Below are 57,671 nucleotides of genomic sequence, written 5' to 3' on the forward strand. Positions count from 1 at the left end.
TTGTGACTGTTGGTTCTGTGGAGTCTGTGGAGACGACGAGTGCTGATGGCGTAGTGAGTGTTACTGTGCCGCGTGGTCACGATGATGTTGTGGTGGTAGCTCGGGTCGGTTCGATTGAGTCGGCTCCTGTTGTTGTGAGTGCTGTGCCTGTTGTTCCTGCGAGTGTTGTGGGGTCTCAGGTGGAGTCTGCGGATTCGTCGGTTGTGACTTTTGTGGTGGCGGATAAAGATGGTGCGCCGCTTGCGGATCAAGAGGTTGTTGTGACTGTTGGTTCTGTGGAGTCTGTGGAGACGACGAGTGCTGATGGCGTAGTGAGTGTTACTGTGCCGCGTGGTCACGATGATGTTGTGGTGGTAGCTCGGGTCGGTTCGATTGAGTCGGCTCCCATGGTTGTTGCCGCACTGCCTGCACGTATCCCCGCATCGGTAACAGGAAAACAGGACGCGGCCGCTGATCCGGCGATCGTGACCTTCACCGTCACCGACGCCCAAAATCAACCCCTCGCAAATCAGGCAGTTACCATTACTGTTGGTGGGCTCAGCTTCACGGGACACACCAGTAATGATGGCATCGTTACCGTTGCAGTGACGAAGACCGAGCAACCTCAGGCAGTTCTTGCCACCATCGGTGATCTGCGTTCGGAGGTCATCACGGTTGCTCCACAGGATGCTGAAGCTCCGAGCAGTTCCGAGCTAGCGCCACCACAAGCATGGGAAATCATTGTGGGGATCATCTCAGGTCTCGCGATTGTGGGACTGATCGCAATGGCTATCAACCATGTGAAACTCATGTTACTTCCTCCAACAACCCCTCCATCGCCGCAAAAAGGCATCGCAAAACCAGCGACGATCTCGCCTCGGCTTGCTAACCACTAACTGCGTGTAGCCGCACAAAATCCCCCATGGTCGTGCGGCTACTTTCTCAGAGTAGTTTTTATCTCCCCTCTTTAAGAAGGGGAGAACAGAATCGATAACAACTTTATTCAATTAGGCCACTCGCGCGATGTGGCTGAGAGGATTTGCAGTGAAGAATTTAATAAAACTGGTGTCTGCAGTTGCAGCGCCAACCCTTGCCCTGAGTGCCTTGTCAGTGCCGCTGGCACCGGCGGCAGGGGCTAAAACCCAAACGGTGGCGGTTCCCTTTAAGTGTGATTTGAATACGGTTGGGTTGCCAGGAATTGCCCAAAGTTCCGCGCACGCGATTTCATCGGGATACTCGTTCTCACTCAGTGTTGAGGCCCCCGAGGCTGTGCTCAAGGGAGACACGTTCTCCTACACAGTCAAACCAGGATTTGTCGGCGCTAAAATGAAATCACAGCAAAGCGGCGCCACCATCTCCATCAGGGCCATGGAACAAGGCAGGCTGGAGATTCTCAAGCCTCAGAATGCCAACGTAGTCAATGTATCACTCAGTGGGGGTGATGCTGGGTTAGAAAAGCATGAAAGCAACCAGAGTATTCGGATCGACAAGGGTGTTCACTCTGACTCGCTGCAAGCTGGGGACCAGCAAGCTCTGAAGAAAGCCGTTCAGCGCGCAGGCTGGCTCGGTTCTGAAAACGGCAACCAAATTGGTTTTAACGTTCCAGAGGTCAGCTACGAAGTGACTGCCACTGAACTCGGGGATATCGACTTTAAATTCCCGCGTCCCGCACAGGATAAGCACCCATACCCTGGGGATGGACCATTTTTTACCTTCCTCATGGAGGCTAATCTCTCCCACCCCTTCCTGGGATCGAATGATTTTGTCGGCCTCATGCGCTGCAATATTGACACTAATAATGCGTTGCCCACAGTAAAGGTGCTCGATCCAGCGGAAGTTGGGAAAAATGTCGAGTCTTTAGAAATCACCCCAACACCGGCGCAGGGCTTTGCAAAAGAAACCTCCGAAGTGGTCTTTTCTGCAAAGGATGCGTCGGGTAATGGCGTGGCCAATGAACTCATAACAACAGTGATCGACGGAGTTGAAGACATAGGGCTGACCGATAATACGGGTCGGTATTCGCGCAGCTTCACCCCGGAAGCTCCCGGAACCGTCACAATCTCCGCCTCCATCGGCACCCGCCACGAGAAAACGATCGAGTACCAGGTAGGTGAGGCCTCTGGATCGGTGCTTTCAGAGATCTCTGGCACCCTTGAGTGCTCAACGACCTACAGCAGTGGCGATGCTAGTGGCCAGAGATATGTTACCCGAGGGCTCGACGGTATTCATGGTAGCGGAGCAGGGGTCAAAATCGAGCGCAACTTTGCGTTTACTGCAAATATTCAGCACCCAGAAGCTGTACGCCTCGGATCCCAGTTTGACTACCAGCTGCTCAATCCGACCCTGAAAGCTCCCGCTGAAACTAGTGGATCCAAGGCTCGTGAGAAGCTCACATCAAGCGCCTGGAATCGCGGGCGGTTCGCCGTGCAACTCCCTCGCAATGCAGAGGTCGGGGCCCAGTGAAAAAGGGAGACCTTCCCGGTGAGATTACTGTGAATAACAACGCAGTGACCATGGCTCTCGAAACAACCGATGACGTAGATACCAGCGATCTCGCGGCCATTTCGAGCAATAGCACGGGTGGGATCACGTCAATGACTGAGGGAGACGATCTCGTGCTTCGATTCCCTTCAGTATCTCTTCCTGTTACCGCTAATCAAGAAGGAAAAATTGCCTTTGCATTCCCCCAGGGGCCTGGTTTTGCCCCTGAAGATACATTGATCAGCTTTGCGGATGTCGGAGCTTTTCTCGCACCTGGCTTCTTTTTCGATTCCACGTATCCGGTAGCTGGTGTTGTCCGGTGCCATCCGACCACGTCCATGGAGCTGCCATCAGTATCCGTGCTCCCAGCCCTCGAGAGCTTAGATATCTCTGGGCCAGCACGTATAGAGGTCGGTTCCACAGCGGAGTTCGCCGTCACCGTTCGCGACTCTCAAGGGCCAGCGGTGGGCGAGCGCGTAGAAATCAACTATGGCGACACGACCATTGCGGGTCGTACCGACGACCAAGGCATCTATCGTTTCACCGTGGACACCGCCGAAATCGGCACCCTAACTGTGACAGCGACAGCAACGATGTTAACAAAGGCCACCACTCTGGAAGTTATCAGTGACCAACCAAATGAGGATCCTGAAGATTCAGAGCCCTCGAGCAGTACACCTACAGTAACGAAAGATAGCTGGATTTGGGTGTTAATTTCGATGTTCTCTACAATCCTCGCGGGATCCCTCGGGCTGCTCATTTTTAGTCACCTCCTCCCATTTGCCTAACAGACAAGATGGCCAAGCGCCGCCCTCATGTGCTCACAGTTCTATGAGAGCTTGACTATAGGGAAATAGCGGTGGGTAAGGAAGAGAACCTCCCTCTTCCTTACCCACTTTTTTCTTAGGGCTAAAGCGGTGAGATTTGCTAGAATCGAGGAGATCGAGGGCGCCGTTGAATACGCCCTCTCGCTTTTTTAAGGAAGGGTACGGCACTGATGGCTCGTTTCGTCGATCGGGTGGTTCTCCATCTCGCGGCTGGTGATGGGGGCAATGGCTGCGCCTCCATTCATCGGGAAAAATTCAAGCCTCTCGGGGGACCCGATGGCGGAAATGGTGGCCACGGTGGCGATATCATTTTGGAAGTCACTGCTCAGGTACACACTCTCCTAGATCTCCACTATCGTCCCCATATTAAAGCCCAACGTGGCGCTAACGGAGCCGGTGATCACCGCAATGGTGCCCGTGGAGAGGATCTTATTCTGGGAGTACCGGCGGGTACCGTTGTGCTCAATGATAAAGGTGAGACCCTTGCTGATCTGACTGCGGTGGGAATGCAATTCATCGCAGCCAAAGGTGGGGTCGGTGGCTTAGGTAATGCCGCGCTTGCCTCCCATGCACGCAAGGCCCCAGGGTTTGCCCTCAAGGGAGAGCCGGGCGAACAGCACGACGTCATACTAGAGCTAAAATCCATGGCGGATGTTGGTTTAGTTGGCTTTCCGTCGGCAGGTAAATCCTCGCTCATTTCCGTGATTTCTGCCGCCAAACCGAAGATTGGCGATTATCCTTTTACAACACTAGCTCCCAACCTCGGTGTTGTTGAGGTAGGCGATGAAACCATTACCATCGCAGACGTTCCAGGGCTGATTCCCGGCGCGTCGGCTGGCAAGGGCCTCGGCCTGGACTTCCTCCGACATATTGAGCGCACAGCAGTCCTCGCTCACGTTGTTGATACGGCAACTCTTGAGGCCGGTCGCGATCCCGCATCCGATATCGAGGCACTTGAAGCTGAATTAGCCGCCTACCAGTCGGCGCTTGATGAGGATATATCGCTGGGTGATCTTCGCGATCGCCCGCGTATCATTATCTTGAATAAGGCTGATATCCCCGAGGCTGAAGAGCTCGCTGAATTTGTTCGCGAAGACCTCGAGAAGCAGTTCGGGTGGCCCGTTTTTATTATCTCAGCCGTTGCCCGCAAGGGACTCGAGCCTCTTAAGTTCAAACTTCTCGAGATCGTCCAGCAGGCGCGCCGAGAGCGTCCGCGAGACGTTGAGCAACGAGTAGTTGTTCGTCCCCAGCCGCTCGAATCAAAGGGTCGAGGCCGCGGTAAAGTGAGGGAATTCCACGTTCACGAGGACCCCGACATCGAGGGCGGTTTTATTGTGACCGGTGAAAAACCTGAGCGTTGGATTGTTCAGACTGACTTTGAAAACGATGAAGCTGTGGGCTACCTTGCGGATCGACTGAACCGTATGGGCGTGGAAGATGCTCTCTATGAGGCTGGGGCTAAAGCCGGAGCCACAGTGTCTATCGGTCCCGTCTCCTTCGAGTGGGAACCCATGACCGCAGCCGGTGTGGACCCAACTCTTACCGGGCGCGGAACGGATATTCGGCTCGATCGTAATGAGCGTAAATCGGCAGCTGAACGTAAACGCGCCTCCCAGGTGCGTCGTGGTTTGATTGATGAATTCGACTACGGCGACGGTCAAGAAGCTGATCGTGACCGGTGGCAGGGGTAGCGCGTGGAGATGGCTGATACATCCGAAGCGATTCGCAAGCGCATCGCCCGAGCTAAACGCATTGTGGTAAAGATCGGTTCCTCATCACTCACAGGGCCCCACCACCGAGTTGATCCCTTGCGCATTGATGCCCTGGTAAACGCCATGCAGCAGCGCTTTGCACGGGGTACCGAAATTATTGTTGTTTCCTCTGGTGCAGTTGCCGCGGGTATGGGACCGCTGGGATTAGATACCCGACCCACAGATTTAGCCACCAAACAGGCAGTCGCTGCAGTCGGCCAAGTCCACCTCATGCATACCTGGGGCGCGTCATTTGCTCGCTTTGGGCAGACAATCGGGCAGGTCTTACTCACCGCTTCTGATGCGGGAAGCCGTGATCGCGCTCGTAATGCCCAGCAGACCATGGAGAAGCTATTGCGACTTGGAGTCGTTCCCATTGTCAATGAGAACGATACGGTGGCCACCACAGAAATGCGCTTCGGCGATAACGACCGACTCGCCGCCCTCGTTGCGCACCTTAGTCTTGCCGACGCCCTCTTCCTCCTCTCGGATGTTGATGGCCTCTATGATAAGAATCCAAGCGAAAACGGAGCCCGCTTTATTGACGCGGTGCGTGATGAACGCGACCTGAATGGTGTGATCGCAGGTGCTGGCGGTGCCGTGGGTACTGGTGGCATGGCTTCTAAGGTACAGGCGAGTCGTATAGCCACCAGAGGTGGGGTCCCGGTGCTTCTCTCTTCGGCAGCTTATATCGGTGATGCGCTCGATGACGCGGGTGTGGGAACCGTTTTCCATCCGCAGACGCATACTCTCTCGGCTTGGAAATCGTGGGCGCTCTACGCGGCTGATTCGGGTGGAACAATCCACATTGATGCGGGGGCAGTTGCAGCATTGTCAACGGGTAAAAGCTCCCTGCTGCCTGTAGGTATTACCCAGGTGGAAGGTATTTTTCACGCCGGTGAGATTGTTGATATCTTAGGCCCCCAGGGACAGCTCGTAGGGCGCGGCGAGGTGGCCTATGAATCGAGCGTCATTGAGTCGATTATGGGATTGCAAACCTGTCAGCTGGAAGAACGACGGCCGGTGATCCACGCCAATCACCTCTCGCTCGACGGCGCTATGATGGCCCAAGAGTAGTCGGCTGGAATATATCATCCTCAGCGCCTATCGATTCGCTAGGGGCTTTGAGGATCAACCGTTCTCGGCGGAGATCTACTACCATCGGTATTTATGAATTCCGATCACCCCGAAACCGAGCAGGTTGTTGCTCGTGCACGAGTCGCCCGGTCTTTGGCCCCTACCGTTGCTCGCCTCTCGACGGCGCGCAAGAATCACCTCCTTAACCAAGCAGCTCAGGCACTCGAGGATCATGCCGAGGATATTCTGCAAGCTAATGCTCGCGATATCACCGCCGGTCGCGAGCGTGGGATGTCTGATAACTTAATTGATCGACTCGCTCTTGATCGAAACCGCATAAAAGGCATGGCCGAGGGGCTGCGCCAAGTGGCCCGACTAAGAGACCCCGTCGGGGATATCGTTGCGGGTCGCGTGATGGAGAATGGAATGAAAATGCGCCAAGTGCGAGTCCCACTTGGCGTTATGGGAATGGTATACGAGGCGCGTCCAAATGTGACCGTTGACGCCTTTGGATTGGCGCTCAAATCTGGCAATGTGGCGCTGTTGCGCGGTTCGCGCTCCGCGGCATTCTCCAATCAGGCACTCGTGAACATTCTGCAGGATGCCGCCCGCGAACAGGGCCTACCGGCAGAGATCGTGCAGTTACTACCTTGTGATACCCATGACAGTGTCACAGCGCTTGTTACCGCTCGAGGCCTCGTGGACGTTGTTATTCCCCGCGGGGGTGCAGGGCTGATTAACGCCGTTGTCCACCAAGCTACAGTTCCTACCATCGAGACAGGAACCGGCAACTGTCATTTGTATATAGATTCCGAGTGTGATCTCGATCAGGCAATCGCGATTTTGATCAATGGAAAGACCCGCCGCACGAGTGTGTGTAATGCCACCGAAACAGTCCTTATCGATAAAGCCCTTAACGCCACCTCCACTCACCGCATTCTTTCAGCCCTTATTGAGGCGGGGGTAACGGTACACGGTGATACTGAGGAATTTCTTCCTCTTGGACTGAGCGAGATCATTCCGGCGACCCAGCAGGATTGGGAAGAGGAATACCTGTCGATGGATATCGCAGCGAAAATGGTTGCTGGTGTCAATGGTGCCATTGCCCATATACGGCAGTATTCCACTGGACATACCGAGGCAATCGCTACCACCAATATCATCACAGCTCAGCGCTTTGTTGACGAGGTTGATTCGGCCGCGGTTATGGTTAATGCTTCGACCGCTTTTACCGACGGCGAACAATACGGGATGGGTGCAGAAATCGGCATTTCCACTCAAAAACTGCACGCCAGAGGTCCCATGGCCTTGCCGGAACTGACCAGCACCAAATGGATCCTTGAGGGCAACGGACATATTAGGCCGTAGTGGAAGATCATGAAGAGCTACCAACACCAGCCTGAGAAAATCGGCATTATGGGGGGAACTTTTGACCCCATCCACCACGGACATTTAGTGGCAGCGAGTGAAGTTGCGGCGCGCTTTCATCTCGATCGCGTCATCTTTGTTCCGACCGGATGCCCGTGGCAAAAAACAGATCGAGTGGTTTCACCAGGCGAAGATCGCTATCTGATGACGGTGATCGCTACAGCTTCGAATCCTCGATTCGAGGTGAGTCGGGTTGATATTGACCGATCCGGACCGACCTACACCATCGACACCCTCAAGGATTTGCGCTCTCTCTATCCTAACGCTGAATTCTATTTCATTACGGGAGCCGATGCGCTGGCTAAGATCCTCAGTTGGCGGGAATGGGAAATGATCTTCCATCTCGCCACTTTCGTAGGCGTAACCCGACCTGGCTATCTGCTCGACGATGATATCCTCCCTCCGCGTTACCGCAAAAGAGTGGAGTTGGTGGAAATTCCTGCAATGGCTATCTCATCAACGGATTGTCGACAACGAACGCAAACCTCCAAACCCCTGTGGTACCTCGTACCCGATGGGGTGGTGCAATATATCCACAAGCATGGCCTCTACCGTGCTACCTCAGAACTCAAATGATCGAGGAATTTTTCTCTTCATCGGCTGATTCATGACAGAATACTTGTGAAGCTCTACACCACTGAAAAGGAACAAAAGGATTATAGTGACCGCGACCCACGATACTACCGCACTCGCAGCCACCGCTGCGGTGGCCGCTAACGAAAAACTTGCAACAAATATCGCCGTCATCGACGTCAGCGATGTCATGGCAATTACCGAGATTTTTCTTCTTGCTTCTGCAGATAACGAACGCCAAGTGCGCGCGATCGTCGAGGAGATCGAAGATGTCCTTTCCAACCAGGGCCACGAACCCAAGCGGCGTGAAGGAAATCGGGAGAATCGCTGGGTTTTGCTCGACTACGGTTCCTTTGTTATTCACGTCCAACGCAATACCGAACGTGATTTCTATGGACTCGATAGGCTCTATCGTGATTGCCCACTTATCGAGGTTGATGGGATTGATACGATGGAGCGTCCAACAGAATGGAATGATGACATCGACCTTCGGTCCGTGCAGTCCCTCGATGAGATTCCTTTGGTTGAAAACGACCCCGACGAGGAAGAATTGTAAACTCGAGCTGTAGAACCTAACCCCTGGTTGACTCTCTATATCGCGAGAATTTTATATGACACGTCGATTAATTCTGCTCCGGCACGGTGAAACATCGTATAACGCTTCTGGTCGCATGCAAGGCCACTTGGATACTGAGCTCTCGACTCGGGGCCGAGCGCAAGCTGCTCAGGTCGCCGCATTCTTGGAAACTGTCAAAATTTCTCGAATTATTTCCTCTGACCTTACTCGGGCGAGTGAAACCGCTCGGGCAGTCGGGGAGCGCCTCGGTGTTGAGGTCACCATAGATAATCGTTTGCGTGAGACCAATCTGGGTCAGTGGCAGGCCCGTTCTCATGCCGAGGTGGATCGGCAGTTCCCCGGATTACGTGCCTATTGGCGTCACGATCCAACCTGGGCTCCTCCTGGTGGTGAGTCACGGCTTGAGGTTGCACGTAGAGCACGACCGGTTGTTGATGAATTAATGCGCGAATTTGCTCTTTGGGATCAAGGCACCGTTTTATTGGTGGCTCACGGAGGTACCATTTCTGCTCTCACCTCACATCTTTTAGAGCTTGAAAGTCATCAGTACCCACTATTTTCAGGTCTAGGTAATACCTGTTGGGCTCAATTAACGGCTCGTCCTCGTTATAGCTCAGAAATTTCGGAGGATGATGCCGAGGATATTCGGCCAGAAGATCTCATCTTCACCCCAGATAACTGCCAGAATGCTCGATGGTACCTCGACGGGTGGAATATGGGAGTCTCTCTCGGGTATGAATCGATGGGAGCCGCCGGAAACGGAGAAGCTGGCCTTCTGGGAGGAGTTTAACCACCTCGGTAGCGCCCTATTGCTAGGCTCATAGGGGTTCCCACATTATTGGGTGCAACCGCTGGGTATAAATTTTGTGGAGAAAGGGAATCTATGCCAGTTCGTATCGTGACCGATTCTTCTGCGGGACTCCCACATCATGTTGTTGATGAACTCGATATCACTGTCATTGACCTCCATATTGTCAATAGCGACCACGACCAGTCCACGTCGGGCCTTAGTGCTTTGGAGCTAACAGCTCAGTATGCGCGCCAACTTGAGCGCGGAGGCGATGAGGGGGTTCTTGCCCTGCACCTATCGAAAGAACTCTCCTCAACATGGTCAGCTGCAGTAACCGCAGCTTCTATTTTTAACCAGAATGTTGCCGTGGTAGACACTCAAAGTATTGGCATGTCGGTCGGGGCGGCTGCGATGGCGGCGGCGCGGATCGCACAAGATGGCGCGCCCCTTCCCGAATGTATCGAATTGGCGGAAGATACTCTAGCACGTTCAGCTACCTGGTTATTTCTGCCGCGCATCGAGCAGATGTGGAAATCCGGGCGCATTAGTGCCGCTACCGCAATGCTATCAACCACCTTGGCAATCAAACCCATTCTGCAGGTACGTTCGGGTCGGATTGAGTTAGCAGCGAAGACTCGAACCCAAGCTAAAGCTTTGACAAAGCTTACCGAGCTGATAGTCCAACGCGCAGCGAATTTACCAGTCTTTATAGCTATACAGCAGCATGAGGCTAAGGATGCGGCGCGCTTGTTGGAAAAGCAACTAAGGGACAATCTCCCCAAGGGTTCGGCCATCATGATCACTGATATGGATCCAATACTAGCCGTCCATTGCGGGGTCGGTGCCGTGGGAGTATCCACGGTTTTCTCTCAAGCGCCAGACGATAACTAGTCAGTTTTGGAAGGTTTTTAAACTGCTGTGCTAGGTTCTACCAGGTTCTACCAGGCTCTATCAGGCTCTACCGGTCACTATCAGGCTCTATCAGGCGCAACCGTGGCAAGGGAAGGTCTCATTGCTATTACAACACAATCGATATGAAGGCAGACCTGCTGCGATCTAAGTATGGGTTCAATCGCTCGCCAGCGGTTCCTAGAGGAAAAAGTGCGAGCTCACCTCTAGCTTCGAAGACACGTGTGGGCACAATGAGAGTGGCCCTAGAGAAGTTGTAGGCAGCTCACCTATGCTGAACGAGGCTGAGCGCTGACTGCGGCGCGCTTTTGTCATCTGTATATGCGTGGTAGTGAGGTGGCGCTGCGCAGGTAGTAGCCATATTTCGCCGTCTTTTGGTCCCTCCCATCATGATTCGAACCTTCGGCGGGGGGCGGATGTCGCCCGGTGCCATACCAGCTGCCACGCCCAAGTGTTTCCTACCTGGAAGTCCGACGTTATAGTGCCAGAGGAATTCCTGAACGCCGCTATACCCTTCCTCGGGCCTCGAGTGCGCTGACAGGGATCCCAGCCCACCAGCCTTGGGTGACTCGATACCCGAACTGCCTAGATAGGAAGATAACCATTCTCTCAGGTATAGAAGGAAATCTTCATCTTATGGGAGCTGGTTGAGATAACTCGCAACGTATGACCGAATTTAAGGTGCCCGCCTCAGTCTCTTCCACACCTGAGACGGGGGAGCGAAGAGAGTGGTGTACCACTAATCCTTGCTTTATGGGGGAGTAGCGAGTTTACTGAAACTTACTCACAAGCTCAATTAGGTAAGCCTAAGAAAGCCAGGTAGTGGACATTGTCGTCAACCTCTTTCTAGATATTGCTACCCCCTTAGACTCCTCGCCGGAAGGGAATAATTATGGCGTCGACATCCACCATCAGCGCACCAGAGCGTGAAAAACTAAAGCGAGAGCGAGAAGAGGGAAAATCAGCCCTGAAAGAATTACTTCGGCCCATAGCTCTACGTCTAGGAATCGGTCGATTCTTAGCAATTATTGCGGGATTCCTGGCCATCGGCCCCTATATCGCATTGATCCAGGTGGGCGATACCCTCTACAGCGCCTATAGTCAGGATCTGCCGGTTGACGAGCAATCTGTATGGGCGAGTGTGTATCTCCTCGTGGGAATGTTCTGCGGGCGATTATTTTTTAACGCCATAGCCTTGGCCATTACCCACTTCGCCGATATTAGATTAGCCGCGATTATTCGTCAGCGTATTCTTGATCGAATCTCCAGCGCTCCTTTGGGATGGTTTTCAAAAACTAATGCCGGCAAAGTTCGCAAAGCATTGCAGGAAGATATCGGGCAGATCCACGCCTTGGTAGCACACCAACCGGTAGACGTCACCCAAGCCATTATTACTCCTGTCGCCCTTTTAATGCTGGCCTTTTTAATCGATTGGAGGCTAGGGCTGCTCACGGTTGCGAGCTTTCCTTTTTATATCGCAGCTAATATTTGGATGCTCAGCGGCATGGGCGAAAAAACCGTTGAGATGGACGCTCACCTAGGTCGCGTATCTGCCACCATGGTGGAATTCTTTACGGGAATCTCGGTGGTTAAGGCCTTTGGGGCGGTGGGACAATCCCATAAACGCTATCAAGATGCTGCCGATGATTTCTCTACGTTTTATCTAGCGTGGGTTACGCCTATGCTCAAAGGTTCTGCCATGGCGGCCGCCTCGATATCTATCCCCATTCTGATGGCAATCAATCTGGGTGGTGGCATCCTCATGATTCGAGCAGGCTGGGTGACTCCACCAGATGTACTGGCGACCACCCTCATCGCTCTGATGATTCCCAGTGCCATCACCGTATTGAGCAATATGATGTGGGCCTATCAATTAGCAGGCGCTGCTGCCCGTCGTCTGCTGATAACTCTCGACACTCCTATTCTTTCGTTCCCCAATACTAAGCTACAACCACGAGGAAACGAGATCCGCTTTGAAGACGTATCCTTCTCCTACGGTGAGCATATAGCGGCCAATCACGTGACCATGACTCTTCGCGAGGACACGGTAACGGCACTCATCGGTGCCAGTGGTTCTGGTAAGACTACTCTAGCCACCTTGGTTGCTCGATTTAATGATCCTGACTCAGGGAGGATCACCATCGGCGGTGTCGACGTGCGCGAACTATCCACACGGATGCTCTATGACACGGTCTCCTTCGTGCTACAAGATCCGCAACTCTTGAGAATCTCCGTGCGCGATAATATCGCCCTCGGCAGGCTCGAGGCCACAATGGAGGAAATCCGCGATGCAGCACACAAGGCGCATATTCTTGACACCATTGAGGCTCTCCCGAAGGGTTTTGACACTATCGTCGGAACGGACACTCATTTCTCCGGGGGCCAGGCTCAACGAATTGCCATCGCGCGAGCACTTTTAGTGGATGCCCCGATCCTCATCCTGGATGAGGCCACGGCATTTGCTGACCCCGAATCGGAAGCAGATATTCAGCAAGCGCTGACCACCTTAGTTAAGGGTAAAACGGTGCTAGTTATTGCGCATCGTCTGGAATCAATTGTAGGTGCTGATCAGATCATAGTCCTAGAACACGGCCATGTCGCAGCAGCGGGAAGTGCAAAGGACCTCCAAGGTCATCCGCTGTATCAGCAGTTACTGACCACATCTCAATCCGCCCACCTCAGGTCGCTGGAATCTCAGCGGAAAGGACATTAAGACGTTATGAAACCTCTCATTTTCTCTTTCTTTTCGCTGAGTAGCGTTTTTCTCACTGATCCTCGGTGTCTCTACCGCGCGATCATATCTAGCATTGCGATGGGAGTCCTCGAAGGGTTGTCGCTATTTCTTATTATTCCTGCTATTTACGCTTTATCAACAGATACTCCCGCCTGGGGGCTTAGTGCCTATGGCTGGCTAGTAGTATTCATACTCTCAGCGATCATAGCGGCTGTCTTGGGATATATCGATACCCGTCTTAGCTACGCAGCGGCCCTCGATATTGTTCAGAATATCCACCGGTCAATTGGTCATCAGGTAGCACGACTGCCGCTCGGATGGTTTCAGCAGCCAATAGCAGGTCGGCTGTCCCGCCTGGTCTCGGGCGAGCTCATGCTTACCTCTGAGATCTTCGCTCACCTCATGGGTCCTATTGCTGGGAAAATGGCAGCCATTGTTGTCATCTTGGTGTGCATGCTGGCATGGAATATCACCCTCGGAATCTTGCTAGCTGTCTCTATGTTGATATTTCTCGTCTTCGTCTATCTCTCCTCGGCAATTGGTCACTACGCTCACGCTCAGGCTGAACCTTTAGAAAAAGAGATCAGTGACCGCGTCGTAGAATTTACCCACTGCCAGCCGGCCCTACGCGCATGCGGTAGGAGTCAAGATTTCGCCCCCTTAACGGCGGCAACTACTCAGTGGCGGCAACGGAAGTCCCGCTTGCTGTGGTGGGAGTTTCTCGCTAATGCCTTAACTGGAAGTTTGACTCAAGTTGTGGTGGTGGCCCTTATGACGCTCATTGCACAACTCAGTTTGGACGGTTCCCTTAGCCCTATAGAAACCATTGCTTTTATGGGGGTAACACTGCGCTTTTCCCAGTTGTTGCTGATCCTTGCGGAAAGTTCTTTCGGTCTGGAATCCAGGCGTAGTAGCGCCGAAGCATTCTACGAGGTGCTCACCGCTGAAGCGCTGCCAGAACCTCGTGAGGATGCAGCGCAACCTACGCCGGGCAGTGTGGAATTTGAGCACGTGACCTTCTCCTATCTAGAAAATACTCCCGTGATCAAGAATGTTAGTTTCCTAGTTCCACCTCGGTCGATGGTAGCCCTAGTGGGGCCTTCCGGAAGTGGCAAAACGACAGAGGCACGGCTGATATCGAGGTTCTATGAAGTAGATTCCGGAGCGGTCAAAGTTGGCGGTGCGAATGTCAAGGAGTTAAAGACACACACCCTAATGTCGCAGCTATCGATGGTCTTTCAAGAAGTCTATCTTTTTGATGACACTCTGATCGCCAATATCAGGATCGGCCGGCCCACCGCTACCGATGATGAGGTCAAAGAGGCTGCCGCATTAGCCGGTGTGACCGAAATTGTGCGACGCCTTCCCAACGGATGGGAGAGCCCGGTCGGCGAGGGAGGTAAGTCTTTAAGTGGGGGCGAAAGGCAGCGCGTGGCCATAGCTCGCGCGCTGCTAAAAAATGCGCCCATCGTGCTTTTCGACGAAGCTACCAGCGCCCTCGATCCCGAAAATGAGGCAAATATCGTGGCGGCATTTGCCACATTGCGCGAAACCTCCACTGTCGTAGTTATCGCGCATAAATTAGACACCATTATGGGTGCGGATCAGATTGTGACGCTCAACGCTCAAGGCGAGATCGAGGATATCGGAACCCATGAGCAGTTATACGCTCGCACTGGGACCTACCGTGATTTCTGGGATAGCCGAGCGAAAGCCAAAGGGTGGCACCTAGCGTAGATACGCTTCTCCGTAAAAATATCGCTGTGCGCCCGCAAATTACTCACAGCTGACCGCGCACTTTTTCTAAACAGAGCGTTTTAGGCATAGCCCTCCAGACGCTCTGACAGACGTTCTTGCAACAGAGTTCCAGCACAGGTGGGTGAGGAGTCCCATCCAGAAACCAGCAGTGATCGGGAGAGCTCTTCGTTTAGGCACTGGGATGGTAGCTTCGATCCGGTTCGATACTGTGGGGGATCAGAGGTAGCAACGCGGCTAATTGGGTACAGGGACGGAAGTTATTCTTCAGCGGGGATCGACCCTCATCAATCTAATCCGATGGGGATTACCCCCATTACGGGCTTATCGAGGAGAAAAGTTCCAATTATGAATTAAATTAGGGATCGCGAATACATCCATTTTCTCTACCAAAGGTTGTTATGTCTCTTCCCTCCCGTCGATCCTTCTACCCAAGCCTCGTTGTGCTTGTCGGCCTCGTACTAAGCTCATGTTCTACACCATCTGATACCCCTCAAACCCAGGCGGTAGCTGACCTTGAAACTACCTCCAGCCCGCAACCAGCGTGCGAGAATCCACAGCTAGATCTTCTCGAAACTGAATTTGGGCTGTGGGGATCACCACAGAAAATAAATACCGAGACCGCAGGGAAAGACAATAACTATTGGTTGGAGACAGACGTTATTGATAACCACTTCGATCCATGCGCAGATTACTCTTATATCGTTATAGAAGGCCGACCACCTGAGTTTGTTGGTTCGCAACTTCCTCCCAAAAAGGCGGTGCTCTTCTTTGCTGGTGAGCACTTCATCCCCGGACAAGATATGCCTTTTATCAATGAGGTAAAAGATATCTCCCTTGATGGTGCTACCGCCACGGTTGATTACCAGAGCAAGATTATGTACAACGGTGAAACCTTTGATTATACAATAAACTACACGCTGAGCCCACAGGACGTGGTGGAAAAAGGCAGGCACGAGCCTACTGGCAATACCTCGAATATGATGCGCACTGATTTCCATCGCTCACCGCCACCCGGGGATAGCTTCAGCTATACCCGTCTCGGCAATATCTCCCACAAGCTCTATGATTACGAGGAAGATTGGGCTGGTTACTACGTCAATATACCTATCGGCGAGATCACCATGCGGTGCACACTTTTGAGCTCTTTCGATTATAACTTCACCGATCAGGTTGACTGCCTAGCCCCAGAACCCATCTTCCCACCAGTCGATACCCGCCGTGTGCCCGCCCCGCTAATATCTCCCGGCGAGAAAGGGTACTACTCGGTGAGTATGTCATTCTCGTACCCCACCGGTATCTATACCGACTACTTAAATCTCGGCAATGCTGACTCTTTTACTGATATGAAGGATGAAGCGATTACGAAGGTTGGCAATCTATTCTTCGATACTCGTGGAGATTCAGTGCGGATCACGGACTACCATATGGAATACGAAATAGGCCCTAATCTGGTCAGGGAAAATCCGGCAGACGAGGTCGATATGTCGCGGTGGCCTACTCATATGGATAATTAACAGAGCCTATAAGTCATACACTAGCTGAAGCTAGATGAAGTCTTTTCCAGTTCTTTACGTACGCTGCTATCTCAATTCAGGCGACAAGTGGCCCAGTTTCTATGAAATCTGAGCTTTACAGGATGGTTTAAATTCGGAATTCTGGGGTTTATGTGTTTCGATCCTAGGGGTCGGTAAAACGAGAGCAACTCATTACGATCAAATGCTGATATGGTCTTGAGTCGGCCAATAACTGTGCAGTCGTGATCAATGTGCTGTCGGTTTGACAACGCTACAACTTAAAATCCATATCAGTTCTGAGTGACGTGCTTGTGGTCTGAACCGTCGCTTTAAGGCAGCTAAAGGATATCGATTTCGATTTGACGTATCTCCCGAAAAATTTGTAACCACTCAGCGATTAGATCTTGCGAGCTGATTAACACTGCTTGCATTTTAGAATTTTAAGAAACACAAATTTTGTCTTATAGCTGATACCCAAGTCTTTGACTCCGTCTTGCTCAATGCTGTAGTTATATCTGAAGGCCGTAGCCGCTTGACCCTAAGACTCTAAATTCGAGTCTTGACCTGTACCAGGTAAACGCCGAAAACTCTACAAGGCTAGACCCGGATCCAATCGGAAGTAGAGCAGACTGTTAGTGATCAATAAGTTATGAAGATTTTCCCCTGCCCCGACTTGTCACACGCGAAAGAATGATTAACTCGTAAAAACTGCTAAATTCCTCTTCTTCAACTAGTTATGTGGGCAGATTTTTGTAAGCTCGATCATGGACCAATGCGACATTGACGGTGGGATTATCACCTAGTCCCGAAATAATAGTAACGCTCACAATTCCTATAACTGCGCCTGCTCAACCAATGGGTGGATTCGTTTTTGTTAGCTAACATCTCCGGCTGTCGTGTTCGCGCCTGCTGAATTCGGAGCATCTGAGCCTTTGAGTGCACTTACGCTATTAGAGGATAGTCTCCCAGGCCTTCGTTTTAATCAGTGATAGGCGTGGACTTTCCTGGTGTTGAGATGCACCACTGAGTCGAACTTCTGGTGAGCGCTAGAGAAACGCTGGTTCGAAGTACTCCATGAGAGGCGCCTTCGAGAGCGATTGAGGCTGCCTTTGTTGAGATTTAGTTAGCGATGCAAGTGGGGTGCTCCGGTTTTTGCAATCTGGGATTGATCTCGTCGGACATCTAGACTGGGTTAGTAATCAACCTCCACAGGTTGAGTCTCTGGCTGATAGCCTAGCATCCTCGAAGAGTTTAACGATCGTCGTTGACGAAAAATTCGAAGGCTGAGCTTTCTAGTAGTAACTGACTTTATTCCTAGTCGGTGCGATCGAATTACCGATTTGATCAGGTTGCTTGTAGGAAACGATCTCAACCGCAAAATCGCCGTTTCAACCTTAGGGTTGTAAATATGCGATTAGTAGTTGCGATACAAACAAAATTGCGCTGAGTGAAACTACCGTACTGACGATGATCTAGAGGGTTTCCGGTTGTGCTCTCGATCTCATTTCGGAAATTTAAAACCTGTTTATTTTTCGACCTCGTGCAAATGCTAAACTAAGAGCAGCAGACCGTTAGCAAAATTATGAAACCTCTGCCTTAAAACCACTGGTAATGATAATCTTCGCTCTGGCCATGATAAAAAGAGACCGAAGGCTGAGATGTGCGGACGAGCCCTGATCGAACAGGTTGCTGGGCGCCTTGTAGGATCCAAAACCGCAATCCAAAATCGCCCTATTTTCGATAGTGCCCTCAAAGTGTGAAAGTCATTACACGATGCTTCACTGAATAACTACTTTGTAACGTGGAAAGGTCAAGGAATGGCCGTGCACTGTCTCTGCTGATCTTTGATGAGACGACATGCAGGATACTTAGGGACTCCGCTACAGACCGGTGAGGCCAACACTAGGTTGTATCTCGTTTTTGCTTAGGTAAACTGGCAGAGCACTTCGTCGTCTGTTATGGAGTATGGAATTCGCTAATTTCAGCTGTGCGATCCAGACCTAGGCAATTTCCTGATTGTAGGGGCTCGGAGGATATCGGTATGCGGGCCGGCATTAGGGAATCCACAAAGGCCAAGAATGCTTGCTTAATACACGAGTTGGATCTAAGTACTATACAAACTGGATTTAGCCAGCTGGAGATGGTCTCCTCGAAGGTCAGAGGCTGTCGCTATTAGAGAACAGCCTTGAGGGTCATGCTTATCTCGTCGACCTAAAGCAGGTGACCTGCTGGGTTTGGGCGAGTTGGGATGGGTTATTCTACGGTAGCGTTCGACGCCTTTTCGTCATTGAAGCGCATTATGATCAGTGATACCTCGAGCCTATCCATTTTCGAGTGTTGGGCTCGGCGCAAAGCTAATTCATGCGCCGACTTCAAATGTGCGTTGCTATACTTGGGTAGTACTAAGTTATCCTTTCCTAACAAAAACTGCGATGTTCAGGTCTTTGTTGAGCGCTTTACTACTACAACTACTACACAACTCACCAACTCGGCTGCAAGGATGAACTAAATTGCAAGAAAATGAATCTTTCAATGTGAAACTGTATCGAATCGAGATCCGACAAGGGGAAGAACTAAAGGGTCTGCTGTCTCCCGTTGAAAGTGGAAGAGAACGACTTCTGAGACCTGGGAAGATTAGCGCGGAAAACGGGGCGAATGAGAGAGAGTGTCTTCTGGTCTACGAAGTTCTAAGAAAAGATAATGTTTTGTGGGCAGAGGTCGTGGGTTTATGGACTGATATCGGTATAAAAGAAAGTGAGAAGACGTTACGAAGTGCCTTGCTGATCCGCTCGCGAAAGGATAATTTCTGTTGGGCAATCTGCTGGGGATTCGGACGCTATCTATTGAGGTACGAGAGGATTAACTCTACCTTTGGTAGAGATTTGGCAATATATTCCACCAAAGTTAAAAGTTTAAATCAAATGAAAACCCTGCAGTTGGATTTGGCTAGACGGTCGGTCGAAACCAGATTCCCCGTCGGACGTGACGTGTATGAATTCGCTGTGAATCCACTAGGGCAGTATCTCCAAAAAATCTCAGGAAAGATATTAATAGAAGGTCTCAGCGTACATAAAGAATTTAGCGTACGTAAAGAATTTTCAGTGAGTGCGAGTAACTCGATAGATATGAAACTTGGTAGAACTCCAGAAAATCTACTAAAAGACTTAGATTTGATAGAGAAGAAGTTAGAGAAAATGCAGGAGGATTCTGTATCGGACAAAGGAAATTCAAATCTGCTTTCTCTGTTCCAGAAAATAAAGCTAGTTACTGACAAGAAAATAAAGGAAAAAGCTGATAAAAAACTGGTAGAACACTATCGACTTAAGAACCTAGATACCGAATTAAGTTTTAGCTTTTATGACCCATCTTTTAGTAGATGTCAATACACCGTGAAAGGCTCAAATGCGAAATTTGATCTAGATTATCCCTTGGAAAATAGAGACCTGAAGACGATTTTTGACAAGGTTTTAACCTCTTCCCTCACGTCCATAAAAATCGTTTCCGCGGGTGGCGGAGGGAAGAAAAAACCGATAAAAGATCTCATCCGGTCTTCACTGGTGTACGAAAAAAAAGAATATGATCTCAAGGACGGAAAGTGGCGCTGCAGCCTAGGCGGAGGGGAGGCTGACCACCCTCAATCGGTATTAAATTCAGAGTTAGCACATAAAATTTACGCGGGTGACGCCACGCCAACCTGGATTGAATCCCATGAAAACGAAGAAATTAGTAGGGTTATAGGGGTAGCTGAAAATTGGGAGTGTTCCGACTTTTCGAAGCTTAAAGATCTAGATATCAAACGTCTAATCGAATCACGTTTGGAATCAACCCTGGAGTTAACTGATATCGAGTTTTTAACCGAGTTTGGGGACGGTGATGGCGGTGATAGCGTTAAATACAAATTGAAAAATATATTAGCGTATACTTGCCAATTGGACGAGAAATATGGAGGAAAAAGACCTGACTTAATCCTTTTGGAAGGCAGATGGTATAGCGTCGACCAAGATCTCATTCAGAGATTGGACCAAACCATCGAAAGCTATATGAACTTACCGAAAAGCTACCAACTTCCTAAGCTCCAATTAGATAGCGACGATAAAGCTGAGTGTGAGGGGAGCTATAACAGGCGTATTGTGTCTAGTCTTAGTGAACAATCGGAGACTCCTATAGCGTCCGCGCTTCTGGATAAAAATTTAGTCATCCTAGGGTCTACCAGTAAATTTGAGATTTGTGACGTTTATATTGAAAAAGGTTGTTATGTACATACCAAGATTAGATCCGGTGCCGGCGAAATAAGTCATCTGTTCCGTCAGGGCGTAAACTCCGCTATCGCTTTACTAAACGATAAAGAGATATTCGCAAAAGCTGAAAAAATACTGAAAGAAAAATCGAAGTCACACATCAAGCTGTCTAAACCTCGGAAAGTTGTATTCGTAATCTTGCCTTACATCAAAAATAACGGAAGCAAGAACACGAATTCCCGTGAACGAAGTAGTGGTAAATTACAATCCCTTCCCCTTTTGGCCAAACTATCCCTCGTTAGTGCTGTCGAGGAACTCAGCAAGCTTGGTCTCAAGGTGGAGTTATATTTACCCGGTGTCGAAAGTGTTCAGAAGAGGATAGGAACGATAGGTTAGTGTCAAAGAAGGAACTGAGGTTAACCCTATCGGAGAAGAAATATGAGCATATTCGCATAGTAATTTTGAATATCTAATTTAACAGGTTTTTATTGTGCCCAAATACCGTCAGTCGTTGGAGGAGTTGCCACGATGCGCGACCCGGGATACCTTTTCTTAATCCGCGAAGAGTTCCTGGGTAGTTGTATAGGGTACAACTTCTGGCAGAATTCTACATTTGTAACCGTATTGCTCTTACTGTTGGTCCAACCGAGCGATGCAAAATCTTATCGTTCCTCGTTGAAGGGGGCCACCCCCAAACCTGGATGACTGAACTGGTGCAGACAGATTCAGGTTTAAGTTCTCTCAGCTAGGCTGCGTGCAAGGAAGTTTAAATAACACGGTTAACCGTCACCATCGAAACCTTTAATATCGATTAGCAGAGTTCGGCCACATAAATTATAGTCTCGAGTGCAAGCGGGAGACTTCTAATTCTATGTCAAGGATCGATAAGGCCACTTCTGGTACACGTTGGAAGAGAGGTGTCCAGCAGTCCCAGTCAAATCGCTTTAACTTCGTAGAGTTCTATAATTCTGATTTGGTAAACGGTTTCTTCACAGTTCAGAGAGAACAGATCACGGTGTTAGAGTTTAGGGCTGGGAGGTGCCCCCACGCTCACCTATCGGCATCTGCTATCACCGGTCGTTTCGTCTAAACTACTGAATTTTAAAGATCAGTAAATTCTTCAGGATGTTACGAATTAACTGTCTTTTGATGGACAAGTTTATGGATTTTGATGTCGACCCAGTCACCAGCGGAACTATTTGTAGTAGACATACGAGTGCGAGGTGCTCTTAGCGGCTCAACCGAACTTTCATCCATCTTAACAAACCAGTTCGAAGTTTTACACTGATCTCGTGACTTTCTTGCATCACAAGTCGCGGTCCAGGCCGATCTACTCTTTGCTTGAAGGTATGGAGGACACTACTAGGTCTGAAGGCAGGTTCGCCGCCGCCGTTGTGGATACGATTCGGCGGCGCGATCGACCGACGGGCTCTATATCTTCACGCCGCATCAAAGAGCTCTACCGGTCTCACCCTGCGCAGGAAGAGCTGGCCTTTGATAATCCTCTCGACTGCACCCCACGACTGACAGTGAGCCCTCTAGTTGCGCTGGTGGTGGTGAGCGTGGGGCTAATTGGGGTCATTGCGGTGTGGCTGGGAGCTTTCGCCTACGAATCTCCAGCTCCGCAACCTGTACTCCGTGTGACTGGTGCGATCCCCACCCCTTTACCAGTGGCGCCACCGAGAACGGAGATTGTGGTGGCTGTCGTCGGCGCCGTGGAGCACCCTGGGTTGTATCGCTTTAGTGATCCTGATGCGCGTATAGCGGATGCCCTTAAGCGCGCAGGCTTTGAGAATGCCATTTCTCTGGCAGGTATTAACCTAGCCCAGCGACTCACCGATGGTATGCAGATTACCGTGGAGTCCGACACAGATGCCTCGATCGCTGATGCTCCCGCGGTATCAGGCGGCACTCCGAAGCGGGTAGCTCTCAACTCGGCGGGGCGAGAGGAATTAGAGTCTCTTCCCGGTATCGGGACAAAAACAGCAGAGGCCATCATTGCGTACCGCGAGCGCGTCGGATCTTTCAGTACTATCGAACAACTTCAGGATGTCAAGGGCATTGGCCCGAGTAAATTTGCGGCTGTCAAAGATCAACTCGTCTTATGAAAACCCAGAGCCAGGTACGCCTTCTCCCCAGCGCCGCGACTATCTGGGCGGCTATGTTTGCAGTATTCGAGGCCCGCTACCACGATCACAGTTATCTTCTCATTATCGTTGTCGGTCTTTTTATCCTATTCATCTTAGGGATCGTTCTTAGCCGTATTGATCGTGGCCAAGCAATCCTTACCAGCGGCAGCGGAAGTATAGCGCTTTTTATAGCAACGCTACGTCTCAAACAAGCAGAGAGTTTTTCTTTTTCCTCTCCCACCCTCATGCGTGCCCTCGATTCAGCCCGCGTCGGTGGCAGTGGCGCCGTGCAGCATTTTTCTCCTCCCGGCTACCCCGGATCGATCACGGTATTCTCCCCGCGGCCCTTGAATATTATTCCTGGTGAACTGGCAATGGTGAAGGGCTATCCTGACCATGGGAGGGGCCTGGGGTTAGATGCACTGATTTTCCACGCGCGGGAAGCAGTACGAGCGTCCCCGGTGCATCCCGTGCTGTCTTTTCGCCATGAGCTGCGACTAATCTTCCGTCATCACGCAGAGGAGATTATTGACGGTGACGCCGGTGCACTAGTTCCAGCCATGGTCTTCGGTGATATTTCGGGTCAGAGTCCCCAGTTGCGGCAGGATTTTATCCTCAGCGGTTTGGCCCATCTCAGTGCTGTCAGTGGAGCCAATATCACTATGATTCTCACAGCAGTAGTCGTGCTTTTAGCACGCTGTTCACCGCGCATGCGCGCATTTGGGGCGCTACTGGTGATGGCAGCATATATTTTCGTCGTAGGTATGGAGGCCTCGGTATTACGCGCTGGGTTCATGGGAGCAGTTGGCATGATTGCGCTAGTGACCGCCGCTGTGCGCGCCCCCATGAACGCCTTAGCTATCAGTAGTGGAATACTCTTGCTTTACCACCCAGGTTTTGCCACTCACTGGGGATTTGCCCTCTCGGTGGGGGCCACGGCTGGAATTATAGTGATCAATCCGTGGATCTACTGGCATCTGCGTCATATGCCAGGGCCTGCGATAATATGGAAATCTCTCAGCGTAGCGCTGGCCGCGCAGCTGAGCACCATGCCACTTGTGGCAGGCATGGCGGGCCATATCTCGGTGGTGAGCATCTTCGCCAACCTTATCTGCGCTCCCGCGGTTCCGGTGGTCACGATTTTTGGCCTCATCGCCGCCGGTTGCGTGGGGCTCGGAGAGCTAGTAAGCCCCCTTTCACATATCGGAGATTTCATCCTGTGGGTGCTCGCCCCCGTAGCCCGCTGGATTATCTCTACCGCACATATAGCCGCTCATCTCAACGGAGCCGTGATCACCGTAGCCTCACCAGTGAAGTGGGCAATTGTCATTGCCTTGTGGGCACTCTATGCGATCTCGAAGAGCCGCACGTGGTGGGTGCTAGCCTTAGCTGCGCTGGTACTTGGAGTACTGTCACTGCCCCAGCATGAACTACCAGAGCCAGATCTGAGCACTATACGAACCTACGAAGTGAATTCGCTGCAAGAACTAACAGACCAACATACTATCCCAGCAGGTACAGAAGCTATTATCGTGCGCTCTCATAAGGACGTGTCAGCAGATTATCCAACAGTGACCCAAACCGGGATCCCGGTGTACTTTCGCGCACCTGACGGTTACTCACAGCTAGAATCGAGCCCATGAAACCTGTCCACCTCATTCTTGGCGACGAAGACTTTCTCATCGAGCGCACCATCAAAGAGATCAGTGCCGCTATCAAGTCGCACGCTCCTACGGGCACGACTATTGATATCACCCAAATCCGCGCCGGGGATATCACCAAGGCGGAGCTCTTAGACTTACTAAGTCCATCACTATTTGGCGAGGATCGCATCGTCGTGATCGACCGAATGGATGAGGCAGGTAAGGAACCCGCTCAACTCATCGTCGAGCTTGCGCGAGATCCCGGACCCGGTATTTATGTCATCATTAGCCATTCGGGTGGAGGTCGGCAAAAAGCACTGGTGACGCCCCTGAAAAAGCTTGCCGAGGTCCATGAGATAGAAGCGCCCAAGCAGCACCAGCGGACCCAATGGTTAAACCAGGAATTTCGACGCCTCGGGGTCCAGGTCACCCCCGATGTGCTCCAGGTTCTCCTTGAAGGCGTGGGTTCAGATCTACGTGCTCTCTCCAGTGCCGTAGATCAGCTAGTGGCAGATACTGATGGCGAGGTTACGGCTGGAAAGGTACGTCAGTACTATGAGGGTGTTGCTGAGGTTAGCGGTTTCGATGTTGCCGATCTCGCTTGCCAGGGAGATACCTTCAAGGCCCTGGCTAGTATGCGACGAGCCTTACAGCTGGGGGTGGAACCAGCTGCACTTGCCACCGCTTTGAGCATGAAAGTATCGGGAATTGCGCGCCTATACTCCTCCCAACCGCACCCTTCCTTAGCCGGTCAACTAGGGATGCACCCCTATGTCCTGGAAAAGACTGCGCAACTAGCGCGGCGATGGCGGGGAGACAATATCAGCCAAGCAGTGATCATTGCAGCCGAATTGGATGCGGAAGTTAAAGGTCAGGGGGGAGATCCAGCCTTCGCCCTCGAGCAGGCGGTGCGTCAAATTTCGCAGCTGGCTGGCTAGATTCCTAAGATGGGGATAATGACGACCCCTTCTCCAGACCCTGAACTGCAAGCCTTTATCAACGAGCTCTTTCACCTCGCTCGCACCGGAGGCGAGCCCGCCTGCGATAGGCTGAGGACGCTCGTTACTCTGGGGCTTAACCCCAATATTAGTAATGAGGAGGGCAATACTCTCCTCATGATAGCCGCCTATAGCGGCCATGCTGATATTGTCCGGGAGTTAATCAATATGGGGGCGGACCTAAATCAATTAAACGACCGGGGACAGTCCCCGTTGGCAGGAGCAATATTTAAGAAGTATCCAGAGGTCATTGCTACTCTGATCAATCACGGCGCTGATCCTCATATCGGTCATCCCAGCGCCTATAACACCGCAAAAATGTTTGGACTCAGCGACCTTGTAGCCCACCTTGACGCTCACGATTCCGGTGACAAGCGCTGATATTATCGGGTTGATCATGCTCAACCTCATTGGGATGATCAGCCCCGGACCGGATATATTTCTCCTCATCCGACTAGCCACAAAATCTCGGGCGCATGCCCTCGCCGCCACTCTCGGTATCGCCAGCGGGCTCACGGTGTGGGTGATCGCAACGGTTGTGGGAGCCTCCACCCTGCTTCATGCTTATCCATCGATCATGGGGGCTATTCAACTTATCGGCGGCTTATGGTTGGGTTTTATGGCGAAGAATGTACTCACGTCCGCTCTCGCCCAGTACCGGAAGGGTACTCAGCTCGATATTGATCACGCGGCACGCTTAGGTAGCCTCAAATATTGCTATCGCCTGGGCCTAGCAACAAATCTGTCTAATCCCAAAGTGGTGCTCTATTTCGCAGCGATTATCGCACCATTCCTGCCACCCAACCCACATATCGGCCAAGCGCTCCTCGTGGTGGCAGTCATAATAACGACCACCGTTCTAGGCTTTTCTACACTTGTTATGGCCTTCTCAGCTCGTCCGGTGCGTCACGTATTCTATCGCTTTAGCTATATCGTGGATTTTATCGCCGGCGGATTTTTTGCAGTTGCCTCAATTGGTTTAATCATCGCAGGGTTATTTTAAAAAAATCCCGCTGATCGGTGAGGATCAGCGGGATTTTCTTAAGCCATCTTATTTAAAGCTGTGGCCATACGGGACTTCTTGTTTGCCGCATTATTGCGGTGGAAGACACCCTTGGTAACAGCCTTGTCCAGTTGACGCGAAGCAACACGCAATTGGTTTTCGGCGCCGGCCTTATCGCCTTCGGCAACTAGAGCGCGGAATTTACGGATCTCGGTGCGAACCTTCGAACGGATTGCCTGGTTGCGCTGACGAGCCTTCTCGTTGGTGAGAACGCGCTTCTTTTGGGACTTAATATTTGCCATGTGTATACCTCTTATTCGGATATCTTAGTGCACCACGGCTGCTACGAGTTGAAGTTCGCGGCGATCCCAAGGTCCTGACCGCTCGAAGATGAACTTAACCACCATGGTGGTGTTGTTTCGGACAACGAACGAAAACCTTACCACCTCCGCTAACTAAAAGCGAACACGTAAGCAGTTATTTCCACCCGAATTCACGGCGCAAGCGATTGGCTATCGACTCCCACCGGCGCGGCGGGATCACAGCCCCCTGGCGCCTAATCACGATCTCTGGAACCTGCACTAATTTATCAAGCCTGGCCCAGGCATTCCGCCCCGTCTCATCCCACGGCCCTGCCCCTATTTCAGCCCATGATGAACTGAGCGCATGTGCAGGATTAGGGGAGGTAATCAGGCCCAAAAGCTTATCCCCACTGCGGCCCACCACGATGAGGGCTCGTTCGAAATCCGGTTCGCTCGGGCGGGTAAAAAAAACCACTTCGCCAGGATCGACTTGGCCATCCATATTGGGGGCATAAATAAGCCCGCGCGGATATTCAGCGGTGTCGACGACTGCGATATCAGCGCGCGCCGGAGTGCGAAGGTGGTGGGCGTCGATTCGCTCAGTGAGCCCGAGTTGAGAGGCGAGAGCCTTCAGGCCCTTATCGAGATTGGAGGTTTCGTCGCTTCGAAATAGCCTCACCATGATCGCCCGCAAGATACGTCGCACTAAGGAATCCGGCTTCATAATCTTTCAGTTTATCCTTCTGAAGCATCTCGAGGGGGCCTAAGTCGGGAGAGTATACAGAGGTGGGGTAAAGTCGGGAGAAGAATTGCAGTTGGAGAAAGGGATTAAATGGCCAAGAATTTCGCGGAGCAGACTTTTTCGGATCTCTCCAAGATCCGTAACTTCTGTATTATCGCCCATATTGACCATGGAAAATCGACCTTAGCGGATCGTATTTTACAGTACTCCAATGTTGTCGATGCCCGCGATATGCGCGAACAATACTTAGACAATATGGATATCGAGCGTGAGCGCGGCATCACTATTAAGGCGCAAAACGTTCGGCTACCCTGGGTGCCGCGTTCCGGTGCGCACAAAGGTGAAGAAATCGTGATGCAGATGATCGACACCCCGGGCCACGTTGACTTCACCTATGAGGTTTCTCGAGCGCTCGAAGCCTGCGAAGGAGCTATCCTCCTAGTTGACGCCGCCCAAGGCATCGAAGCTCAAACTTTGGCGAATCTCTACCTAGCCATGGAGAATGACCTCGAGATTATTCCCGTACTTAATAAGATCGATCTGCCAGCCGCAGATCCAGAGAAATATGCCCAAGAAATTGCCCATATTATTGGATGCGAACCAGATGATGTTTTGCGGGTGTCAGGTAAAACCGGTGAAGGCGTTGAAGCTCTCCTCGATAAAGTAGCCGAATTGGTGCCGCCACCGACCACCGATCACGGCATTGATGCGCCGGCGCGCGCCATGATTTTCGACTCGGTCTATGACACCTACCGCGGCGTGGTTACCTATATTCGTATGATCGACGGGAAGCTGACCCCTCGACAGAAAATTAAGATGATGTCGAGCAGTGCCGTTCACGAGTTGCTGGAAATTGGCATTGTGTCGCCCACCCCCAAAAAGTGTGACGGCTTAGGCCCTGGCGAAGTGGGATATCTGATCACTGGCGTCAAAGATGTACGCCAATCCAAGGTCGGAGATACCGTTACCTGGGCCCAAAACGGCGCCGAAGAGGCTCTGCAAGGCTATGCTGATCCCAAACCCATGGTGTACTCAGGGCTGTTCCCAATTTCGCAAGCCAACTTCCCAGACCTGCGTGAAGCACTGGAGAAATTACAGCTCAATGACGCTTCATTGTCCTGGGAGCCGGAAACCTCTGTGGCTCTGGGCTTTGGCTTCCGCTGCGGATTCCTTGGATTGCTCCATATGGAGATCACCAGAGACCGCCTCGAACGCGAATTCGGCCTTGATCTCATCTCCACTGCCCCCTCGGTGTCCTACCGTGTGGTAGCCGAAGATGGGAGCTCAACTCACGTACACAACCCTTCAGATTGGCCTGGTGGAAAATTACGCGAGGTGTGGGAGCCTATCGTGAAAACCACCATCATCGTGCCCTCCGAATTTGTAGGTAGCACCATGGAACTCTGCCAATCCAAGCGCGGACAAATGGGAGGCATGGACTATTTATCGGAGGACCGCGTAGAACTGCGTTATACCATGCCGCTGGGTGAGATTATCTTCGATTTCTTTGATTCTCTAAAGTCGCGCACCAGGGGATATGCCTCGCTGAATTACGAGGAAGCGGGGGAGCAGCAAGCCGATCTGGTCAAGGTTGATATTCTCCTGAACGGCGATCCAGTGGATGCCTTCTCGGCAATTGTTCACCGTGATTCCGCTTTATGGTACGGCAATAAGATGACGAAGAAACTGAAAGAGTTGATTCCACGCCAGCAATTTGAAATCCCCATTCAGGCCGCGATCGGCGCCAAGGTTATAGCCCGTGAAAATATCCGGGCAATGCGTAAGGACGTGACAGCGAAATGCTATGGCGGCGATATTTCTCGTAAGCGGAAGCTTCTTGAAAAACAGAAAGAGGGCAAGAAGCGCATGAAATCCCTTGGTTCCGTTTCGGTCCCACAGGAAGCCTTCGTGGCAGCACTGAGCACGGACGATAATTAGTCACGGCCCCAGCCCGCGAGATTTTCTCCTCGCGGGAAGCTTAAAGATGCCAGCAACTTAAAGGCACCGGATATTCCCGGATATTCATGGGTGCTAGCTCATGAGAGTAGACCACTGCCTCAAAAGCAAGTGACGTGTATCATAAGTACCCATATTCCCTATTCCGCAACCAGTATGAGGAGAGAGCTGCACCATGACAAGGATTCCCCGAACCCTATTAGCTATAACTCTTGCTGGTTCGATGATCATGCCTGGCCCCGCCCACGCACAGATGCCTCCTCTACCCGCCCTATCCTCTCAAGGATCATCTACTGATCTTATAGGCGACTTTTTGGTGCATATTAAACGCAGCGTGGATGATTTTCTAGCACGCATGAGCCCAGCACGGCCGCTGCCACCTTATGATCAGCGCACGGATGAAGCGGTGACCATAGCGCTCATTAACCAAGAGCGCACACGCCGCGGCCTCTATCCGCTCGTCTTCGATGACGTCTTGTATCAACAGGCACGCGGGCATAGTCAATGGATGGCGCATAATCAGTTCCAGCCAAGCGTCGGTATTACCAGTGGTGAACTTATCGCTAGCGCCCCTGGCGTGCTCAGTGGTCAAGCTTTCCACCAGTGGAACAGTGTCCCTGGTGAACGCGCGCTGCTGCTCAATCCGAGACTCACCAGGATCGCGGTCGCGGCACACCGAGCCGTGGATGGGCGCATCCTTTATACCGCACTCGTTCGCTAACAAGGATGTGTAGCGGTGCCGCCTGAACAGTCTCCGTTATGGGAGATGTTCTGCAAAGGTGGTTAGAGCTCCTACCGTCAGCGTGGACGAGTAACTGCCCGCATTCTCTTTCGATCCTCATCATTCGGGGTAGAAATATTAGGGAGATGCTAAGTGTGAGGTGACCTGCGGGTCAGGGTTTACCCTGCAGGTAGAAGAATATTTGCCTCACCTTACCCGTTAGTCGTATTCCTGCCGTCCCCGATCATGGCTCCTCATTTCTGGCTGGCCAGGGTCAAAAAATTTGCCTGGCCCACTATGACAGACTTCAGCTTGGCTTAGGGCATGCCCGTAGCATCGCTATCTCCAAGCTCATCTAAAAGATCTTTGTGAGTGATCCTTAACCTACGATGCGGAGCGATATCTTTTACACTCTAGATTCAAGTATTGAGGGGGCGAGCGTCGAGGTGCTCATCTTAATAGCGAGCTTGTCAGGCTTGTTGGTGAGTCTTAATTCAATACACAGGCAGTGCCCCAACTGCGCCGGGCAGAATACGAGCCTGCTTTTATAGAACTATGATCTTGGGAGTAATAGGCGGTCTAAAGGTTTTTAGAGTAACCTCCGCAGTGCGTGGTGGAGTCGGCGCTGACGTGCGGGATATGAACGAGTGCGTCATCAACCTATAGTATTAGAACCTGTTTGATTCTAAGGTACTTATATCTGATTAAGGATGTGCACGATCGCTACTTCACATTCACCGAGCTCCGCGACGTCGGATCCCACTCCGACTTCTGCTCGTAAACGGTTTCATTTTCACACTGACCCGACAATCTTCGCCATGGCGGCTGGGACCATCGGTGCATTCGTCCTCGTCACTTTGATATTTGGGGAGCGGATACAACCAATATTTGCCAGTGCATCAGCGGCCCTGCTGAAAAATTTAGGCTGGATGTATATCGGAGGTATTTCCTTAGCGCTGATCTTCCTGATCGGCATCTTCGCCTCCAGCTACGGCCGGATGCGTTTAGGCGACGACGACGACGACCCCGAGCATTCTCTCCCCGTCTGGTTCGCCATGCTCTTCGCTGGCGGCGTGGGCGCTGTCTTGATGTTCTGGGGTGTTGCGGAACCCATTAACCATATTTACAACCCTCCAATGAATAATGTGGAACCCATGAGCGCAGCGGCCGCCGAGCAGGCATTCGCTTTCACGTTCTACCACTTTGGTATCCATATGTGGGTCATTATGGCGCTACCAGGCCTGGCCTTGGGCTACTTCATCTACAAGCGCAAACTGCCACCGCGTCTGTCTTCAATCTTTGCCCCCCTCTTAGGCCCGCGTATCTATTCACTACCAGGCAAATTCATCGATGCCTTAGCAATTATTGGTACGGTCTTCGGCATCGCGGTCTCGGTTGGCCTGGGAACGCTGCAGGTCAACGCCGGCCTCAATAAGATTTGGGGGGTACCCCTGGTGGGATGGGTGGAATTACTCATCATCATTCTTATCACCGTGGTGGCCAGCTTTTCGGTCGCGAGTGGGCTGGATAAAGGTATAAAGATTCTCTCCAACCTCAATATTGCCATGGCCGTGATCTTCATGGTCTTTGTTGTCCTGACCGGCCCCACACTCACTCTTTTGCGTTCCGTGGTCGAGGCCTTCGGAATCTACGGTGATTGGTTGCCGCGCCTGATGTTCTGGACAGATTCTTATAGTGATAATCCTGGCTGGCAGGGCAAGTGGACCGCTTTCTACTGGGCGTGGACGATCTGCTGGTCGCCGTTTACGGGGATGTTCGTCGCTCGAATTTCCCGCGGACGCACGGTCCGTGAATTCATCGGCGGTGTGCTCATTTTGCCCACAATCTTCGGAGTCATTTGGTTTGCCATCTTTGGCCGTGCGGGCCTGGAGATCGAGCGTGCTCAGCCAGGCTTCCTCACTGTGCCAGTGGTGGAGCAGGGTGACGTCTCTGCAGCACTCTTTAATTTCCTGCAAGCGTATCCGCTTAGCTCCGTGGTCTCGGTCTTCGCCCTGATGATCGTCATTATCTTCTTCATCACTTCTATCGATTCCTCGGCGATGGTCAACGATATGATGTGCACGGGAGAAGAGAACCAATCGCCGACGGCCTATCGTATCGCTTGGGCCGTGATGATCGGCGCGGTAGCGGCAGTGCTGCTCATCGTTTCTCCCGGCACTGGTATCGATGTTCTCCAGCAGGTTGTCATTATCGTGGCCTTGCCCTTCTTCCTCATGCAGTTCGTCATGATGTACTCGCTTTTGAAAGGGATGAATGATGATCGCGCTGCGATGGCTCCCTTGGTGACGAGACGGTGGGAAAAAACCGATACCGCCGAGAAGCTAGCGACGCACGAGCAGCAACCAGCTCCCGGATTCGATGAGGACGGTAACATTTTGCCGACCCCAGAGTTTGAACAAACGGCGGATGGAACTGTCATCATTTCCGGCAATGTGATGATCGACGGCGAGTTAGGGATTACCGGCAGTGTGAACGACGACGTCGAAAAGGACGATATCGACAAAGAACGCGACCAAGGAAAATCCTCTCAGTAAAACTCTCCCTCAGGGCCTCCTTTTAGCATTGTGCTTAAAGGAGGCTTTTCCCAATAAGAAATTCTAAAAGTTAAGAGGATTATCAGATCCATGAGCTGCTGTGATCACCCAAGAAGTGCTTTTTTGTCCATCTAGCTGCGCAGATAGATATTTGGATGCGCAGCAAAGGTGAGTTACCATGGTCGGTCGTATGCGGGACGGTTTAACTGACATAGGAAAACCTCATGAGTCCGCGCGCTACCAAATCTTGTACGCAAATATAAATTTTTAAGGATATTGATGCTTTCATTAAAACCCCGAGCCATAGCCCTGTGTGCCGCCGTCACCGTGGCGTGCACCAGCATGGGTGTAGGCCTTCCAGCAGCTATCGCTGAAGATAAAAACCTGAGTATCGAGCAAACTCTTGGTGATGCCAACCTGCAGGCTGCGGCGCAGATCGATACTACCCAGACGGTGAAGCTCAATATCTACAAATATGACGGCGAGTACGAGGATGTAGAAGGCGCACCGCAAAACGCCCAACCGCTAGCAGGGGTCACCTTCAAAGTGGAGAAGGTCAAAGATGACGCAGGTAACGCCTTTGACCTTACGAAGGCTGCGAGCTGGAAGAAGCTCAACGACATCGTATCGGCCGAGAATGCCAATGCGACGATCGCAGCCCTTCAAGCTGACGACAGCGTAGCTGAGCAAAGCAAGGAAACCGATGGTCAAGGTCTCGCCGCTTTCGAATTTGCGAACGGCGCTGGCGTTTACCGCGTGACCGAAACTCAGACCCCCGAAGGTTATTCGGTGACCTCACCCTTCCTCATCACCCTACCAACCCCCAATGGCGATGGTGATCAGTGGGTATATGAGCGCACGGTTTATCCAAAGAACCAAAAGATTGAGCCGATTAAGGAAGTCAACGATGACACAGCCGCCTTGGGTGGCACCCTTAGCTACCGACTCAGCTCTCGTGTCCCATCAACCAATCTCACCCAATTCAAAATCACGGATGATCTGGTGGAAAACCTCCAGTACGTCGATGGTTCCTTGAAGGTGACCGTAGCCGCGCGGACCGCCCAGGCGGGAGATATCCCAACGCTGGTAGATACTGAGGACTTTACTACCACCACAGGCTCTAATCCCGGTGATGAAATAGTTGTTGACTTCACGGAAAAAGGTCTAGCCAAGCTCGAGGCTTTCTATAAGACGCACACCGATGCTCAGGTCTTTGTGGAATTTGACGCCACAATCGTCTCGCTTCCGGATAACGGGCGAATTGATAACAAAGCAACCTTTGATATCAACTCCAAGTCGTATTCCACCACCCGTGATGAGGACAACCCCACGCGGACGACCTTCGGCAACCTAACGATCACGAAAACTGCTGGTGAAGAGAATGTACCAGCTAATGAGCTGGAAGGTGCGGAGTTCGAGCTCTATCACTGCACCAACGATTCCGGCGCCTGGACGCTCAAGGGTAATGCTCTCAAGACCGCTACCCAGAGCACCGGTGTAGAGCAACAAGAAAAGCTGACGACCAAGGTCGTCTCGGATGAGGCCAAAGCCCAAGGATTCGGTATCCCTATCAAGTCCTACTCAACTGGTTCGGGAGAATCAGCAAATAAGTTCTGTGTCATCGAGACCAAAGCTCCCGCAGGCTTTGTGCGCAACCCAGAAGTTATTCCAGTGGTTGTGACCGAGAACGAGAACGGTCCGGCTGAGTTGACGGCAGAAGTGGAGAACCAAAGGACAACCTTCCTCAACCAGCTACCATCTACTGGTGCATGGGGAATAGTTCTCGTCTTCCTTGTCGGTCTGGCTTTGCTTGCCCGTGGTCTTTATACCACCCGCCGTGATTCCAAGGCCACAGCCTAAAAGCTGAGCTAAAAGAGCGGGGTGGATCCCGTCTGTCCAGCACCGACGGGATCCAGCTGCCAAAGAAGTAGGGAAGGGCTTGAAATTCATGCGTCACCGTCAGCGAAGAGCACGAGACCGGGTGCGCATGCGAGGCCCTCTCTATATCATCCTGGCTGTTGTGGTATTTCTCGCCCCTGTTGTTCTTACGCATCTGAAAAATAGCGAACAAAATCGCCTGGCCGAGTATTACTCGGAGAAGGTAATGCAGATGGAAGCTCAGGACCGATCCACCCTGCTTGACCAAGCGCGAGAGTATAACCAGAATCTGCCCGAGTTCGGTTCACCAGATCCGTGGGTGCACGGTGTTGATACCTCAACCCCTGGCTACCAAACGTACCTTGACCATCTGAATGTAGATTCCATGATGGCAAGGCTGCATATACCGTCAGTCGGTATTGACCTTCCCGTCTATCACGGCACCTCAACATCAACATTAGCTCACGGGGTAGGGCATCTCTATGGCACCGCCCTTCCTGTCGGGGGAGAGGGGACCCACGCAGTACTGACAGGTCACACCGGATTGGCTACGTTAACGATGTTTGACAACCTCACCCACGTAAAAATCGGTGATATTTTTACCCTTGATGTAGTGGGCGACACCCTCGCTTATGAGGTCGATGATATTCGAATAGTACTGCCTGAGGATATCTCCAGCATCAGGCCGATTGCAGGTCACGATCTTCTTACTCTCGTTACCTGTACTCCTTATGGTATTAATACGCACCGTCTGCTCGTCCGTGGCCGCCGCGTAGATGTGCCACATCACCAGGATGAGCGCCGGTATCGCAGCCCTTGGCAGCTGTGGATGACGATAGCTGTAGGAATTTCGCTAGCCGCTTTGCTGTATTTAGTCATCTTTATGTTAAGGCGGCGAAATAAGGCGGATACGCAGCAGATGAACGGGGAGTTATAAGTGCTATTACACTCACACCCAAGAGTATTGGGCCTGGGGAGATCACTCATCGCAGCGCTGCTGGCAGTATCTACAATCGCCCTTGTCATAGTCCCCGCCCATGCTCAGGCTCCGCGACATTTACAGATTGTGAAGACCTTTGCTAATCCCACCCAGCGCACCGATGGCGTGGTGGGACCAGAGCAGCTTATTGGTGCTACCTTCACAATTCGCCAGTTGTTCGGCCTGGGGGAACTTGACCCCAGCCAGTTGAATGATCTCATTCTGCGACGCCCTGAGTTGCTGACATCTGATCCGCAGGTCAATACCGGCCCTGTGATGCACGCGCGAACAGATGATAACGGAGTTGCTCTATTCTCAGGTCTCGAACCCGGTATTTACCAGGTGCGAGAAGACGCCCGCAGGATGGGAGATACTCCTGAACTCGTGTCGACGCCCTTCCTAGTGATCGTCGATCAGCCCTCGACCGCTGTGCGAACGAAAATTCAACCACCATCTGTGACCAAGCGTGCAGACCGCGAGACCGCCGATTGGGGTGAGACTATCGCCTATAGCATCACCGCCCAAGTGCCCCCGGTAGATAGCAACGGCCAACTTCACCGAGTGGAATTCTTCGACTCGCTCGATACCAACCTAGACTTCGAGGGCATCGACACTATCGTGGTGGAAAATCTCGACGGCTCAGTCCGTCTGGAGGCCAATGACTATCGCACCAGCGTGGAGGCAAACGAGGTTTCGATATCCTTGAGCGACGCTGGCCTTACAACGATATCGCGGCTTCGTGCAGGCCACCCCGAAACCACCGTGAATATTAGCTTTCGAGCACGGGTGAAAGCGCCACTCTTCCCAGGCACAAAGATTTCGAATACGATCTATGCCTCCGCGGATGGATACTGCCCAGCCGACACCCAAATGGCGGGATGTTTAGGCGCCTACCCAGCGCTGAAATCTGATACCGCAATAACCCACGCACCCCAGATTAGCTCTGGAAGCAGCATAGTGACTGGTGTTGTTGTGCCACTTCTAGCCGTCTTTCTAACGCTCGGATTTGGGTGGCTGCCACTTAGTCAGTTACTGCTTCATCCGCCTAGTAGGCCCGACATCACGCAGGATAAAAATTCGTGGATGATGCAGTCGCCGATAGGTGCATTGGCATCGACGGGGGCTAGTGTTTTAGGACTCGTTGGACTAGCCCTTCTTCTCGTAACGGTGGGCTTGTGGCTGGTGGTCCGGCGGCGACCATCGGGAGACGAAGATGGTGTTTATCCTAAGAGCGAGTCCTAACAGTGGGAGCACAGATTCATATTAAAACCAGAGATTATCGAGGAAACATATTGACAAGCATAGTGCACCGGGGGTACGCCCTGATTGCTATAGTCATCGTGTTCATGGGGCTTCTTATAGTTGTTGGCGGGCCCAATACTCTAGCGCGCGCTGAGGATGCATCGGATTTCTCCGCAACTCCGGTAGCGTCTCGGGTGATCCCCACACCAACTCAGGAATATGAGGGTTGCGAATTTCGCGTGTCCAGCCCGGGGTCGGAAACCGAGCTCTTCGCTCCGCAATTATGCTGGTTAGATCTTAGCCAAATTGATAATCCATGGGACGGGCCGCAACTGGTGAGACAAAAGATTGGTGATCTCACCCTTGAGTTCAATGCTGAAATAGTAGCGGGCAGTTCCTATCTTATGGATGTGACTTCGGAAGTTATTTCTGGAGATGACAAGTCGATATTTGGGTATGATCGTGACGGAATGGTTAACTTCGGCCTCTCCACGGAAGCAGGGCGAAATGAGCAGTTAACTAGTGACCGACTCGAACTGAGCAAGGCGGGGGCTAAAGTTAAGCGACCCGTGCTGCGAGCATATCTGAAGCATACGTTTGGGGGAGAGGGAAAAAAGTACGCCGTGGTGCGTTTGAGCGATATCCGGGTGATTGGCCGAGATAATCGCGAGTTGAAGAAATACGACCTCGTGGTCATGGACGCCGAAAGAACCACAACACGCAGTAACAGCTACCATGAGGCGATTACTTTACAGGCCGACTCGCGCGGGAAAATCCTTCAGCCTCTCTTGCTCTACAACGACGACGGTAGAACTTGCAAATGGGCGAGTACCCTAAATTTCACGTTTGAAGGTAGGAATGCCTGGGGTTCTAGAGCTGCAGCTAACTGGGAAGTCGACGGAAAGACCTTCGACTACGCGTGCTTAGTTGATTATACTGTGACCCAACCCGGAGCCTTCTTAACCTCCATTCAAAATCCCACTTCTCTAGAGATTGGTCTCTATACGTCGAGCACGAGCGGCGGTAAACAAGGCGTCGCCATTGCGCTCAATGTGGGGCGTATAGGCGGCCATGTCGATGCTGATACCTCAGCCGAGACCAAAATTCTCGGGAATCAGACTGTTTTCGACTTTGAGGCGGGTTCTACCAAGGATGAATTCGAAGCAGTTGTGAATTCGAGTACCGATCAACCAGCGCGCCAGGATGCTGCACCCTTCGCCACGCTACTGCGCTCGGTGCGCTACGAAGGAGGGATCCCTCGAGCCTCGGATCCTTATACTTTCCGTTCTCAGGCCCGCACCCCAGATGGTACTAATGTCTTCGACAGATACGATCCCGAATGGACCTGTCAATTAGGGAACAGAAAGCTGCAAAAGGGAAATTTCCCAGCTGGTTTCGTGGTAACTAACGGCGATAATACTTCCACAGTGACCTACGCAAACGCAGAAAATGAGCCCGTCTACTGCGCAGTAAAGTGGAAGCCTAAGTTCAATAGGGCCTCTCTCACTGTGGAGAAAAGGATCGACGGCCTCGATCCACACACAGACCGCGCCTACAATTTCCGCTACCAATGCACACCCCCTCCAGGCTTCGACAAAGCCTTCGGCAATCAGCAACTCGACGGAGACTTCGTGCTGGGGCAGGGCGGCGATCGCACGCTGACCCATCAAATCGACGGGCTCGTCGAGGGCGCGACGTGCCACGTCAGTGAGGATCTTTCCACCGACGACGTGCCCGATGGTTACAAACACACACTCACCTGGAATCCCGAGCAACAGGCAGGGACTTCTCCTTCTCTCACGCTTCGTGCTGAGGACGATTCAGCGAACCGGATCGTGGCAATAAACACATATGAGCGGAAATTGACCGCCCTTAATGTGACGAAAAAGCTCGGAGGGAGTGCGGCTGCAACGCTGGTAGCCCCCGGGCAACAACGCCAGGTCAACTTCGGCTTGACGTGCGAAGGCGTGGACGAACGCATAGTGGCCGTGGAGCTGCGTAATGAAAACGGAACGGTGACCACGACCAAGGCGACAAGAGTACCAGGGCTTCCCGCGGGCTCTATGTGTACGCTTTCTCCAAAGTTCAAGGTAGACAACCCTGATATTGTGCTGCGCCATCGATATATTGTCCTCGATGGCAAAAATATTGAGCAGAATCAGTCGGGGGACTATATATTCCGGTTAAAAGATGAAGATGGTTCTGTGAGTAACCTTGCTATTGATACCGCGTACGATAAAACTACGACGGTAACGGTGACTGCAGCAGCCGCCGGCCCAGCCCGGGAGGTAGGGGAAGTTCCCAACCGCGATCTGAGCATTGGTTACCGTTGTGTAGCTGGGCAGGAGACGGTTCTCGAGGGGCGAGTTGCGGCTGCACCCGGCCAGTCTGTTGAGGTAAAAGGAGTCCCTGTCGGTTCCCTGTGTGCACTCGATCTCGATACCTCCTATAACTATCCTCAGGCTAGGTTGCTACGAGACCAGTCCACCGTGACCATCCGCGAAGGTCGAGAGCGGACAATTCCGCTGCTAACCGCCGAGCAACCTGTTATCGAAATCAGGGATACTCAAGGGCAGCGCTCTCCAAACATCACTGTATCGGCATGGTTCGCACTGCGCAGTGTCCCAGTACGCATCGTGAATATCCAACACGGGGCTCCTCAAGGACTCGAACAGGCTGAGTTCATCAATAGGATTACCTGTAACGGAGAAGATTTCTCATCAGCTACAACCCTCGCTAAGGCTACGAGCGCTGCTGACTACTCCGCTGCTATGGCGCAACCGCCACAGGGTGGAATAATCGTAGAGCTGCCCGCTGGTGCTCGTTGCGAATACCAGCTCGATGGCAGTGCTCTGCAGGCGCGCCCAGACCTCGCGGTAACCGCCGATGACAGGAAACCTTATAGTCAGATGGGACTCTGGGACTACGCGGGAGTCGCAGACTCCCGGAACCCGCGAGATCCCTTAAGCGCGGACACCCGAGTTGATTCGACCATGAAGCAACCAGTTGTGAAGTTTTCAACCCCGAATACGGTTCCATCGCCTTCGAATCAGGACGTGGCTCTCACCCTCGCCTCGGAGACTTTTTTCCGAACAGCCACTGTGACAGTCAGCTTTCATAAGGAAGCGGTGGGTGCAGTCTCATCTAGCCAGGAATTCCAGTTCAGCTCCAATTGTGAGCCTTCTGATTTCACCTTACGGTCTGGTGAGACTCATCTCTTCAAAGACGTGCCCGTCAATACCACATGCCAGGTCACCGAATTGATCGACGATCATCACACGATTCCTCAGGCGCAGTGGGAACCGCATGATATTTCTCCGCGGTATCGCATCGATCAAGGCGAGATCAACCAGGCTGCAATGAGTCAGGGTGCGGTAACTGAAGGGCCCGCGTGGACCTTCACGGTTCTCCCCGTTGCCGAAGCGGAGGATACCGATAGGCACGGGGATAAATGGACAGTGACTGCCCGCAATACCATTCCTGGAATCGCACTGGACAAGCGCATCAAGGGGGCAGGGCTTTCAGCCCTCACCGAAGCGGTTGCAGGCACCGTTGTGCTTCCAGCGCAAGCGGAAGCCATGGATATAACCTACATAGTTCGTAATCGCTCGACTATTCCTCTGGAAGCAGTGACACTTCGTGATCCTTCTCTTGCAGGTGCGGAGATCCTCGCAGACGGTCAAACGCTCCTGATATCCGATGATGGCCTCATCCCCGCTGCAGCGTGCGAGATAGAAACCCTTGACGCCGAGGCGGAGGTCGAATGCTCGATAAAGGTCAAGATCCCCGGGGACCCTCGTCGTTTTTATCACTATCGTGGTTCTGCAGCTGAGGTCACGGCAGTGACAACTGGGCAGGAAAATCTCCAACAGGTTAGTGATATCGCTGGTGCTAATGCGCTGCGACTATCTGCAGCTGTGGCTCAAATGTTGCCACAAACTGGATTGCAGTCGCTGGTACTCTTCCTGCTTCTGGGTGTGATCATTCTTGGATTTGGCCTGTGGCGTTATATGCGGGAATCATAGAGAGGAACGGGATCTGTAGTGGCAGCAGTGGCACGTATTAAGCCCACGCACCATGCCCCTAAGCGTGGTAGAGGCAAAAGCCAACGGCGCCGCGGGATGCTGAATATCATCCTTGGGATAGCGGTATTGCTTTTCCCCATTGTCTCGACTTTGTATACCGATTATCAATTGGATACGAGGGCTCGCAGCTACGCTGAAAAGGTGCGAGAGATTGAGCCGAGCGAGGTGGTACGCGAATATCTCCACAAAGCCCACGTATATAACCAAAACTTGGCGGAAAGCGGACATCACGCTTTTACTCCCACGCCCGAATCGCCTGGCTACGACGAGTATCTGGATACCCTCAATCCCCCTGAAACTTCTGGCATGATCGCCAGATTGGCGATCCCATCACTCGATATCGATTTACCCGTCTACCACACCACGCGCCCCGAGGTGCTCTACCACGGTGCTGGACATATGTTCGGCTCTGATGTGCCAGTTGGGGGGCCAGGGACAAATTCGGTCATCTCCGCACACACGGGGATGGTTAACGCCAGTATGTTTGATAATCTCCCGCGCATTAAAGATGGCGCGGAGATCTACCTTGATGTTCTAGGAGAAGTTCTCGTTTACCGGGTGACCGGAAGGCAGGTTGTTGCCCCAGATGACTATCAGGCTGTGACCTACGAAGCTGGCGTCGATAAGTTAACTCTTATCACGTGCACTCCATATGGCATCAACACCGATCGTCTCCTAGTGTCTGCTGAACGCGTGCCTCGGGAAATGCCGGAAATTTCTCAATCATGGCGGCCGGTGTTGAGTTGGTGGATGATGATCGACCTCATCATCATTGCGCTGGTGATAGCGTTTGTTTTGTGGCGTGAGTGGCAACGGCGGAAAGAGAACACGAGGGACGCGGGTAGTTCCAAGGACTAGCCTAAAGATTAGGGTACCCTAAGTTTTTAATCCTGATAGGATGGAACAAGCGACGCTAGCGGATAAGCGAATCGCTTGCGTTAAGCCCTGCCTGACAGATATCACAGGGCATCTACAACCCACCAAGGAAGTGAGAACCATCGAGAGCGCAACCGCGTCGACCCCCTTCGTCGTTTACTTTTCGTCGGTGAGTGAAAATACTCATCGCTTCGTTCAAAAACTAGGCTTCGACTCCGCGAGAATTCCCCTGAAACCCAAGCAAGAGGGGATGATTCGAGTAGACCGCCCCTTCGTTCTCATAGTGCCTACCTATGGGGGAGGCAGCATGAAAGGCGCGGTTCCGCCACAGGTTAAGGCATTTTTGAATATCCCCGAAAACCGCGCACTTATTCGCGGAGTTATTAGTGCGGGCAATACCAATTTTGGGGAGGCCTATTGCGCCGCGGGGCAGGTCATTTCGCAAAAGTGTCACGTTCCCCAGCTCTACCGCTTTGAGCTCCTTGGAACCAGCCACGACGTTGACATTGTCCGCGATGGACTCCGCAAGTACTTTGCCCCCGAGCAGGCCGCATCCCCAGTTTGATCCCACGGTACAACGCCACAGAAAGTCAGTGAGAACATGAATACGGATATCCCACTAACAGGGCGATTCCCGGTTCTCATCCGTAACTTCGGATCGGGTCGGTCCACAGAGCTCACCAGAATGGGGTTGCGGGTTCTTTTGGAGCACGAGAAAATCGGCAGTCCACCCTATGAGTGGGGGATATATAGCCTGTATGGGCCAATCCAAAAATTTGGATCTACTTTCGATCGAACTGCACAATCAATGCGGGCAGCACTAGCGAAGCAGTACCACGGACTGAGCGCTAAAGATATCGAATTTGAGTATTTTGCTGATTGCTGTGTGCAGTCGGCGGGCGCGGATCCTTCCAAGGTGAGTCTTTGGCTTCGCTTCTTATGGGACCCACATATCATGTCTGAACAACGTGAGATTTTAAAGAACGCAAAACGGAAACTGATCACCCACCTACGACATAACCCAGAAACCTTCGCGCAGACCAACCTCAGTGGTTTCGATCGCTGCGTGCTTGTGCTCCCTCGAAGACTGCCCTTTAATCGACTGTCTGACTATTTCGCCCTCATGGGCGGCAGCTATATCTACCTTCTTGAAGACTTCGCTTCGGGTCAGACTCCCGACCTCTTCAACCCCACGTACGTGCCTGCTGCGGAGGAACTAAGCGGTGAGGTAGGGGAGTATCTTGATGGCCAGTAATGGCCAGTGATGGCCAAACCAAAGGAGGTAGTTGAAAATACCTACTCCGGCTCTCGAAGGGTGGGACTGCGAACCACAACAGTGTCCCTCTGAGAAAAAAGAGACTCTACGCGCACGATACACTCATAGAGTGTGGGAGCTATGGGCTCCGCGTAGTAGCTCAGCTGCGTGAGATATGCACGGATACTGGCGGTACGTACTTGGATAGCGGTTTTATAAGCTGCAACAATCCGCCCCTCCAAGGAGCGTTGTACAGTAAATCAATATCTTTCTCAACCACCTGTTGGCGTTCACATTTCGAGGGGAACCAAGAACAGATCACTCGCGGTGCTGGTCGGCCAGACGGGCAGTCTTTACTGTCTCGCTTTCAAATAACACCGAAGCATCAGTAATTAGCAGCTCGAGAGCCAACGGCTATAGTCCCCAAATCGCCACCTTATGCCCAGCCAACGAGGGCAAGCGTCTAAAAGACTCCCTGATTATTGACGTGAACGAACACGCCTCAAAAGTCGCTTACAAACACGGAGCAGCCGGGCGACCGGGAGACATGTCACCCGCAGCAAATCGCCTAACCATGGCCAGTCGCATACGCGGATACGTCACCACGTGCACAAGCTCGGTCTACAAAGCCCACAGCGCTAGCGAGAAAGCCACCAGCAGCGAACGCAAAGCACTCGCCACCATAGGGCGCAGGGGCGGGAAAAAGACCGCAGAACGTCTAAAGTTCGACCTCAACGGCGACTATGCCCAAGCCCAACGCCAGACACTCGCAACAACCAACACACGCCGAACTAAGAGCGCTAAGGCGGATATATGAACCATTGCGGGGTGGTTCCTTAAAGGAAACGCCGAGATAGAACAGTGGCCGACTATTGCGGACGCGATGGAAGAATTTGGGGTGCCGCAGCCTAGTGTTCGCACGAGGGAGTAGGAGTCCTCCAGTCTTTTATCGGAGTTGGGATGGTGACTACCTTAACTAACCTCGCATTTAGCGCAAAAGCTCTAGAAAAAGAAGTCTTTTGAGGCGTAAAACCTGCTGTTGAGGTTTCTACATGTCTCCATTTTCCTGTCGGTGTGCAGCAGTAGATGACAGTGTGCGACCAATCCCTACCATGAGCGCCCTGGCACGGTGATTGTGCTGGGGCGCTTTGGTGGTGCTGTTGTGGTCTTGGTGTCATTCATTTTAGTTCACGGTTGGTTAGTTGTTGTGTCTATGGTTGCTGGTTTCGCGGCTCGATTCGCCGTGGTGTTTCTTGAGGGCTGATTTTTCTTGGCACGATTTCATCGCTGCAGTATCTCACCATAATCTCGCTTGCCCGGACCCATTGAATCACTTCACCGAGGGCATAAACACCAGAGAATGCCCAGGAAGATGCGTCGAGGTGAACTACGATCGCAGCCACCTCGCGCGACAGAGCGAGAACCGTTGACCGGGCTGCCGTTATGTCTGAGGCAGTACGGGTACTTTCTGCAACGCAGCGCACAGACTGATCCGTATGACTGGCTGGAGGCTTGAGATTCCTTGTGCGCAGGCATTGTTGTGCAGAGTGGAGATATTTCGAAGCTCTCCTCGCCAACCGTGTGGTACTTTTGTGGGCGCCTTTTTACTGTGTGTGGTCTAGCTGCTGCGCGTGATACTGAGTCGGGCTGTGAAAACTTCAATTTTCCTGCAAGAATGAAAAACATGGACGGGACCCTTGAGCTCTTACGCCACACCCTTGATGGCGTTGTATACCCTGCAGATGCCGCTAAAGCGCAGACACTGAAGAATCAGCTGGATGACTATATTATCCCGAGGATCACTGATCTTGATGCCCCACTCCTCGTAGTCGTGGGGGGTTCAACGGGGGCCGGCAAGTCTACTCTTGTCAACGCGATTGTCGGGGAAAACGTGACAGCCGCTGGGGTTATTAGGCCAACTACCCGCCAACCCACCCTTATTACGAATACTGCCGATGCGCCATATTTTCGATCGCAGCGCGTGCTTCCCGGTCTTCCTCGTGAACACGGGGAACCTGATACCCAAGCGCTGAGCCTGCGCATTGTCGAATCGAATCTCATCCCAGCTGGCCTAGCGTTGATCGATGCTCCCGACTTTGATTCCATCGATGATACCAATCGCGCCTTGGCCTCCCAGTTATTGGCCGCCGCAGATTCATGGGTCTTTGTGACCACACCGGCACGTTACGCAGATCAAGTGGTGTGGAATTTCTTATCCGATGCTGCTGCCCGACATATTGAGGTCGTTGTGATTCTCAACCGTATGGATCAACAAGCAGCGGACACGGTTCCCGATGATCTGCGCCGAATGCTCGAAGAGCGCAAACTCGACGCCGAGGTATTTGTGGTGCCATTTGTCCAGCACGAACTACTACCGGTGGAATCTATTGCCACTTACCTCCACGACCTTGCACTAGATACCGCCGCGCGTCGAGAGATCTCCCTGCGAACAGTAGCCGGTGCCCTAGATCAACTCGTTCAAGCCACCGAGGAATTGGCCGTTTCCTATGATCGTCGCCATGAGCAGGCAACCCAGCTAGCTGTAGCTTTCGATGATGCCTATTCGAGGGCCTGTCAGCATATTATCGACGCCACCTCAGATGGACACTTGCTGCGCACCGAAGTCATGGCGCGGTGGCAAGATTTTGTGGGAACCTCGGACGCGTTCCGAGTGATTGATCGCTGGTTTTCTCTCGCCCGGGATCGAGTGGGCTCCTTTTTTACCGGCAAACCCACCCCACTGCGCGAGGTGGAAACGCAGATTGAAACCGGCCTTCATGCGGTAATTATCGACGCCGCCGATACGGCTGCGGGGCGATGCTGGTCCTACCTCGGCTCCCAAGCGCCCAAGCTACGCGATCAGGCTTCTCATGATCTAGCCCGCGCCGGTGAAGAGATATCCGAACGGGCCGCAACGCTCGTGCGGGATTGGCAGGCAGACTTGGTGCGCTATATTGAGGAAAACGCTGCCTCTAAACGCATGACCGCTCGCCTCGCCTCACTCGGACTCAATGCGGTGACCGTCGCACTTATGATTGTGGTTTTCGCTTCCACGGCAGGGCTAACTGGTGGTGAGATCGCTATCGCAGGTGGCTCAGCGGTATTGGGCCAGAAATTGCTGGAAACGATCTTCGGTGAGGAAGCCGTCAGGCGCATGGCGAAACGCGCGCGCCAGGATCTCGATGAACGCGTCGCAATCCTTATGGCTGATGAGCGGGCTCGCTACCAACCGGTGACTGAGCAGCTCATTGTAGGTACCCCAGCTGAAGCGCTGAGAAGCTCAGCTCGTCAAGCCCTCGCAGAGGTTAAATATGTCTAAACTTCAGCACCGTCTTCATGCCCTCGAAGCAGCGCTCACATCTCAGTATCTCTCCCCAGAGGATCGCGACGCTATGAATAAAGTGCTTGTTCATGCGGCTGCGAGGAGAAAACTGTCATCTGAGCACACGGTGGTGGGATTCTTCGGTGCCACAGGCTCAGGGAAAACATCACTTTTTAATGCCATAGTCGGAGAAGATTTGGGTGCCTCCTCACCGAGACGCCCCACAACCTCGGCACCGTTAGCTGCGATCTGGCAACCAGAGGGGGCCAGCGAACTCCTCGACTGGTTAGGTATTGAAGACCGGCGCACCCGTACGGGTAGTTTCACCGCAAAGTCAGGGCCGCTTATTCTGCTTGATCTCCCAGATTTTGATTCAGTTGATCAGAGTAATAGAGAAATTGCGAGCCGGTTGGCAGCCCAGGTTGATGTGCTCGTGTGGGTGACCGATCCGGAGAAATATGCCGACCGGATTATCCATCAGGATTTTATTCGGCCCCATGCGAGTCATTCCGCTGTCACCCTTGCCGTGCTCAATAAAGCTGACAGATTAGCCCCCGCCGATATACCGGAGGTGACAGCATCGCTAACAGGGCTTTTAAACGATGACGGGTTAGACAATGTTTCGGTACTTGCAACCTCCACTCTTACGGGAAGTGGTATCACCGAATTGCGCGAGGCTATCGCCACTATAGCGGCGAGCAAAAACGCTCAGAGTGCTCGGATAGTAGCAGATATTCACGCTCTGAGTAACCGCTTGGTGCCTGCCCGTCATGGGCAAGTAGGGGCGCACGCTAAAAAGGAGCTTGATCGCTCCCTAGCCCAGGCAGCAGGGGTCGATCGCCTCGCTGAGATTACTGCCGCAGCGTATCGACGGCGATTAGGTCTACGCACAGGTTCACCCCTTCTGACTTGGGTACTAAAACTGCGCCCCGATCCTTTGCGACGCTTGGGATTGCGGGAGGAGCAGGATCACAGCGATGTGCACCGCAGTTCATTGCCTGCCCTTGATGCCGCAAGTAAAGCGATATCCAATAAGGCGGTGCGCACCTATACGCATGCAGTGGCAGATCAATTACCGCACCCGTGGGATTTAGCGGTCATTGAGCAAGGAAACGACAGCGCCCACGCACTTCCAGAAGAGTTGGACCGAGCAGCAGCGCGCACGAAACTGCCCGCCCAACCTTCGGCAGCGTGGGGGCTTTCGACCTTCATCCAATGGATAGCGCTCTTTATGGCGCTTATGGGGGTGCTGTGGTACCTCGCTGTCGCCTTCATCCCTGGGGTGCTCACGCCGCTGCTTGGCGATAGCCTCATACCCGCCATTGAGGGATGGCCTTATCCTACCCTTTTGATACTTGGAGGAATACTTATAGGCATACTTCTCAGCCTGATGGGAGCCGCCTTTGGTGGGGTGATTGGAGCGGTTGTTAAAGCGCGGACGCGGCGGGCACTAAAGAAGGAGATCGCACAAATATCTACCGCGACGGTCGTGCGTCCTGTTGCAGTTATTCGTCAGGATTACGAAGATTTAGCGCGCGCGCTTCGATCACTTGCCTAGGCGTATCAGCCGCCGCCTAAAAAGGGCGCTTCGGCTATGAGACAAGAAAAAGCTCACACCAATAGGCTTATTGGTGTGAGCGGATAGGTATGAGCTCTGCCGGGTCAGAAATCTGGCAAGGATACTTTAGATGAAGTGTACTGGGTTCTCGAGGGTACCGATCCCATCAATGGTGATGCTAACCGTATCGCCTTCCTCCACAGGGATAGGACCTGGAGGGCACCCCAGGCTAATCACATCTCCCGCCTTCAACGTTATATATTCCGAACAATAAGAAATGGCCTGCGCAGCGGACCATATTTGATACCGCGTAGATGAATCGACGAGGTCAAGGCGCTGACCGTTGCGCGTAAGGTGGGCGGTGATATGAGCATCATCAGGGTTATCGAGTTCGGTTTCGATCCACGGGCCGATTGGGCAGAAGGTATCGAGGCCTTTGCCCCTCGACCATTGGCCATCCTGCCCCATCAATGCTGGTGCCGACATATCATTGCAGATGGTATAGCCCAGCACATATTCTAGGGCCTCATCCTCGGTCACTTTCTTACAATCCTTGGCCATCACCACTGCAAGTTCAGACTCGAAGATGGATCCGCGTGCTACTTCTGGGACCTCGATATTATCCCTAGTGCCCACAACCGCAGAGCTCGGCTTGAAGAAAATAAACGGAGCGCGATCCTTCTCGGGATCAAAGGGCCGATCATCGGCTAGATACGCACATGCGAGGGCGACCACTTTCGATGGCGTGACGGGGCTGAGGAGGCGTGCCGATGTAGGGATTTTTTCGCCAGTTTCTTCAGCTGTTAGAGCAGCAGTGAGGTTGTCGGCGTCGAGCACGTGGTATTCCTGATCAACGCGGGCATATAGCTCGCGACCGTGCCACTCGATTCGAGCGATCTTCATGGTTCTTCTTTCTCTTCATGAGTTCCGAGGGTGCTCGGTACCTTTCTTAGATTCTTAACCAATTATTAGCTATTCGCAAGGGTTTTCATACTGTTAGATTGCTCCCATTCACAGCCAACGAGAGTATGCCAAAGCACAAAAATCCATCGCCAGGCCATAAGCATTGAGCCAGAAAAAAGCCCCACCAGATACGGTGGGGCTGCTACGGGGTATTTTAAGAATCGACTTCAGTAAACTTTCGATCCCACGCCGACCGAACAGGGTTGGCGTCGGCAAGCAGGAGATCGAAACGATCATTGGCGATTTCCACAATTTCGGCGAGAAGAACGCGCCGCTCTTGCTCATCGGAGTTGCCCAATCGGCGAATACCCGATTCAATGATCGATTCCACAGTGTCAGTAGTATCAAGGTAGGCCACATAGGGAAGGCCGAAGCGTTCCTTATAAGCACGAGAGATATCTTGGATCCGTTGGGTTTCTACGTCATCGAGATCATCGATACCGATAGAACCACGGTCGGAGGAAATTTCTCGCGAGCTGACGGTATCGGCCATCAAGAGAGCCGCCATATCGGGGTAATCGTTAATCAGGTTGAGTTTGTCCGTTTCGCCGGCGGTGAGCACAGATACCTGGATAGCGCTGCGTAGCTCGTTAATATCAGCGAAGGGGCGAGATTGCCAAGCGCGCTCCAGCGGCCAGGTTTGCTGATTGAAAAGCGGCCGCAGTGCCGCAACGAACTCTGCCTTGTTCATAGCGTTGAGATCGGCTAAAGATACTCCCTTATCGCCCGTTCGGGCGATATCCGAGCCCGCCGGTTTCCCGATATGGAAGAAGAGGAGATTGAGCACGATCGCTGCGATAGCTCCGATAGACATGCCCGAGGAAACGAAGATACGTGACCACTCGGGAAGAGCCAGCGCAATTGACGGTTTGAAGGTCACCAACATGGCCAAACCGAGAGCGGTGCTCACGATGACGGCATTGCGATTGTCGTTGAGATCAGCCTTCGCGATGGTTTGCATTCCCACCCAGGCAACTGCAGCAAACATTGCGAGTGAGGCGCCCCCGAGCACGGGGGAAGGAATCGATGCGACAATGGCGCCCGCCTTGGGAAGGAGGCCGAGAATGATCATAAATCCAGCAGCAGCCGCAGCAACCCAGCGCGATTTCACATTCGTAATCCGCACCAGCCCGACATTTTGGGCGAAGCAAGTATAAGGGAAGGAATTCATAATGCCGCCAAGGAAGGTGGAAAGACCATCTGCCCTCAGCGCGCGCTTAATATCATCTCGGCGGATTCGTTTTTTCACGATCTCACCAGTGGCAAAAACATCGCCCGTCGTCTCCACCATGGTGATAATCATGACAATAATCATCGAGATAATGGCCGCGATATTAAATTGCGGGATACCGAAGTAAAAAGGCGTAGTAATCCCAATAGGAGCGGCTTCGGCAACTTTATCGAGGTTGGCATCGCCTAGAATTAATGCCACCGTGGTGCCCGAAACCAAACCGATCAGGATGGCAAGAGTACCGAGAAATCCTTTGAAGAAGCGCTGAGCGAGAATAATAACCAGCAGCGTGCCAGCTGCGTACGCGAGATCTTTGGTGGCCGGGGTGCCGTCAGCATAATTGGTGAAATCATTAGCTGAGACAAAAAGGAGCGAAGTACCCATGACGAGGAGGACAGAACCTGTCACAACAGGGGGGAAGAATTTTAGGAAGCGAGCGAATATGGGGGTGGCAAAAAATGTAAAAAGCCCTGCTACGATCACGGCTCCGTAAATCGTTGGCAGGGCTTCAAGGCCACCTTCACCATTGGTGACTCCCATCCCGATGGCGATGATGGGGGCGACCGCAGTAGTGGTCACGCCTTGAATAATAGGAAGGCGCACACCGACGTGCTTTCCAATGCCTACCGCTTGAATCAGGGTAGCAATGCCGCAGGTCAGTAGGTCGGCATTAATGAGGTGGATGGTAGTTTCAGCGTCGAGATTGAGCGATCCTGCTATCAAAAGGGGCACGATAACCGCACCGGCGTAGAATGCCAGAACGTGCTGAAGGCCGAGAGCGGCGAGCCGCGAGGCACCGGGGACTTGATCCACTGGGTGAATAGGTGGCTGTATAGGCGGCGTAATGCCTGCAGCGGAAGTCACAAAAATCTCCTTGGGAGTGTGCAAATCGAAGTAGTGTAGGGAGAATTTTAGCCGTGTGCGCAGCGAAAAGTCCTAGGAATAGCGACCCCTTGTGGTTAAACGAACAGTGCCATATAAACTGTGGTTTAGATCATGGGGCGGGTGAAGGAGAATGATGAGTAGATTCAATCAAGCACAGGAAAGAGCGACCGCAGCCCTCATGGACGCACTGCGCCAGTGGGTGGGGGTCAAAGACTGCGAACTCGGTGAAATATTAGTAGCCGGCACCCCATGCCCAGAATTTCACTGGGCCTTTAACCTCAACGAGATTAGCGTAACGATAAGCCGTACTGGCAGCTATGTATTCCAGGCGATATTTGTCAACGAAATAGATAGCCAAGAAGAGTATGAAGAGATTGACCAGATTCGGACCGCTCTTACTCAGCACGGAGCCATTGATCCTACGCTCGCCCTCAGCGACCACCAGCGCAGTCAAGCCCTGCATGCCCGCCGATATATGGCAGTACAAGGCGCCCCCGAGCCCTTAAGGACGTGGGTCCACGAGCTGTTCGACGCGCTTATAACCTTCCACATGCCCATAGAACCAGCGATTAGAATCTCTGATTTCATTGAATTACACATGCGGAGAGGAACTGATTACTATCTGCTCGGTATCGTAAAAAACGATAAATATATCCTGGAATACGAAAACGCTCATGGTGAAATCACTGGCTGGCAGGAATCAGATCCTAAGAAAATGCTCGAAAGACTATTAGCTTTGGATCTAATCGTCCCCCTATAAATTTGCGGCGGGGAAGGATGGCTCAGCTTAATCAAAAGGATCTGTGTGTGGGCTACGCCGCGATGCATGGGGTGACGGATCCCCGCTACCTAGCTAGGGAGCGAAACGCCTCGAGATTACAAGAATCAGTACGACCATACTGAGGGCGCTGTTACGCAGCGGTGTCGCTACGTAAGACTTTCCGCTGCTAGTGAGAGCGTCGTGTTCGGTGCTTAGGACATGAGCCTTCGACAGCTCGTAATTGCCAACAGGCCTCGATACACTGTGGCTATGCCTACATGGAAAGAAATTCTCGACCATAACCCCAACCACTCCGAGCAGTACGCCCAGCGCTGGTATCGATTCCAAGCGGAGGGCCGCGATATCGTTGGTGAAGCACGTTTAATTGATGCGCTCGCGCCCAGGGGGGCGAAAATCCTCGACGCCGGCTGCGGAACAGGCCGGATAGGTGGATACCTCTCCCAGCAGGGTCACCATGTTGTAGGCACAGATCTCGATCCCGTGCTCATTGATTATGCTCGCAAGGATTACCCCGAGGCGCGGTGGGAGGTCGGGGACTTATGCGTTGATCCACTCCCGGGTGACAATTACGATCTAATTGTCTCAGCCGGCAATGTGATGGGCTTCCTGCCACCTGAGGGAAGGTTGCCTGCTTTGAAGAATATCGCGCGAGTGTTGAGCGCGAACGGTCGCGCTGTTATTGGGTTTGGAATCGGCCGTGGCTGGCTCTTTCCCCACTTTCTCGAGATGGCACGCGAAGCTGGTTTTAAAGAGTCACTGCTGCTAGAGAGTTGGGATGGACGACCTTTCGAAGCCGATTCTGAATTTTTAGTTGCCGTTCTAGAAAAGCCCTAAAATATTTACCCGCATGCCAGAAGTTTGGCACGCGGGTAAATTTTTTAGTAAACGGTGAAGCCGAGTTGTCTAAAGACGTCTCGAGTCTTCTCCACTGACTCTGGTGTGGGAGGTTTGACCCCCTCGAGGGTGTACTTCATCCCCATGCTCTTCCACTTATCTTCACCCATATTGTGGAAGGGCAAGACCTCAATGCGCTCGATATTGTCCTTCCATTTGCTCACAATATCGGCGACTGCCTGGATATTCTCCTCGGAATCAGTGAGTCCTGGAACAAGGACGAATCGTATCCACACTTTCTTACCGAGGGCGTTGAGGCGATCGCCAAATTCCAAGGTGGGTTGCAGAATGCGCCCTGTAACCTCATGGTAGACCTCCGGGATACCGCTTTTAACGTCAAGGAGCACGAGATCGATATTTTCAAGATCGTCGTCGCTCAGACGTGAGCCAAGGAAGCCTGAGGTATCGATGCAGGTGTGAATGCCGGCATCATGAACCTCTTTGAGCACTCGCCTGGTAAAGGCGATTTGGAAGAGGGGCTCGCCGCCGGAAATGGTCAGCCCGCCGCCGCTGGCCCGGAAGACGGTGGAATAGCGCTTGATTTTGCGCACAATATCCTCGACCTTCTCGAGGGTCCCTTCCTTCATCTCCATGGTGTCGGGGTTGTGACAGTATTGGCAGCGTAGTGGACAACCCGAGAGGAAGAGTGTCATGCGGGTGCCTGGGCCGTCGACGGCGGTGACAAGCTCCCAGGAGTGAACGAGGCCGATATCGCCAGTGCGACGGGCGGCAATGAGTTCGGGGCGTTCGATGGTGAGGTCGATGCCTGCACCGATACCCTGGGCAACACCGCGAATACGCGGGCCCGAGCCAGGGGCGAGAGTTACAGTGGTGTTAATTCCATCAGCCATAGTAAAAGTTCACGTCCTCGAAAGAAGTATAAGAAAACGCGCGAAAGCTGCAAATTATCAGTTTTCGCGCGTCCGAAGATCTACGCTCTATTTAAGCGTTGTGGTGGAAGGTACGCGAGAGAACGTCGCGCTGCTGCTCCTTGGTGAGCTTCACGAAGTTCACAGCATAACCGGACACACGAACGGTTAGGTTCGGGTACTTCTCTGGGTGCTCCATAGCATCTTCTAGGGTAGCGCGGTCGAGCACGTTGATATTGGCGTGGTAGAGGCCAGAGCCCATATTGTTGCGGGAACGGGCAGCTTTCATATCAGCCATGCGCTCTTCGAAGGATTTTGCAGACATTGGGTAGAACCTTTCTGAAACTAAGTAGTTGTATATGCACCTCAAATATTTGAGGATTTTTCCTGCTTGGGGCCCATCTTAGTCGAAGATGAGCCCCAATTTCTAGACTTTTAGTCTGGAATATGGCCTACCCGTTTGGGCAGGAAGTATCCATGATAAAGCCAGCGTCGAGGATGCCAACCAAGTTCGCAACCTGCTCTTCCTTGGTACGGCCCAAGCCGGAAGGAGTGATCGTATTGGTCAGCGAAATGCCGTCAAGGGCGTCCTCATAATCCAGCTTGCCCACCGAGAGCATGGAAGCAACCATACCGTGGGAGTCGAGGCTGTTCTCTGGGTTAGCGCCCGGTGCAAATGGGGTACCAGCCTTGTGGCCGGATGGGAATGCACCAGTAGCCTTGCCGTAGACCACATTCGAGGTGATGGTCAGCACCGACTGGGTAGGAATGGCGTCGCGGTAGAGTGGGATCTCTTTGATCTTGCTCATCACGGTGTGCACGATGGTGGCCGCAATATCGTCGGCGCGATCGTCGTCATTGCCGTAGATCGGGAAGTCGCCCTCGGTGACGTAGTCGACGATGAGACCTGTTTCGTCGCGAACGGGAGTGACCTTGGCGTACTTAATGGCGGCTAGGGAGTCTGCCACGATGGACAGGCCAGCAATGCCGCAGCCCATGGTACGAATGATCTCAGAGTCGTGCAGTGCCATCTCGATGGACTCGTAAGCGTAGCGGTCATGGCAGTAGTGGATGATATTGAGGGCTTCCACATAGGTGCCAACAACCCAGTCCAGCATGGCCTCGTACTTATTCCACACATCGTCGAAATCGAGTGGGCCATCGCCCTGAACAGGCTCATATCCTTCAACGATCTGCTTGCCAGTCACCTCGTCACGGCCGCCATTGATGGCGTAGAGGAGGGACTTGGCAGCGTTGACGCGAGCGCCGAAGAACTGCATTTGCTTACCAACCGCCATCGGGGATACACAGCAGGCAATGGCTGCGTCATCGCCCCAGCGATCACGAATCTGCTTATCGGACTCGTACTGTACTGAGGAGGTCTCGATGGAGATTGCCGAGCAGAATTCCTTATAACCGTTAGGCAGGTTCGGATCCCAGAAGATGGTGATATTAGGCTCTGGTGCTGGCCCGAGGTTGCGCAAGGTTTGGAGCAGACGGAAGGAGGTCTTGGTGACCATGGGGCGACCATCTTCGGCGAAACCAGCATCGGACCAGGTTGCCCAATAAGGGTCGCCCGAGAAGATCTGATCATAATCGATGGTGCGCAGGAAGCGGACGATGCGAAGTTTAATAACCAGAGCATCGATAATTTCCTGAGCGTCAGCCTCGGTAATCAATCCACTCTTGAGATCGCGCTCGAAGTAGACATCGAGGAAGGCAGACAGGCGTCCGATGGACATAGCGGCGCCATCCTGGCTCTTCACAGAGGCGAGGTAGGCGAAGTAGGTCCACTGCACGGCTTCTTTAGCGGTGGTCGCGGGGCCTGAAATATCAAAACCATAAGACTGTGCCATGGTCTTGAGCTTTTCGAGGGCGCGAATTTGCTCCTGGTGCTCCTCGCGGTAGCGTGCCCAGTGCTCAGAGAAATCTGCACCATTGACAGAATCCTTTGCGGCCTTCTTCTCATTAATGAGGAAGTCCACACCGTAGAGGGCTACACGGCGGTAATCGCCAATAATGCGGCCGCGACCGTAGGCATCGGGTAAGCCGGTAATGATATGGGAAGATCGAGCCGCGCGAATGCGAGGAGTGTAGATATCGAAGACCGCCTGGTTGTGGGTCTTGCGGTATTTCGTGAAGATTTCCTTGACGCGCTCATCTGGCTCAAGCCCAGCCTCGCGAATGGCCGTCTCAACCATGCGCCATCCGCCGTTAGGCATCATGGCGCGCTTGAGTGGGGTGTCGGTCTGCAGACCGACGATAACGTCATCGTCTTCGCTGATATAGCCAGCTTTGAAGGCGTCGATATCCGCGGGGGTTTCGGTATCAACGTCGTAGACGCGCTTCGCGCGCTCCACTTTGAGGTAGTTATTTTCTAGTTGATCCCAGACGCGGAGAGTTTTTTCGGTGGGGCCTGCAAGGAATGAGGCGTCACCTTCGTAGGGGGTGTAGTTTTCGAGGATGAAATTGCGAACGTCAATATTTGTTTGCCAATTTCCGGGTGCAAAATCCTGCCAAGCAGTGGTGCTCACGAGTAGTCTTTGACCTTTCTGCATATATTAATTTTCTAAGTCGACTGTAGTGCTGAGGAATAATCCCTAAAGTTCTCGGCGCCCCTGGATGGTCGAAGTATGACTTCGACGTGCACCGCTTCCGGCATGCCGCTTTTGAGCAGGCACGCTGTTCCTCAACGTCCTTACCTTGAACCAATCTACCCGTTCTAATAAGAATTTCCATAGATTCAATGTGTGGGCTTATTGACAAATAAGCCCGCTCGGACTTTTGGCAGTTCAGGGGCAGTTAGGGTTATAACCCGAAAATGTGCAGTTTTCGCCGCTATTGAAACTGGTTTTATAGAACTTAGGGGGTGGTAAATCGGGAAAAAGGGGGTGAAAGTAGCAGTTTTTACCGAACTTATCTAATCGGGTAGGGGGTGTGGAGCCCCCGATTGTGGGGCGTATATGCGGCGAGTCTATTGGGGGTGATAGGGGGTATTTTCTCTGTGATATTAATGCGGTAGATGGGGGATAATCGGGGGTACTTAGTGGGTAAAATCACAAGGTGATCCCCGGTCCATCATCTGTACCATCGACATTTATGATCCCCCACCAACCACCCCACCTTCTCGTGAATGCCGCACAGCTAAGTGCCGCCGGCACCGTTGATCCCCGTACCGTAGAACTTCGGATCCCAGCCATTGCATTCCTCGATGGGAGTGATGTGCTGCTCTTATGTGATAGCAGATTGCCGGCTGACGACGACACCGGGCTTGGCGGCGCGATGCCTAGCGATTTACCAAATCCCAATTCGCTCATTATCGGTCGCGGTACTATCGATGGACCTATTGAATACGAGATCTTCCGTTCCGGATCCACTCATCCACGTCAGGGATTCTCTGATCCCGCCATCATTGTGGATGGTGTTAACCTCGCAGTAGTGTATGCGCGCAGTCATACGGTGGGATTCTTCGGCTCTCAAGGCCGTGACAGCGACCAGGTTTTGCACAGTGAAATTGCGATCTCCCACGATTGTGGACGCACCTTTAGAACCCACTCTCTCACAGATATGGTTGTCGGCGATTATGCAGGGGCTTTTGTGACCTCTGGGCATGCGGTAGTCAACCAGGGGCACTGGATTCTTCCCGTCGTTATGCGCGACCACCAGGGCAGAACGTGGCATCGCGCACTGATTAGCCACGATAAAGGTGACACGTGGAGTGTGGGAGAGGTTATCGGCGACGATATGGATGAAACCTGCTACGGCGTTCACTTAGGCCAGTTATATCTCTCCGCGCGCCGTACCTCAGCCTATGAAACAGGGGAGCTTGGCCGCTATAGGGCAATCAGTTCCGATTATGGGCGCAGCTGGAATACTATTGGTTTTTCCTCCACGCCCCCGGCTGCAGCCTGCAATGCCAGCTTCGTCGATACGCCTCACGGCCTCGTCTTCGCCTACAGCGGAGCAGGGCGACAGGACGGTTTCTTAGAGATCGTCGACCCCCACACCTACTCAGACCCCACCCAGCCTATCTCGCAGAAACCGCCTCTGCGATTCCACACAGGGCCGTGCGGGTATATCGACCTTGCCTACCATGATGGTTATCTGGTGGTGGTCTACGAGGTCCTCGGCGAGATCTGGATGTGCAGCTTTCGGTGCTAGGAACTAG

The 57,671-nt window shown here is 52.5% G+C and carries 44 protein-coding genes (1 of these 44 running past the window's edge); 35 read left to right on the forward strand and 9 right to left on the reverse strand.

What is annotated here, in order from left to right:
* The 19 genes from NXT01_RS07895 to NXT01_RS07985 form a co-directional block, all read left to right on the forward strand.
* Positions 1 to 875 (forward strand): hypothetical protein (locus NXT01_RS07895; protein ID WP_259079672.1); only part of this gene is annotated, 875 nt, incomplete at its 5' end.
* A 148-nt stretch (positions 876 to 1,023) separates the two neighbouring features.
* Positions 1,024 to 2,442: an Ig-like domain-containing protein gene (locus tag NXT01_RS07900; protein WP_259079674.1), complete on the forward strand. Its 1,419-nt coding sequence runs from the start codon at positions 1,024 to 1,026 to the stop codon at positions 2,440 to 2,442.
* Entirely contained in the window at positions 2,439 to 3,248 is an 810-nt protein-coding gene (locus tag NXT01_RS07905) for a hypothetical protein (RefSeq protein WP_259079676.1), read from the forward strand. The genes NXT01_RS07900 and NXT01_RS07905 overlap by 4 nt, the downstream gene beginning before the upstream one ends.
* A gap of 209 nt (positions 3,249 to 3,457) precedes the next feature.
* A complete protein-coding gene (gene obgE / locus NXT01_RS07910) occupies positions 3,458 to 4,978 on the forward strand; it encodes a GTPase ObgE (RefSeq protein WP_259079684.1) in 1,521 nt (506 codons plus the stop codon).
* A gap of 9 nt (positions 4,979 to 4,987) precedes the next feature.
* Entirely contained in the window at positions 4,988 to 6,115 is a 1,128-nt protein-coding gene (proB, locus tag NXT01_RS07915; RefSeq protein WP_259079687.1) for a glutamate 5-kinase, read from the forward strand.
* 93 nt (positions 6,116 to 6,208) lie between these two features.
* A complete protein-coding gene (locus tag NXT01_RS07920; RefSeq protein ID WP_259079689.1) occupies positions 6,209 to 7,483 on the forward strand; it encodes a glutamate-5-semialdehyde dehydrogenase in 1,275 nt (424 codons plus the stop codon).
* Between the two features lie 9 nt (positions 7,484 to 7,492).
* The gene (nadD, locus tag NXT01_RS07925; RefSeq protein WP_259079693.1) at positions 7,493 to 8,119 is read left to right on the forward strand and encodes a nicotinate-nucleotide adenylyltransferase; all 627 of its coding nucleotides are present in this window, start codon (positions 7,493 to 7,495) and stop codon (positions 8,117 to 8,119) included.
* An 85-nt stretch (positions 8,120 to 8,204) separates the two neighbouring features.
* Complete coding sequence (rsfS, locus tag NXT01_RS07930; RefSeq protein ID WP_259079699.1) at positions 8,205 to 8,672, forward strand: ribosome silencing factor; 468 nt, start codon at positions 8,205 to 8,207, stop codon at positions 8,670 to 8,672.
* A 55-nt stretch (positions 8,673 to 8,727) separates the two neighbouring features.
* Positions 8,728 to 9,483 carry a histidine phosphatase family protein gene (locus NXT01_RS07935; protein ID WP_259079705.1) on the forward strand — a complete coding sequence of 252 codons (756 nt, stop codon included), beginning with the start codon at positions 8,728 to 8,730 and terminating at the stop codon, positions 9,481 to 9,483.
* 93 nt (positions 9,484 to 9,576) lie between these two features.
* Positions 9,577 to 10,374 (forward strand): DegV family protein, encoded by a 798-nt coding sequence (locus tag NXT01_RS07940; protein ID WP_259079712.1) that lies wholly within the window; start codon positions 9,577 to 9,579, stop codon positions 10,372 to 10,374.
* 910 nt (positions 10,375 to 11,284) lie between these two features.
* Positions 11,285 to 13,105, forward strand: a complete 1,821-nt coding sequence (locus tag NXT01_RS07945) for an ABC transporter ATP-binding protein (RefSeq protein WP_259079715.1) — start codon at positions 11,285 to 11,287, stop codon at positions 13,103 to 13,105.
* 6 nt (positions 13,106 to 13,111) lie between these two features.
* On the forward strand, positions 13,112 to 14,863 hold the full coding sequence (locus NXT01_RS07950) for an ABC transporter ATP-binding protein (RefSeq protein WP_259079716.1): 1,752 nt from the start codon (positions 13,112 to 13,114) through the stop codon (positions 14,861 to 14,863).
* A 419-nt stretch (positions 14,864 to 15,282) separates the two neighbouring features.
* On the forward strand, positions 15,283 to 16,398 hold the full coding sequence (locus NXT01_RS07955; RefSeq protein ID WP_259079718.1) for a hypothetical protein: 1,116 nt from the start codon (positions 15,283 to 15,285) through the stop codon (positions 16,396 to 16,398).
* Positions 16,399 to 18,908: 2,510 nt separating this feature from the next.
* Positions 18,909 to 21,032, forward strand: coding sequence for a DUF6119 family protein (locus tag NXT01_RS07960; RefSeq protein WP_259079720.1), 2,124 nt, complete (start codon positions 18,909 to 18,911; stop codon positions 21,030 to 21,032).
* An 896-nt stretch (positions 21,033 to 21,928) separates the two neighbouring features.
* The gene (locus NXT01_RS07965) at positions 21,929 to 22,744 is read left to right on the forward strand and encodes a ComEA family DNA-binding protein (protein ID WP_259079722.1); all 816 of its coding nucleotides are present in this window, start codon (positions 21,929 to 21,931) and stop codon (positions 22,742 to 22,744) included.
* The gene (locus NXT01_RS07970) at positions 22,741 to 24,408 is read left to right on the forward strand and encodes a ComEC/Rec2 family competence protein (RefSeq protein WP_259079724.1); all 1,668 of its coding nucleotides are present in this window, start codon (positions 22,741 to 22,743) and stop codon (positions 24,406 to 24,408) included. The genes NXT01_RS07965 and NXT01_RS07970 overlap by 4 nt, the downstream gene beginning before the upstream one ends.
* The gene (gene holA / locus NXT01_RS07975; RefSeq protein ID WP_259079732.1) at positions 24,405 to 25,346 is read left to right on the forward strand and encodes a DNA polymerase III subunit delta; all 942 of its coding nucleotides are present in this window, start codon (positions 24,405 to 24,407) and stop codon (positions 25,344 to 25,346) included. Before NXT01_RS07970 ends, holA begins: the two co-directional genes overlap by 4 nt.
* A gap of 18 nt (positions 25,347 to 25,364) precedes the next feature.
* Entirely contained in the window at positions 25,365 to 25,787 is a 423-nt protein-coding gene (locus NXT01_RS07980) for an ankyrin repeat domain-containing protein (protein ID WP_259079734.1), read from the forward strand.
* Positions 25,774 to 26,409, forward strand: a complete 636-nt coding sequence (locus NXT01_RS07985; RefSeq protein ID WP_259079736.1) for a LysE family translocator — start codon at positions 25,774 to 25,776, stop codon at positions 26,407 to 26,409. Before NXT01_RS07980 ends, NXT01_RS07985 begins: the two co-directional genes overlap by 14 nt.
* A 38-nt stretch (positions 26,410 to 26,447) precedes the next feature.
* On the opposite strand, the gene rpsT is transcribed toward NXT01_RS07985, so the two are convergent.
* On the reverse strand, positions 26,448 to 26,711 hold the full coding sequence (gene rpsT, locus NXT01_RS07990) for a 30S ribosomal protein S20 (protein ID WP_259079752.1): 264 nt from the start codon (positions 26,709 to 26,711) through the stop codon (positions 26,448 to 26,450).
* Positions 26,712 to 26,886: 175 nt separating this feature from the next.
* Positions 26,887 to 27,435, reverse strand: a complete 549-nt coding sequence (locus tag NXT01_RS07995; RefSeq protein ID WP_259079754.1) for a growth inhibitor PemK — start codon at positions 27,433 to 27,435, stop codon at positions 26,887 to 26,889.
* A gap of 108 nt (positions 27,436 to 27,543) precedes the next feature.
* On the opposite strand from NXT01_RS07995, the gene lepA reads away from it, so the two are divergent.
* The 11 genes from lepA (at position 27,544) to NXT01_RS08050 (ending at position 43,817) form a co-directional block, all read left to right on the forward strand.
* A complete protein-coding gene (gene lepA, locus NXT01_RS08000; protein ID WP_259079768.1) occupies positions 27,544 to 29,391 on the forward strand; it encodes a translation elongation factor 4 in 1,848 nt (615 codons plus the stop codon).
* A gap of 193 nt (positions 29,392 to 29,584) precedes the next feature.
* On the forward strand, positions 29,585 to 30,130 hold the full coding sequence (locus NXT01_RS08005) for a CAP domain-containing protein (RefSeq protein ID WP_259079771.1): 546 nt from the start codon (positions 29,585 to 29,587) through the stop codon (positions 30,128 to 30,130).
* A 710-nt stretch (positions 30,131 to 30,840) separates the two neighbouring features.
* Entirely contained in the window at positions 30,841 to 32,685 is a 1,845-nt protein-coding gene (locus NXT01_RS08010; protein ID WP_396124772.1) for a BCCT family transporter, read from the forward strand.
* 279 nt (positions 32,686 to 32,964) lie between these two features.
* The gene (locus NXT01_RS08015; protein WP_259079775.1) at positions 32,965 to 34,545 is read left to right on the forward strand and encodes a SpaH/EbpB family LPXTG-anchored major pilin; all 1,581 of its coding nucleotides are present in this window, start codon (positions 32,965 to 32,967) and stop codon (positions 34,543 to 34,545) included.
* Between the two features lie 127 nt (positions 34,546 to 34,672).
* Positions 34,673 to 35,500, forward strand: coding sequence for a class C sortase (locus NXT01_RS08020; protein ID WP_259079777.1), 828 nt, complete (start codon positions 34,673 to 34,675; stop codon positions 35,498 to 35,500).
* On the forward strand, positions 35,501 to 36,784 hold the full coding sequence (locus NXT01_RS08025) for an isopeptide-forming domain-containing fimbrial protein (protein ID WP_259079785.1): 1,284 nt from the start codon (positions 35,501 to 35,503) through the stop codon (positions 36,782 to 36,784).
* A gap of 50 nt (positions 36,785 to 36,834) precedes the next feature.
* Positions 36,835 to 40,809, forward strand: a complete 3,975-nt coding sequence (locus NXT01_RS08030; RefSeq protein WP_259079791.1) for a DUF5979 domain-containing protein — start codon at positions 36,835 to 36,837, stop codon at positions 40,807 to 40,809.
* 18 nt (positions 40,810 to 40,827) lie between these two features.
* Positions 40,828 to 41,727, forward strand: coding sequence for a class C sortase (locus tag NXT01_RS08035; protein ID WP_259079794.1), 900 nt, complete (start codon positions 40,828 to 40,830; stop codon positions 41,725 to 41,727).
* Between the two features lie 40 nt (positions 41,728 to 41,767).
* Positions 41,768 to 42,310, forward strand: a complete 543-nt coding sequence (nrdI, locus tag NXT01_RS08040; RefSeq protein ID WP_259079796.1) for a class Ib ribonucleoside-diphosphate reductase assembly flavoprotein NrdI — start codon at positions 41,768 to 41,770, stop codon at positions 42,308 to 42,310.
* A 36-nt stretch (positions 42,311 to 42,346) separates the two neighbouring features.
* Positions 42,347 to 43,000 (forward strand): hypothetical protein, encoded by a 654-nt coding sequence (locus tag NXT01_RS08045; protein ID WP_259079804.1) that lies wholly within the window; start codon positions 42,347 to 42,349, stop codon positions 42,998 to 43,000.
* A 547-nt stretch (positions 43,001 to 43,547) separates the two neighbouring features.
* Positions 43,548 to 43,817: a hypothetical protein gene (locus tag NXT01_RS08050; protein WP_259079806.1), complete on the forward strand. Its 270-nt coding sequence runs from the start codon at positions 43,548 to 43,550 to the stop codon at positions 43,815 to 43,817.
* A 394-nt stretch (positions 43,818 to 44,211) separates the two neighbouring features.
* Here NXT01_RS08050 and NXT01_RS08055 read toward each other — a convergent pair whose 3' ends face one another.
* Positions 44,212 to 44,484 carry a hypothetical protein gene (locus NXT01_RS08055; RefSeq protein WP_259079808.1) on the reverse strand — a complete coding sequence of 91 codons (273 nt, stop codon included), beginning with the start codon at positions 44,482 to 44,484 and terminating at the stop codon, positions 44,212 to 44,214.
* A gap of 200 nt (positions 44,485 to 44,684) precedes the next feature.
* On the opposite strand from NXT01_RS08055, the gene NXT01_RS08060 reads away from it, so the two are divergent.
* Together NXT01_RS08060 and NXT01_RS08065 are read left to right on the forward strand one after the other, a co-directional pair.
* Positions 44,685 to 46,319, forward strand: coding sequence for a GTPase domain-containing protein (locus NXT01_RS08060; protein WP_259079809.1), 1,635 nt, complete (start codon positions 44,685 to 44,687; stop codon positions 46,317 to 46,319).
* Positions 46,312 to 47,880, forward strand: a complete 1,569-nt coding sequence (locus NXT01_RS08065) for a GTPase (protein ID WP_259079815.1) — start codon at positions 46,312 to 46,314, stop codon at positions 47,878 to 47,880. Before NXT01_RS08060 ends, NXT01_RS08065 begins: the two co-directional genes overlap by 8 nt.
* A 126-nt stretch (positions 47,881 to 48,006) precedes the next feature.
* Here NXT01_RS08065 and NXT01_RS08070 read toward each other — a convergent pair whose 3' ends face one another.
* Positions 48,007 to 48,783, reverse strand: coding sequence for a fumarylacetoacetate hydrolase family protein (locus tag NXT01_RS08070; protein ID WP_259079817.1), 777 nt, complete (start codon positions 48,781 to 48,783; stop codon positions 48,007 to 48,009).
* Positions 48,784 to 48,997: 214 nt separating this feature from the next.
* Positions 48,998 to 50,938 (reverse strand): solute carrier family 23 protein, encoded by a 1,941-nt coding sequence (locus tag NXT01_RS08075; RefSeq protein WP_259079819.1) that lies wholly within the window; start codon positions 50,936 to 50,938, stop codon positions 48,998 to 49,000.
* A 154-nt stretch (positions 50,939 to 51,092) separates the two neighbouring features.
* Here NXT01_RS08075 and NXT01_RS08080 point away from each other — a divergent pair, with 154 nt between their 5' ends.
* Positions 51,093 to 51,719 (forward strand): hypothetical protein, encoded by a 627-nt coding sequence (locus NXT01_RS08080; protein WP_259079821.1) that lies wholly within the window; start codon positions 51,093 to 51,095, stop codon positions 51,717 to 51,719.
* A 270-nt stretch (positions 51,720 to 51,989) separates the two neighbouring features.
* Positions 51,990 to 52,574: a bifunctional 2-polyprenyl-6-hydroxyphenol methylase/3-demethylubiquinol 3-O-methyltransferase UbiG gene (locus tag NXT01_RS08085; protein ID WP_259079822.1), complete on the forward strand. Its 585-nt coding sequence runs from the start codon at positions 51,990 to 51,992 to the stop codon at positions 52,572 to 52,574.
* A 44-nt stretch (positions 52,575 to 52,618) separates the two neighbouring features.
* Here the strand turns inward: NXT01_RS08085 and pflA are convergent, their stop codons facing one another.
* The 3 genes from pflA to NXT01_RS08100 all read right to left on the reverse strand — a co-directional run bounded on the left by pflA (position 52,619) and on the right by NXT01_RS08100 (position 56,037).
* Positions 52,619 to 53,485 (reverse strand): pyruvate formate-lyase-activating protein, encoded by an 867-nt coding sequence (gene pflA, locus NXT01_RS08090; RefSeq protein ID WP_259079828.1) that lies wholly within the window; start codon positions 53,483 to 53,485, stop codon positions 52,619 to 52,621.
* A gap of 91 nt (positions 53,486 to 53,576) precedes the next feature.
* A complete protein-coding gene (gene grcA2, locus NXT01_RS08095) occupies positions 53,577 to 53,828 on the reverse strand; it encodes an autonomous glycyl radical cofactor GrcA2 (protein ID WP_259079829.1) in 252 nt (83 codons plus the stop codon).
* Between the two features lie 127 nt (positions 53,829 to 53,955).
* Positions 53,956 to 56,037, reverse strand: a complete 2,082-nt coding sequence (locus tag NXT01_RS08100) for a pyruvate formate lyase family protein (protein WP_259079833.1) — start codon at positions 56,035 to 56,037, stop codon at positions 53,956 to 53,958.
* Between the two features lie 565 nt (positions 56,038 to 56,602).
* Here NXT01_RS08100 and NXT01_RS08105 point away from each other — a divergent pair.
* On the forward strand, positions 56,603 to 57,664 hold the full coding sequence (locus NXT01_RS08105; protein WP_259079835.1) for a sialidase family protein: 1,062 nt from the start codon (positions 56,603 to 56,605) through the stop codon (positions 57,662 to 57,664).
* Here the strand turns inward: NXT01_RS08105 and NXT01_RS08110 are convergent.
* Positions 57,661 to 57,671 carry the 3' end of an alpha/beta hydrolase family protein gene (locus NXT01_RS08110; RefSeq protein WP_259079836.1) on the reverse strand. The gene runs 1,126 nt beyond the window's last position, so 11 of the gene's 1,137 nt are visible here — the last part of the coding sequence; the start codon falls outside the window, past its right edge; it ends in the stop codon at positions 57,661 to 57,663. The genes NXT01_RS08105 and NXT01_RS08110 overlap by 4 nt on opposite strands.

The sequence above is a fragment of the Corynebacterium sp. ES2775-CONJ genome (genome assembly GCF_024814515.1).
GTDB lineage: Bacteria > Actinomycetota > Actinomycetes > Mycobacteriales > Mycobacteriaceae > Corynebacterium.

Bases quoted from the DNA above. Each gene is read 5' to 3' on its own strand.
- NXT01_RS08045 (WP_259079804.1), top strand. From the start codon at position 42,347: ATGAATACGGATATCCCACTAACAGGGCGATTCCCGGTTCTCATCCGT.
- NXT01_RS08015 (WP_259079775.1), top strand. From the start codon at position 32,965: ATGCTTTCATTAAAACCCCGAGCCATAGCCCTGTGTGCCGCCGTCACC.
- NXT01_RS07935 (WP_259079705.1), top strand. From the start codon at position 8,728: ATGACACGTCGATTAATTCTGCTCCGGCACGGTGAAACATCGTATAAC.
- NXT01_RS07955 (WP_259079718.1), top strand. From the start codon at position 15,283: ATGTCTCTTCCCTCCCGTCGATCCTTCTACCCAAGCCTCGTTGTGCTT.
- rpsT (WP_259079752.1), bottom strand. From the start codon at position 26,711: ATGGCAAATATTAAGTCCCAAAAGAAGCGCGTTCTCACCAACGAGAAG.
- nadD (WP_259079693.1), top strand. From the start codon at position 7,493: ATGAAGAGCTACCAACACCAGCCTGAGAAAATCGGCATTATGGGGGGA.
- NXT01_RS08070 (WP_259079817.1), bottom strand. From the start codon at position 48,783: ATGAAGATCGCTCGAATCGAGTGGCACGGTCGCGAGCTATATGCCCGC.
- NXT01_RS07920 (WP_259079689.1), top strand. From the start codon at position 6,209: ATGAATTCCGATCACCCCGAAACCGAGCAGGTTGTTGCTCGTGCACGA.
- NXT01_RS08050 (WP_259079806.1), top strand. From the start codon at position 43,548: ATGTCACCCGCAGCAAATCGCCTAACCATGGCCAGTCGCATACGCGGA.
- NXT01_RS08080 (WP_259079821.1), top strand. From the start codon at position 51,093: ATGAGTAGATTCAATCAAGCACAGGAAAGAGCGACCGCAGCCCTCATG.
- NXT01_RS08060 (WP_259079809.1), top strand. From the start codon at position 44,685: ATGGACGGGACCCTTGAGCTCTTACGCCACACCCTTGATGGCGTTGTA.
- nrdI (WP_259079796.1), top strand. From the start codon at position 41,768: ATGGAACAAGCGACGCTAGCGGATAAGCGAATCGCTTGCGTTAAGCCC.
- NXT01_RS07970 (WP_259079724.1), top strand. From the start codon at position 22,741: ATGAAAACCCAGAGCCAGGTACGCCTTCTCCCCAGCGCCGCGACTATC.
- grcA2 (WP_259079829.1), bottom strand. From the start codon at position 53,828: ATGTCTGCAAAATCCTTCGAAGAGCGCATGGCTGATATGAAAGCTGCC.
- pflA (WP_259079828.1), bottom strand. From the start codon at position 53,485: ATGGCTGATGGAATTAACACCACTGTAACTCTCGCCCCTGGCTCGGGC.
- lepA (WP_259079768.1), top strand. From the start codon at position 27,544: ATGGCCAAGAATTTCGCGGAGCAGACTTTTTCGGATCTCTCCAAGATC.
- NXT01_RS07945 (WP_259079715.1), top strand. From the start codon at position 11,285: ATGGCGTCGACATCCACCATCAGCGCACCAGAGCGTGAAAAACTAAAG.
- proB (WP_259079687.1), top strand. From the start codon at position 4,988: ATGGCTGATACATCCGAAGCGATTCGCAAGCGCATCGCCCGAGCTAAA.
- NXT01_RS08010 (WP_396124772.1), top strand. From the start codon at position 30,841: ATGTGCACGATCGCTACTTCACATTCACCGAGCTCCGCGACGTCGGAT.
- obgE (WP_259079684.1), top strand. From the start codon at position 3,458: ATGGCTCGTTTCGTCGATCGGGTGGTTCTCCATCTCGCGGCTGGTGAT.
- NXT01_RS08065 (WP_259079815.1), top strand. From the start codon at position 46,312: ATGTCTAAACTTCAGCACCGTCTTCATGCCCTCGAAGCAGCGCTCACA.
- NXT01_RS08005 (WP_259079771.1), top strand. From the start codon at position 29,585: ATGACAAGGATTCCCCGAACCCTATTAGCTATAACTCTTGCTGGTTCG.
- NXT01_RS07950 (WP_259079716.1), top strand. From the start codon at position 13,112: ATGAAACCTCTCATTTTCTCTTTCTTTTCGCTGAGTAGCGTTTTTCTC.
- NXT01_RS08020 (WP_259079777.1), top strand. From the start codon at position 34,673: ATGCGAGGCCCTCTCTATATCATCCTGGCTGTTGTGGTATTTCTCGCC.
- NXT01_RS07940 (WP_259079712.1), top strand. From the start codon at position 9,577: ATGCCAGTTCGTATCGTGACCGATTCTTCTGCGGGACTCCCACATCAT.
- NXT01_RS08105 (WP_259079835.1), top strand. From the start codon at position 56,603: ATGATCCCCCACCAACCACCCCACCTTCTCGTGAATGCCGCACAGCTA.
- NXT01_RS07995 (WP_259079754.1), bottom strand. From the start codon at position 27,435: ATGAAGCCGGATTCCTTAGTGCGACGTATCTTGCGGGCGATCATGGTG.
- NXT01_RS08085 (WP_259079822.1), top strand. From the start codon at position 51,990: ATGCCTACATGGAAAGAAATTCTCGACCATAACCCCAACCACTCCGAG.
- holA (WP_259079732.1), top strand. From the start codon at position 24,405: ATGAAACCTGTCCACCTCATTCTTGGCGACGAAGACTTTCTCATCGAG.
- NXT01_RS07980 (WP_259079734.1), top strand. From the start codon at position 25,365: ATGACGACCCCTTCTCCAGACCCTGAACTGCAAGCCTTTATCAACGAG.